The 57671-nt window shown below is 36.2% G+C and carries 37 protein-coding genes (2 of these 37 cut by a window edge); 22 read left to right on the plus strand and 15 right to left on the minus strand.

Annotation, left to right across the window (positions count from 1 at the left end; all coding sequences use genetic code 11):
• The 18 genes from I6U50_RS12390 to tssD form a co-directional block, all read left to right on the plus strand.
• Positions 1–1852 carry the 3' portion of an alkaline phosphatase D family protein gene (locus tag I6U50_RS12390; protein ID WP_198639057.1) on the plus strand. It extends 779 nt beyond the left edge of the window, so only the last 1852 of its 2631 coding nucleotides appear in the window; its start codon lies beyond the left edge, outside the window; it ends in the stop codon at positions 1850–1852.
• A gap of 36 nt (positions 1853–1888) precedes the next feature.
• Positions 1889–3700, plus strand: coding sequence for a DUF4091 domain-containing protein (locus I6U50_RS12395; protein ID WP_198639058.1), 1812 nt, complete (start codon positions 1889–1891; stop codon positions 3698–3700).
• A gap of 11 nt (positions 3701–3711) precedes the next feature.
• A complete protein-coding gene (locus I6U50_RS12400) occupies positions 3712–4509 on the plus strand; it encodes an endonuclease/exonuclease/phosphatase family protein (RefSeq protein WP_198639059.1) in 798 nt (265 codons plus the stop codon).
• Between the two features lie 85 nt (positions 4510–4594).
• Positions 4595–6172, plus strand: coding sequence for an arylsulfatase (locus I6U50_RS12405; protein WP_198639060.1), 1578 nt, complete (start codon positions 4595–4597; stop codon positions 6170–6172).
• 453 nt (positions 6173–6625) lie between these two features.
• Positions 6626–9631, plus strand: a complete 3006-nt coding sequence (locus tag I6U50_RS12410) for a SusC/RagA family TonB-linked outer membrane protein (protein ID WP_198639061.1) — start codon at positions 6626–6628, stop codon at positions 9629–9631.
• Between the two features lie 11 nt (positions 9632–9642).
• Positions 9643–11352, plus strand: coding sequence for a RagB/SusD family nutrient uptake outer membrane protein (locus tag I6U50_RS12415; RefSeq protein WP_198639062.1), 1710 nt, complete (start codon positions 9643–9645; stop codon positions 11350–11352).
• Between the two features lie 512 nt (positions 11353–11864).
• The gene (locus tag I6U50_RS12420) at positions 11865–14870 is read left to right on the plus strand and encodes a SusC/RagA family TonB-linked outer membrane protein (protein WP_198639063.1); all 3006 of its coding nucleotides are present in this window, start codon (positions 11865–11867) and stop codon (positions 14868–14870) included.
• Positions 14871–14881: 11 nt separating this feature from the next.
• The gene (locus tag I6U50_RS12425) at positions 14882–16477 is read left to right on the plus strand and encodes a RagB/SusD family nutrient uptake outer membrane protein (protein WP_198639064.1); all 1596 of its coding nucleotides are present in this window, start codon (positions 14882–14884) and stop codon (positions 16475–16477) included.
• A gap of 132 nt (positions 16478–16609) precedes the next feature.
• Positions 16610–17923: a DUF3472 domain-containing protein gene (locus I6U50_RS12430; protein WP_198639065.1), complete on the plus strand. Its 1314-nt coding sequence runs from the start codon at positions 16610–16612 to the stop codon at positions 17921–17923.
• A 96-nt stretch (positions 17924–18019) separates the two neighbouring features.
• The gene (locus tag I6U50_RS12435; protein WP_198639066.1) at positions 18020–20206 is read left to right on the plus strand and encodes a beta-N-acetylglucosaminidase; all 2187 of its coding nucleotides are present in this window, start codon (positions 18020–18022) and stop codon (positions 20204–20206) included.
• Between the two features lie 120 nt (positions 20207–20326).
• Positions 20327–21268 carry an NAD-dependent epimerase/dehydratase family protein gene (locus I6U50_RS12440; protein ID WP_198639067.1) on the plus strand — a complete coding sequence of 314 codons (942 nt, stop codon included), beginning with the start codon at positions 20327–20329 and terminating at the stop codon, positions 21266–21268.
• Positions 21269–22101: 833 nt separating this feature from the next.
• A complete protein-coding gene (locus I6U50_RS12445; protein WP_198639068.1) occupies positions 22102–27099 on the plus strand; it encodes a DUF4132 domain-containing protein in 4998 nt (1665 codons plus the stop codon).
• 123 nt (positions 27100–27222) lie between these two features.
• Positions 27223–27636, plus strand: coding sequence for a hypothetical protein (locus tag I6U50_RS12450; RefSeq protein WP_198639069.1), 414 nt, complete (start codon positions 27223–27225; stop codon positions 27634–27636).
• A gap of 211 nt (positions 27637–27847) precedes the next feature.
• On the plus strand, positions 27848–28222 hold the full coding sequence (locus I6U50_RS12455) for a hypothetical protein (protein WP_232804676.1): 375 nt from the start codon (positions 27848–27850) through the stop codon (positions 28220–28222).
• Positions 28223–28389: 167 nt separating this feature from the next.
• Positions 28390–30759 carry a hypothetical protein gene (locus I6U50_RS12460; protein WP_198639070.1) on the plus strand — a complete coding sequence of 790 codons (2370 nt, stop codon included), beginning with the start codon at positions 28390–28392 and terminating at the stop codon, positions 30757–30759.
• A 162-nt stretch (positions 30760–30921) separates the two neighbouring features.
• On the plus strand, positions 30922–31494 hold the full coding sequence (locus I6U50_RS12465; RefSeq protein ID WP_198639071.1) for a WG repeat-containing protein: 573 nt from the start codon (positions 30922–30924) through the stop codon (positions 31492–31494).
• 167 nt (positions 31495–31661) lie between these two features.
• Complete coding sequence (locus I6U50_RS12470) at positions 31662–32351, plus strand: hypothetical protein (protein WP_198639072.1); 690 nt, start codon at positions 31662–31664, stop codon at positions 32349–32351.
• A 100-nt stretch (positions 32352–32451) separates the two neighbouring features.
• Complete coding sequence (gene tssD, locus I6U50_RS12475; protein ID WP_198639073.1) at positions 32452–32856, plus strand: type VI secretion system tube protein TssD; 405 nt, start codon at positions 32452–32454, stop codon at positions 32854–32856.
• 284 nt (positions 32857–33140) lie between these two features.
• Here the strand turns inward: tssD and I6U50_RS12480 are convergent, their stop codons facing one another.
• The gene (locus I6U50_RS12480) at positions 33141–33536 is read right to left on the minus strand and encodes a hypothetical protein (RefSeq protein WP_198639074.1); all 396 of its coding nucleotides are present in this window, start codon (positions 33534–33536) and stop codon (positions 33141–33143) included.
• 151 nt (positions 33537–33687) lie between these two features.
• Here I6U50_RS12480 and I6U50_RS12485 point away from each other — a divergent pair, with 151 nt between their 5' ends.
• Complete coding sequence (locus I6U50_RS12485; RefSeq protein WP_198639075.1) at positions 33688–34695, plus strand: hypothetical protein; 1008 nt, start codon at positions 33688–33690, stop codon at positions 34693–34695.
• Between the two features lie 231 nt (positions 34696–34926).
• On the opposite strand, the gene I6U50_RS16095 is transcribed toward I6U50_RS12485, so the two are convergent.
• From I6U50_RS16095 to I6U50_RS12530, 9 genes are all read right to left on the minus strand, one after another.
• Complete coding sequence (locus I6U50_RS16095; RefSeq protein ID WP_193710645.1) at positions 34927–35565, minus strand: response regulator transcription factor; 639 nt, start codon at positions 35563–35565, stop codon at positions 34927–34929.
• A gap of 5 nt (positions 35566–35570) precedes the next feature.
• Positions 35571–37538, minus strand: a complete 1968-nt coding sequence (locus I6U50_RS12495; protein ID WP_198639076.1) for a tetratricopeptide repeat-containing sensor histidine kinase — start codon at positions 37536–37538, stop codon at positions 35571–35573.
• Positions 37539–37646: 108 nt separating this feature from the next.
• Positions 37647–39902 carry a tetratricopeptide repeat protein gene (locus I6U50_RS12500; protein ID WP_198639077.1) on the minus strand — a complete coding sequence of 752 codons (2256 nt, stop codon included), beginning with the start codon at positions 39900–39902 and terminating at the stop codon, positions 37647–37649.
• Positions 39899–40558, minus strand: a complete 660-nt coding sequence (locus I6U50_RS12505; protein WP_198639078.1) for a DUF1266 domain-containing protein — start codon at positions 40556–40558, stop codon at positions 39899–39901. The genes I6U50_RS12500 and I6U50_RS12505 overlap by 4 nt, the downstream gene beginning before the upstream one ends.
• A gap of 4 nt (positions 40559–40562) precedes the next feature.
• Positions 40563–43049 (minus strand): hypothetical protein, encoded by a 2487-nt coding sequence (locus I6U50_RS12510; RefSeq protein ID WP_198639079.1) that lies wholly within the window; start codon positions 43047–43049, stop codon positions 40563–40565.
• A gap of 55 nt (positions 43050–43104) precedes the next feature.
• Entirely contained in the window at positions 43105–44151 is a 1047-nt protein-coding gene (locus I6U50_RS12515; RefSeq protein WP_232805934.1) for an SMI1/KNR4 family protein, read from the minus strand.
• 104 nt (positions 44152–44255) lie between these two features.
• Positions 44256–45392: an adenylosuccinate synthetase gene (locus I6U50_RS12520; protein WP_198639080.1), complete on the minus strand. Its 1137-nt coding sequence runs from the start codon at positions 45390–45392 to the stop codon at positions 44256–44258.
• Positions 45393–46250, minus strand: coding sequence for a hypothetical protein (locus I6U50_RS12525; protein ID WP_198639081.1), 858 nt, complete (start codon positions 46248–46250; stop codon positions 45393–45395). It lies immediately after the preceding gene.
• Between the two features lie 2 nt (positions 46251–46252).
• The gene (locus I6U50_RS12530) at positions 46253–46603 is read right to left on the minus strand and encodes a hypothetical protein (RefSeq protein WP_193710638.1); all 351 of its coding nucleotides are present in this window, start codon (positions 46601–46603) and stop codon (positions 46253–46255) included.
• Between the two features lie 191 nt (positions 46604–46794).
• Between I6U50_RS12530 and I6U50_RS12535 the strand changes: the two genes are divergently transcribed.
• The 3 genes from I6U50_RS12535 to I6U50_RS12545 are packed head-to-tail and all read left to right on the plus strand — an operon-like array spanning position 46795 to position 48968.
• A complete protein-coding gene (locus tag I6U50_RS12535) occupies positions 46795–47238 on the plus strand; it encodes an SMI1/KNR4 family protein (protein WP_198639082.1) in 444 nt (147 codons plus the stop codon).
• A 59-nt stretch (positions 47239–47297) separates the two neighbouring features.
• Entirely contained in the window at positions 47298–48203 is a 906-nt protein-coding gene (locus I6U50_RS12540) for a DUF6892 domain-containing protein (RefSeq protein ID WP_198639083.1), read from the plus strand.
• A gap of 24 nt (positions 48204–48227) precedes the next feature.
• A complete protein-coding gene (locus tag I6U50_RS12545) occupies positions 48228–48968 on the plus strand; it encodes a DUF1963 domain-containing protein (protein WP_198639084.1) in 741 nt (246 codons plus the stop codon).
• A gap of 281 nt (positions 48969–49249) precedes the next feature.
• Here the strand turns inward: I6U50_RS12545 and I6U50_RS12550 are convergent, their stop codons facing one another.
• The 5 genes from I6U50_RS12550 to I6U50_RS12570 all read right to left on the minus strand — a co-directional run.
• Positions 49250–50329, minus strand: coding sequence for an alkaline phosphatase family protein (locus I6U50_RS12550; RefSeq protein ID WP_198639085.1), 1080 nt, complete (start codon positions 50327–50329; stop codon positions 49250–49252).
• Positions 50330–50334: 5 nt separating this feature from the next.
• On the minus strand, positions 50335–51813 hold the full coding sequence (locus I6U50_RS12555; RefSeq protein ID WP_232805935.1) for a SusD/RagB family nutrient-binding outer membrane lipoprotein: 1479 nt from the start codon (positions 51811–51813) through the stop codon (positions 50335–50337).
• Complete coding sequence (locus I6U50_RS12560; protein WP_198639086.1) at positions 51814–54966, minus strand: SusC/RagA family TonB-linked outer membrane protein; 3153 nt, start codon at positions 54964–54966, stop codon at positions 51814–51816. It abuts the gene before it with no gap.
• Positions 54967–55608: 642 nt separating this feature from the next.
• Entirely contained in the window at positions 55609–56988 is a 1380-nt protein-coding gene (locus I6U50_RS12565) for an RHS repeat domain-containing protein (RefSeq protein WP_198639087.1), read from the minus strand.
• 197 nt (positions 56989–57185) lie between these two features.
• A protein-coding gene (locus I6U50_RS12570; protein ID WP_198639088.1) for a GNAT family N-acetyltransferase crosses the window boundary here: on the minus strand, positions 57186–57671 show its 3' portion. 57 nt of this gene lie beyond the right edge of the window; 486 of the gene's 543 nt are visible here — the last part of the coding sequence; its start codon lies beyond the right edge, outside the window; the stop codon is at positions 57186–57188.

Here is a 57671-nt window from a genome sequence, read left to right on the forward strand (position 1 = left end):
CAATCAGAAATTAAAGCTAACGGCCCAGTGTACTCCTTTTGAAGCTATTGACGGGCATCAAGTATACCTGGAATTTTTTAAAGACGGACAATGGCAAAGGGAGCAATCTACAAAATTACCTGAAGTTGGAAGTAGTTTTAAAGCTTCCAGCCGTGCCATAAATTTTGTAGTCCCAAAATGGAAATTTAAGGAAGCTATACCTTATCGCGTAGTAGCCGAAATTCCCTTAAAAAATGAAACGATTAGATATGAATACAAAGGAACAATTGCCCAGGAGCCTAAAAAAAAAGAAGAAGTAAAAGCGGCTGTTTTTAGCTGCAATTTTGATTATGGTTTTCCCGATAATGATGTGGTAAGCAATATGGGGCTTTTAAATCCGGATATTATAATGTTTTTGGGAGATCAATTTTATGAAGGCACCGGAGGCTTTGGTGCTACCTATAACGGAAACCTGGAGGAAACCAGCCTGGATTATCTTAGAAAATGGTATATGTTTGGGTGGTCCTATCGCGAGCTATTTAGGCACAAGCCCTGTGCAATAATACCCGACGACCATGATGTTTATCACGGAAATGTTTGGGGTGAAAGTGGAAAAAATGCCGATACCAGTAAAAACTTTGGAGCTGCTGCCCAGGATTCGGGAGGTTATAAAATGCCGGCAGATTGGGTAAATATGATCCAGTTTACCCAAACCAGCCACCTTCCAGATCCATTTGATCCCACACCGGTAAAGCAAGGCATAAATGTTTATTATACACATTGGAATTATGGCGGAATTAGCTTTGCCATATTGGAAGATCGTAAATTTAAATCGGCTCCAAAAAATGTACTCCCCAAAGAAGCAAAAGTGTGGAACGGCTTTATTACCAATCCCGATTTTGATATAAAAAAGCATAAAAATATAGAAGCTAAATTACTGGGCAAACGTCAGCACAAATTTTTAGAAGATTGGGTTGAGGATTGGGAAAATGGCGCAGAAATGAAAGCTGTCTTATCTCAAACCAACTTTGCTACCGTTGCTACACTACCTAAAAATGAATTGACCGATCAGGTAGTACCATCGCTTGCTATTCCTGAAAAAGGGAAATATGTAGAAGGTGATGACTTTACGGTAGATATGGACAGTAATGGTTGGCCGGCCAACAAACGGGATGAAGCTATTACAATTATTAGAAAGGCTTTTGCCTTTCATATAGCGGGAGACCAACATTTGGGATCATTCATTCAATATGGAGTACAAAATCACGGAGATAGCGGCTATGCCTTTGCCGGGCCTGCCTTAAATAATATTTGGCCCAGAAGATTTTGGCCGCCTGTAGATTTCTCTAAACATACTTTTAAAAAGCCATCCTATACCGGCGATTTTATTGATGGTTTTGGAAATAAATTAAGTGTGCTAGCCGTTGCCAATCCGCATAAAAGCACACAAGAACCTAAAATCCTTAGTCAACGGGCAACCGGTTATGGCCTGGTTACTTTTAATAAAGAAAAAAGGACTATTAAAACTGAATGTTGGCCGCGACTTGTTAAACCAACACCCGAAAATCAAAATCCCGGATGGCCAATTACCATTTCCCAGCAAGATAATTATGCTAGAAAAGCTACAGCCTGGTTACCCGAATTGAGATTTAAAACCAACCTAAAACCGGTAATTTCAGTATTTAATGATAAAAATGAATTGATCTATTCCATTAAAATAAATACTATAAATTTTAAGCCCAAAGTTTTTGCGAAAGGAACTTATACCGTAAAAATCTTCTTTTCGAAAGAAATTAAAAGCAAAATTTTCAAAAATATGGTAGCTAAGGAAAATAATACTACTTTTAAACAAATAAATACTTACAAATCTTAAATTAGGCTAAAACTTAGCATATTAAAAAAATTAAGCATGAAATCATTAAATCCTGTCTTTTTACTGAGCTTTATTTTCCTATCAGGAAGCTTGTTTTCCCAGGTGCCGGAAGGTGTTACCCACTCAGGTCAAAATACCGGACAGAAAAAATTCCCCTTAGGTTCTTATATCGAATTAGACAACCCTACCTCTACTCCACTTCAGGAATGGAAAAAAAACAATAAAACCATAGTTGGCTGGGGAGATACCAATAAACGTTATAAAAAAGAAGAGCCTGTTTCAAAAAATACACTTTCCAAAAAAATAGAACTACAAGCCTGGAGAGGCGAGAAGGTTTCTGCACAATGGGTTGTTTCTGCCGGAAAAAAAGATCTGAATCTTTCAGTAGAACTTTCAGATTTACAACATAAATCGACAAAAAGCCGTATTTCAAAAGATAATATGGAAAGCGCATTTGTACGCTATGTTTTAACCGATGAACTTAATAAAGACAGAAAAGGAGCCTGCGGACATCGAAATCCCGCCAACTTCGATTCTACCCTTGTAGCTGATGTGATAGATCATATAAACCCTAATTTAGAAGTAGAGAAAAATACTAGCAGACCGGGGTGGCTGTCTATAAAAGTACCGGAAAATGTAAGTCCCGGTTTGTATTCCGGAACTATAAAAATACGCTCTGCATCAAAAACAATTCAAAAACTTCCAATTTCAATAAATGTAAGTGAGCGCGTGTTGCCCAAACCTAAAGATTGGAATTTTCATTTAGATCTTTGGCAGAACCCCTATGCAGTAGCGCGCTATTATCAAACCAATTTATGGAGTAAGGCACATTTTGATGCCCTTAAAAAAGAAATGACTCCTTATGCCAATGCAGGAGGTAAATCTATAACCGCCAGTATTATTGACCGTCCGTGGGATGGCCAAACCCACGATCCTTTTAATTCTATGGTGCGCTGGACCAAAAAACTGAATGGGGAATGGGAGTTTAATTTTGATGTGTTTGATAAATGGGTGGAGTTTATGATGAATCTTGGTGTAACCAAACAAATTAATGCTTATACCATGATTCCCTGGAAACTTACCTTTGCTTATTTTGATGAAGCTTCCAATAAAACCCAATATCTGGAGACCCAACCCGGTGAGGAACTGTATGAAGAAGTTTGGGTAGCCATGTTATCTTCTTTTTCAAAGCATTTAAAACAAAAAGGCTGGTTTGAAAAAACCTATATCGCGATGGACGAACGCCCTATGGAAACCATGCAGGAAACCATTAAAGTGATTCATAAAGCCGATAAAAATTTTAAAATCTCTTTTGCCGGTGCAAAACATCCTGAACTATATCCTTATGTAGATGATTATTGCCTTAGTATGGAAAGCAGTTTTGCGCCCGAAGTTTTGAAACAAAGAAAGGAATCGGGCAAAATTTCAACCTTTTATACAAGTTGCAGTCATACCTCACCTAACAGTTTTACTTTTAGCGGCCCCGCTGAAACCGAATGGTACGCCTGGTATGCATCGGCCAGTAATTTAGATGGATTCTTACGCTGGGCTTATAACAGCTGGGTATTAGAACCACTGCTAGATAGCAGGTTTACTACCTGGGCCGCCGGGGATACCTATTTTATTTACCCTGAAGGAAGAAGTTCTTTGCGATTTGAAAAACTACTGGCGGGAATTCAGTCTTTTGAAAAACTACAGATTCTTAGAGATGAGTTTAAACAGAACAACAATACAGCGGCCTTAAAGAAACTTGAAGAGATCGAATCTCAATTTACTTTACAGCATCTTGAAACGGCATCAGCTTCAGAAATTATAAAACAGGCCCGGAAAAAACTTAATTCTCTGTAAAATCATATTCCATGAAAATTAAAATTTTATTTTTAAGCCTGGCTTTATGCTTGTTTAGTGTAGTTAATGGAACTGCACAGAAGGAAAAAAGTACCGAAGTTCGTGTACTTACTTATAACATTCTTCACGGTGCCAATACCAACGGGAATTTTGATCTGGATATTATTGCCGATTTAATAAAAAAAACAAATCCAGATCTTGTTGCCCTGCAGGAAGTAGACTTTAAAACCAACAGGGTAAACAAAAGGGATATCCTTAGCGAGCTTGCCGTTAAAACAGGATTAACTCCTGTATTTATAAAAGCAATGAATTATGATGGCGGTGAATACGGGGAAGGGCTGTTGTCCCGCACTTCATTTATTAAAACCGAAAATGTAAGTCTGCCCCATGCACCTCAAAACGAACCAAAGGCGGCGGGACTTGCCACTCTGGTAACAACTACCGGAGACACCATACAGTTTATTGCCACCCATTTTGACCATTTGGAAGAAGGTAAAGACAGGCTAAAACAAGCCCGGGCCATCCATAAGCTAACCGATAAACTGGAGTACCCAGCAGTACTCGCAGGCGATTTGAACGACATACCTGGAAGCCCAACCATAAATTTATTGGAAGAAAATTGGCAGGCCTCTTACGATAAAAAAAGTGCTGTCCCCACCTATCCTTCAAACAAGCCAAATATAAAAATTGATTATGTTATGTTTTACCCAAAACATCACTGGGAACTTGTTGAAACCAAAGTAATTCAGGATAGTATTGCATCCGATCATAATGCGGTATTAAGCGTTTTAAAGCTGCTAAAACCCTAATTATATATAAAGCCGAATCGATTTTTTTAATATTTAAATTCCAATTTCATTTAATTGGTAACCATTAAATCCTAAAATCCCAAATATGAAGCTACTTCGTAAAGCCGGTATTCTGCCTCTTATAATTCTTAGCTTTTTTTCCTGTGCCAACAAGCAAGAAAAAGAGAGCGATAAAGAAAATAAAGACACTAAACCCAATATTATTTATATCCTGGCAGATGATCTTGGTTATGGCGAATTAGGGATCTATGGACAGGAAAAAATTGAAACCCCAAACATAGATGCCCTGGCTAAAAACGGGATGATGTTTACCCAACATTATACCAGCGCACCGGTTTGTGCCCCTGCACGCTATATGTTACTTACAGGAAAACATTCGGGAAATGCTTATATACGTGGAAATGATGAATGGAGGGAGCGTGGTAAAGTCTGGGATTATAGAGCGGTGATCCAGGACTCTACCCTGGAAGGCCAACGCCCAGTTCCGGAGAATACTGTTTTGTTTCCCAAATTACTGCAAAAAGAAGGCTACCGCACCGGAATAGCAGGGAAATGGGGATTAGGTGCTCCACACACAAATTCTATCCCCACAAAAATGGGCTTTGATTTTTTCTACGGATATAACGACCAGCGCCAGGCGCATACCTACTACCCGGTTCACCTGTACAAAAATGAAAACCGCGTTCACCTAAATAACGATACCATTGCACCCAATACTAAACTGCCGGTGGGAGCCAATCCACTAGATCCAAATAGTTATAAAAACTACAGTCTAAATGAGTATACCCCGGATTTAATATATGATGCTATGAGTAGTTTTATTAGTGAAAATAAAGACAAACCTTTCTTTTTCTATTGGGCTACACCCATCCCCCACGCTCCCCTTCAGGCACCCAAACGCTGGGTAGATTATTATGTTGAAAAATTTGGGGATGAAAAACCATATCTTGGAGAGAAAGGGTATTTCCCGGTTCGTTATCCGCGTGCCACCTATGCGGCTATGGTTTCTTATTTAGATGAAAATGTTGGTAAACTAGTAGACCAATTAAAAGAAGAAGGTATTTACGAAAACACAATGATCATTTTCACTTCCGATAATGGTCCCACTTTTAATGGCGGCTCAGACTCTCCCTGGTTTAACAGTGCCAAACCTTTTAAAAGCAAATACGGCTACGGAAAAGGTTTTGTTAATGAAGGAGGTATTCGTGTACCTATGATAGCTTCCTGGCCAGGACATATTAAACCGGGAACAAAAACAGATCATATTTCAGCTCAATATGATGTACTGGCTACCCTTGCAGATCTCACCGGTTTCCCTAAACCAAAGGATACAGATGGTATTAGTTTTCTACCTACACTGCTGGGAGAAAAAGATCTACAGGAAGAACACGAATTTCTGTTTTGGGAATTTCCTGAATATGGCGGGCAAGTTGCGATACGAATAAATGATTGGAAGGTGATTAGAAAAAACCTCAATAACAATGAAGAACCTAGCCTGGAGCTATATAATTTAGAGGAAGATCCTGCTGAAACCACTAACCTGGCTGACCTCCATCCTGAAATTATACAAAAAGCAGCCGATATTTTTAAAGAAGCACACCAAAATGCCGAAGTAGAACGGTTTCGGATTCCGGCCATCGAAAACGGATTACTTTCGGAGTAAACTACCTCGGGGTATTACAGCCTTTGGCCGTGCCAATTAAAATGTGAGAGATCTACATTATGATCTCTCACATTTTTTACACTATAATCATCAGGTGTAATTTTATAAGAAATTACTTTCAATATAAATAATTAAAGCTTTCAAAAAATCTATCATTTTAAAGCTTTAAACACTGTTATCTTCAAAATCAAAAGCTAAATATCTTCAAATCTGAATATAACTACTTTGCATATTCAAAGCTTGAAATCACATTCCCAAAAGTACGATACCAACAAAATTAAGTGCTTAAAACACTACCAATGATTATTTAATTCAAGATACCTTAATGTTAAAAAACAACATATTTTAAGTTAACTTTTGGATAAGTAAATAAAACGTATAAAATTGCAAACCATATGAAAGTTAAAATTTTCATTTTATCAATTAATCATTAAATAATAACTAAAAACGTTTATGAAAAAAACACTTTTAGCATTCATTGTAATGTTTTTGCCTTACATAATGCTGGGGCAGGAAACAATTGAAATTACAGGGACTGTTTCAGAAAAAGGCATGACGCTTCCCGGCGTTAACATTGTAGAAAAAGGGACCAATAATGGTACTATGACAGATTTTGACGGAAACTATACCATTAATGCACCCAGTGATGCCGTATTAGTAGTTAGTTATATGGGCTATGCTACAAAAGAAGTGCAAGTGAATGGACAATCTAAGCTAGACATTGTTTTAGAGCAGGATGCCGCTGCTTTAGATGAAGTGGTGGTTGTTGGGTACGGTGCCCAGAAAAGAGAAAGTTTAACAGGTGCTTTACAAACTGTTGAAGGTGACGATTTAAGAGATGTTACCACTCCTTCAGTTGAAAATATGCTTAACGGAAAAGCTCCAGGGGTATTTGTAGCTCCCGGATCAGGAAAACCAGGAGCCAAGGGTGGCGTTGTAATTAGAGGTCAGGCTACCTTAAGCGGAACTACAAGCCCGTTGTGGGTTATTGATGGTGTAATTGTTGGCTCAGGACCGGGGGAATTAAATCCGGACGACATTGAGACCATGACGATTTTAAAAGATGCCGCTTCTACCTCTATTTATGGTTCTCAAGGAGCCAACGGAGTTATTGTGGTAACTACTAAAAATGCAAAACCGGGGGAAACTACTATTAGTTTTTCTTCAAAAACAGGTATCAACGAGCTTAATAACGGCAACCTGGAAATGATGAACGGGGCTGAACTTTATGACTATTATGCTTCGTTTACCAATGCCGACGAAATCTCGTTTCCGCGTTGGAATTCTGATTTAAGAAATAGTAATTTCGACTGGTGGGATGTAGCTACCCGAAGTGGCTTTACCCAAAATTACAATGTTTCTATACAAGGTGGTAGTGAAACCCTAAGATCCTATGCTTCAGTGGGGCTATATGATGAGCAGGGAGCCGTAAAAGGTTTTGATTATACCCGATATAATTTTCGCTTTAAAACAGAATATAGACCAACAGAGTGGTTAAAAATAAAACCATCTATAAACGGTTCGCTTCGCGATGTTGAAGACAGGCAATATTCTACCACGGCCATGTATTCTAATTTACCCTGGGATAGCCCGTATGATGAGGATGGTAACCTTGTACCACATCGTTCCAGTAGTTGGGTAAACAGTGCCAGCACCAATTACCTATATGACCTTCAATGGAACCACTCTTCCAATAAAAACTATGAGTTTATGGGGAATTTGGATTTTGACATAGAGCTAACCGACTGGCTTACATTTTCTTCGGTAAACAACATTAGATATAATCACTATAAAGCGAAAAGCTATGTGGACCCACGTTCCAGTGCCGGTGAAAGTGTAAATGGTAGAATAACCGATTACCGATCTGAATACACACGTCAATATACCAACCAAATATTACGATTCAATAAAAACTGGGGGAAACATGATTTTAATGGAATCCTAGCTTATGAATATAACGACTATCGTGGTGAAACTTTAGATGCGTACGGTACCGGTTTTATTCCGGGATTTGAAGTACTTGATGTAGTAGCTAAACCTGAACGTACAAAAGGTGGTATTAGTGAATGGGCTGTACAATCGGTACTTTTCAATGCTAATTATGATTATGATAATAAATACCTGGGGCAGGTTTCTTTCCGTAGGGATGGTGCCTCAAACTTTGGTGATAATGCCAAGTATGGGAACTTTTTCTCACTTAGTGGTGGGTGGAATATCCATAACGAAAACTGGTTTAAAACCGATTGGGTAAATGCTCTAAAACTACGTGCATCATACGGTTCGGTAGGAAATCGTCCAAGCTCCCTATACCCACAATATGACCTTTATGGCGTTTCAAGTGGTGCAAGCTACAATGGTGATCCTGGTGCTTTAATTAGCCAAATAGGAAATAAAGACCTGACCTGGGAGGAAACATTCACCACCGGTGTTGGAATTGATGCATCTTTATTTGACAATCGTGCAAGGCTTACTTTTGATTATTACGAAAAAAATACCGAAAACATTTTGTACAGGGTTCCAATTAGTGGTTTAACGGGCGTAACCAGCATCTGGCAGAATATAGGTGAAATGCAAAATAAAGGAATTGAACTTGCCATTGGCGGAGATATTATTCGTAACCAGGACCTTACCTGGAGTGTAGATGTTAACTTAGGACATAATGTAAATAAATTAACCAAACTTTACAAAACCAAAGATGCTAGTGGTAATTATGCGGTTAGACCTATCATTATTAATGATAACATTGGCATTTCTGGTTCAGCCCAACGAATATTAGAGCCTGGTAGGCCCGTAGACACTTATTATTTAAAGGAATGGGCCGGAGTAAATCCTAAAAATGGTTTACCTATGTGGTATATAGTAGATAGGGACAGCGATGGGAATGAAATCTCAAGAACCACCACCTCTAATTACTCGGAAGCTACATTCGAAAAAACAGGAAGAAAAATATCCCCAGACATCTTTGGAGGGTTTTCTACAGCTGTATCTTATAAACAATTTGATTTAAGTGCAATGTTTGGGTATTCAATAGGAGGTGAAATTTATAACTATTCTAGAATGGAGTATGACTCAGACGGAACCTATACAGATCGTAACCAAATGAAATTACAACCAGGTTGGAGTCGCTGGGAAAAACCCGGTGATATCGCTACCCACCCCGTAGCTAGATATGACAACCAGGATAAAGGAAATGCTACTTCTACCCGTTACCTGGAAAAAAGTGATTTCCTAAAACTACGTTCGTTAACGCTGGGATACAATTTTGATCTAAGCAAATATAATATTGACAACCTGCGACTTTCGCTAGCTGGTGAAAACCTATTTGTAATTACCGACTATTCTGGGGTTGATCCAGAAATTCCAATCAGAGAAAATGACGGAGCCATTTTAGGCTCTACGGGGCCTGGAGTGTATCCAGCAACACGTAAATTTATGCTTGGACTTAATGTGAAATTTTAAAAAGAAACACTATGAAAAAAATAATTATAGCACTTTTCGCTACAGTGGCTCTTTCAGCTTGTGAAATTGATCGATTACCACATGGAAGCATGGATTCTGATAGTATTGTTGAAGATCCAGATGCCTCCCAAAGATCATTACTAAATGGAATGTATGCCCAATTAAAGGCCTGGTCCGATCCTATGCATAGAATGGGAGAATATGCCGGGGATAATATGATGATTCGCGGTTCATCTACAGATGCTTTCTACGAATTTATTTCTTACGCAAGAACTCCGAATAATGGTCGTTTGAACCAGTTCTGGAATTCAGGCTATAAAGCCATCGCACAATCATCAAATATTATTAAGATGATTGCTGAAGGTGAAAACGAAGAGATTGACAACAATCTGGGAGAGGCATATTATGTAAGAGGAATGATGTATTTCTACCTTACACGTGCATTTGGCCGACCTTACTATCAAAATCCGGAATCAAACCTGGGAGTACCTATTGTAAATGGCACGCCTGATGATGTTATTAACCTGGAACTTCCAGATAGGGCCACCGTAGCAGAAAGTTACCAACAAGCCATAGACGATTTAAAGAAAGCTGAAGAATTACTCACTTTAGAAAATGAGCCAATTTACGCAACAAAAGAAGCAGCTCAGGCTATGTTGTCCCGTATTTACCTTTATATGAGCGGAACCTATGAATCGCCAAATACAGAGTATGCCCAACTTGCAGTAGAGTACTCGAATAAAGTGATAAACTCGGGCAAATTTTCTTTGTTACCAAGAGAGCAATTTATGGAATACAATACTTTTGTTCCGGAAGATAATGCAGAGACTATTTTCGCTGTAAAACGTGTAGCCTCAGAATTTTCAGGATTCGACCACTATTATGGTGTTGGAGGTATGTATGCCAATATTGGCGGTATGGGCTGGGGAGAAATGTATGCCAGTGCCGAGTATATAAGCCTTTTAAACGAAACCGGTCGTAACGACTGGCGTCCAGGTAGTTACAACATGGTAGACGCCCGTGCTGCATTTATTAAGCCTACTTATTCCCAGGATTCTGAAACAGGAGAGTACACCGAGGTATTTCGTTTTATCAAAAAAGATGGGGATAAATTAAACTATGTACAGGCAGACATCAGCCGTAATGGAAATACCATAACTGCTTCTGAAGGAGATGAAACCTACACCTTATCTGCTGTAGATGCCAGTCAGGAGATTTATTCTATTCAGTATAAAGATGGAAAAACCTATACCGGGGTTATAGATAATTATATTAGCCTCAATAGGGCATACCCACAGTTCTATATTACAAAAGCCTCCCTTGAAGGAGAAGAGTCACACTTGCACTCCCCTGTAATTAGTCGTTTGGGCGAAATCTATTTAAATCGCGCAGAAGCCTATGCTAAACTAGGTAATTATAGCGCTGCACTGGAAGATTTAAACACTATAAGAGAGCGTTCTATTGTAGATGGTGGTTACGATAATTTAGATGCCACTAATGCCAGTGCCCTTATTGATAAGGAGCGCCAGTTAGAACTTGCTTATCAGGCAGAAAGAAGTTATGATGTATTCCGTAATGGAAAAGAACTTACCCGTGAATACCCGGGACCTCACAAGCAGTTTGAGAATATACCCGCTACAGATTTCCGTGTAGTATATTATATCCCTCAAGATGCTATTAACTCTTACCCTGGAACCTTAACTCAAAATCCTACGCAATAATTAAACAATAATTATAAGCGAGTATTTTAACAGGCTGTCTGAAAAGGTTTTAAAACCGTCATCTTGAATTTATTTCAAGATCTAACGTGTTGGTAATTAAAAACATGTTAGAAGCTGAAACAAGTTCAGCTTGACGAGAATAGACTTTTCAGACAGCCTGTTTTTTTTATAAATTTCTTAAACAGAAGACTTCCAGCCCCTACTCTACCCCCCATCTATATTTCCGATACGCTAAATCTTCTAAAAGCCATAAAATAAAGCTTCTTAATATTTTACAAATAACGCAACATTTTAAATTAAAATTACTTCAAAACACATCTCAAAACATAATTTCTATATCAACTTTTTATCAAAAATAGCATTCCTAAAAAGATAAATGTATTAATTACATTTTTATAATATAATTTTTGGATAAGTAAGTAAAACGTTTGAAATTGCAAACTTTACGAAAATTTAAACTTTCGTTATAACAATTTATTATTCATTAACAACTAATTAATTATAACTATTTTATGAAAAAAGTATTATTAACCTTCATTGTTTTACTTTTTCCTTTCATAATGTTAGGACAGGAAACAATTGAGATTACGGGAACTGTTTCTGATAAAAACATGACACTTCCCGGGGTTAACATTGTAGAAAAAGGCACCAATAACGGCACCATGACAGATTTTGATGGAAACTACAGTATTAGCGCTCCCAAGGACGCGATTTTGGTAGTTAGCTATATGGGCTATGCCACCAAGGAAATACCGGTGAGTGGCCAAACTACTATAGATATTGTTTTAGAACAGGATGCCGCTACGCTAGATGAGGTAGTTGTTGTTGGCTTTGGAACCCAGAAAAAAGTAAACCTAACGGGATCTGTAGCTTCTGTAGACGGGGACATGCTGGAAGATAGACCTATGACCAGTGTTTCTGCCGGTCTTTCCGGTTTGCTACCGGGTGTGTCTGTAAATCAATCATCAGGAATGCCGGGTAACGACGGAGGTACCATTAGGATTCGCGGAACAGGTACCCTGAACGAAGCCTCTCCCATGGTTTTAATAGACGGAGTGGAAGGATCATTAAACGATGTACAGGCCAACGATATAGCCAATATTTCTGTACTTAAAGATGCAGCCTCAGCCGCAATTTATGGTTCTAAAGCTGCAAATGGGGTAATTCTTATTACCACCAAAACGGGTAAAACAGGAGAACCTTCTGTACGATTAACAAACAATATAGGCTGGCAAACCCCCACAAGATTACCAGATTACCTGGGATCTTATGATTATGCCCTACTATACAACGAAGCCCTGGCCAATAGTGGAAAAGCTCCCAAATTTGATGACAATGATTTAGAATTATTTCAAAATGGCAGTGATCCTTATGGTCATCCTAATACAGATTGGCAAGACTTATTGTACCAGGGATCAGGTTTTGTAAGCACCAATAACCTGGGAATTTCAGGCGGTACAGAATACACAAAGTATAGGGCATCTCTTAACTACCAAAAACAAGATGGTATTATTAAACACACCGGCAAAAACGAATACAATGCAAGGTTAAACCTTACGGTAACGCCTAAAAAATGGTTAACCACCAATATGAACCTTTCCTATACACAAATGGATCGTGAGTCTCCTAACAATGCTTATGTGGGTAATGGTATAGACCAGATAATAAGGCAGGTAAATAGAATTGCACCCTGGATACCATATAAAAATGAAGATGGTACTTACGGGACAATTTCAGATGGAAACCCTATTGCCTGGTTAGATATGGGACCACAAATTAATTACAATCGAAAAACATTTGTGGGAATAGGTTCTGTACAGGCCGATATTTTTGAAGGTTTTAATGTAAAAGCCCTTATCTCTCATAGAAACGTAGAAGAGGACAATTCAGAAATGAACAAAGAAATCCAATACAATGAGAATAAATACCACGGACCTACAAAGCTTACCGAAGACCTTAGAACAACCACCCGAAATACTATTGATTTAACGGCTAATTACAATAATAGTTTTAATGATGTTCATAACCTGGGAGTTTTAGCCGGTTATCATGCCGAATCTTATGATTTTAAAGAAACCACTGCGTACCGTGAAAATTTCCCTAGCACCGAACTTCCTAATTTAGATGCAGGATCATCTAACGGTATGCAAAACACAGGATATACAAGGGAATTAAATATGGTATCCTGGTTTGGACGTGTAAATTATGACTATTTGGGTCGTTATTTATTTGAAGCCAACCTAAGGGCTGACGCTTCATCTCGTTTTGCTGAAGACAACAGAGTTGGGGTCTTTCCATCTTTTTCTGCAGGGTGGAGAATTTCTGATGAAAACTTCTTTGAAGGGTTTAGAGAAACTGTGAGCAATTTAAAACTTAGAGCTTCTTGGGGACAGCTTGGTAACCAGGATGCACTTGATGACTACTACCCAACAGTTCCAACACTGGGTCTTGGAATAGACTACCCTTTTAATAGTGAAATTACTTCGGGTGCTGCTATCTCTAATGCAAAAAATGCAGCATTAATTTGGGAAAAAACAACTAGTTATGGTATTGGTCTAGATGCCAGATTATTTCGCAAATTAAACCTAACAATAGATGCCTATAAAAAGCTTACCGAAGGTATTATTATGAAGGTACCAGCTCCAAACGAGTTTGCGCTAAATAATTTTTATGATAACGTTGGTGAGCTAGAAAATAAAGGTATTGAAGTAAGCCTCGATTACTCAACACGTTTTGGGGAAGTAGATTTTGGTTTTGGCGGAAATGTAGCATATAATCAAAATGAGTTAATAAAACTAGCGGGAACAAATAACATTATTGATGGTCGCCAAATTCGTAGAATAGGGGAATCTCTTGACTCCTGGTATGGCTATAAAACAGATGGATTACACCAATCCCAGGCCGATATTGATGCATACCCTATAAATACACTCTACCCGGGACAAATTCAACCCGGTGACCTACGTTATGTTGATGCTACCGGCGATGGAAAGGTAGATGCTAACGATCGTGTACTACTGGGTAACTCTACCCCTAATCTAAACTTTGGAGCCAATTTGAGTTTAGCCTATAAAAACTTTGATTTATTGGCCATCTTTCAGGGAGCAACCGGTGGGTACGGGTACATGGATTTTGATGCTATTGGCGCCCTTAACGGTGATGGACAAAAACCGTCTTCAATTTGGTTGGATAGATGGACCCCAAATAACACAAATACAGATGTACCTCGATTAATAGATGGTATTAATGGTCCAAGTATGCCGCAAAATTCAACCACAAGTTATTGGCTACAGAGTACAGATTATTTAAGAATGAAGAACCTGCAACTTGGATATAACCTTCAGGATGACCTATTGGAAAACTGGAACATCTCCAAGCTAAGAATTTACTACACCGCACAGAATTTATTTACGATTACAAATTATCTAGATGGATGGGACCCAGAAGCTCCTTCAGGACGAGGTAGTAGCTATCCCGTTGTTATGACCAATTCTATCGGAATTAATTTAACTTTTTAATTTATTACAAGATGAAAAAATTAATATACTTAATAGGAATCGTTTTTGCATTTAGCGCTTGTGAAGACTCCTTCCTGGATACAGCCCCCGATGATGCGCTTTCCCCTTCTACTTTTTGGAAAAGCAAACAGGATTTAGACTTGGCTCTTACAGGTATTTATAACGAATTTCAAAGTGGTAGCTCTATTATGTACCGGGATGCAGGTTCTGATAATGCTTATAATAATTTCCCCTGGGAAGGATGGAACAAAATAGGAAACGGAAAAAATTCACCGGCAGATCCCGGCGCATCATACTATAACTTTACAACAATTAATAGATGTAATGAATTCCTTGCCAATGCCGATAACGCCACAGAGGTATCGGAAGAGGTTAGAGATATTTACAAGGCCCAGACACGATTTATACGCGCCTATAAATACTATGTGCTTACCACAAATTATGGTGATGTTCCACTTATAACGCAAAATTTTGCTTCCCCCGAAGAAGCTAAAGTTCCAAGGAACCCACAAGCAGAAATACGTGAATTTATTGAAGACGAATTAAATTCTGTAATAGATGTTCTGCCGGAATCTTATTCGGAAGCAGAATTCGGAAAAGCTACAAAAGGAGCAGCACAGGCATTACTTATGCGTTACTACCTTTATTTTAAAGACTATGAAAAGGCCTTGGCAACCGCAAACAGTATAGGCGGTTATTCATTACACCCCAGCTTTACAGGTTTATTTGATCCGTCCAACGAAAAAAACAACGAAGTAATTTTATCAGTACAACATACCCCTAACACCTATTCAATTAATTTCACCCCGTTTTTACCAAATGGTATAGGGGGTTGGTCTTCAGTAGTGCCTACACAATCTTTAGTTGATGCTTTTGAAATGGCTGATGGTAAAACCATAGAGGAAGCGCAAAGTGCCGGGGAGTACGATCCAACTAACCCATATAAAAATCGCGACCCAAGATTAAGGGCCTCTATAGTTTACCCGGGGCAGGTTTTTGCCGGTAAAGTTTACCGATCGGTTGAAGAAAACGATGCCGATTATTACAATACTGCAGACAATGCCTCTAAAACGGGATATAATTTCAAAAAATACACAAGTTTTATGGATTCAGACCCAGGCTCTCCATACTGGAACATGGGCAATGACATCTATATTTTTAGATATGCAGAGGTACTTTTAACAATTGCCGAAGCCAAAGTAGAATTAGGGCAAATAGACAATGAATTGTATGAAGCACTCGATGCTGTTAGGTTAAGAGCAGGAATGCCGGCCGTAGATAGAGATAAATATGCAGATCAGGAAAGTCTTAGAAAGCTTGTTCGAAATGAAAGAAGAGTCGAGTTTGCTATGGAAGGTCTTCGCAGAGACGATATTATACGCTGGAACATTGCCAGCGATGTTTTAAATGGAGAACTAAAAGGTGTAAAAAGAGGTAAAGTTCTTGAAACTACCTTGCCAAATGGAGATTATAATGTTTCCCTAAGCTTGCCGGAAAACTTAATTGAAAGCCGCCAATTTGAAGCGCCTAAAAACAATCTCCTGCCAATTCCGCAAAATGCAATTGACAAGAATCCAAATTTAACACCAAACAACCCAGGGTATTAACCGCTTGGGCAGAGAAAAATCTGGAATCATAAAATCTCGATTATCGAGTAATTAAATTAAAATAAGGCTGCTTGAAAAATCTTTAAATACAACAATAGACTTTTCAAGCAGCCTTATTCAAAAAAAGATCAAATGAAAATTAATAGTTACAAATTAGCATTTTTAATTAGCTGTATAAGCTTAGTCTTAAGCTCCTGTAGCGAACATAAAGAAAACCCCGATTTCACTTATCGAATTCCTATAGGCGAAAACTCCTGGATTTCTAAAGATCAGGCAGAAGACAGGAAAATAATTAAGAAAGAAGGTATCTCTAATTGGGACGGAAGTAAACCTGTTGAAAGTTATTTTAGAAGCAATAAATCTGGCGTTCTAAAACTTGGCCTCAAGCTAAAAGCAGACTCAGAAAACATTACATTAAAGGTGAGTGTGGCAGGAAAGTCGAAGGAGCTAGAAGTAAAAAACAAAGAGTTTCAGGATGTTTATGTTGGCGAATTTAAGCTTGAAGAACCGGGGTATCAACAAGTACTTATTGAAGTTGTAGAGCCCGGATCAAATAATTCATTGAGCATTAAAGATTTACTATTGGCCGGGCCTGTTACCGATACTGAAGTGAATTATGTAGAAGATAATTTTCATTTTGGTCGTCGCGGACCTTCGGTACATTTGCGCTACCCTATCCCGGAAGAAAGCAAAAAACCAACCTATTTTTACAATGAAATTGTAGTTCCCGAAGGCGAGGATGTAGTAGGTTCTTATTATATGGCCAACGGATTCTCACATGGTTATTTTGGAATCCAGGTAAATTCAGAAGAGGAACGTAGAATCCTGTTTTCGGTTTGGAGCCCTTATGAAACCCAGGATCCTGCAGAAATTCCGGAAGACCAGAAAATTATCCTGCTAAATAAAGGAGAGGATGTTTATACCGGTGAATTTGGTAATGAAGGTTCTGGGGGACAGAGCTATAAAAAATTTATGTGGAAAACCAATACTACTTATAAGTTTTTACTTAAAGGAGAGCCAGCAGGGCCCAACCATACCGATTATACCGCCTACTTCTATGCGCCTGAAAATGGAGCATGGGAGATTATTGCCAGTTTTAGAAGGCCAAAATCCAGCAATTACCTGGGTAGCCTCTATTCTTTCCTGGAAAATTTTGTTCCGGCAACAGGAGATATTTCGCGTAAAGCACATTATAAAAATCAATGGCTCTACGATGAGGAACAGGGTTGGATAGAACTCTCTAATGCTATTTTTACAGCAGACGCTACGGCTAATCAAAAGCATAGAATTGATTATGCCGGTGGTGAAGTTGAAGGAGGCTATTATCTTGAAAATTGTGGTTTTTTCAATGATTATACCGAAGTTAACTCTAAGTTTAGTAGGAAACCAAACGAAAACGAGCCTGAAGTTGACCTCAAAGAACTTGAAAGTAAATTTCAAAAATAAATTACCAGAAGCCTGCCTCACAGTCCCTATAACTATCGGGATAAATCTTAATTATCGAGTAAGCGTCTATAACAATGGTTAACACTCTATTTAAAGATGATAAAGTATAGCATCCAAATATTTATTTTTCTACTTGTAAGTACAGGGTTTGCACAAATTGATCGTGTAAACCCGGTTCCGCAAGAAGTTAATATTAAAGATTCGGTACAGCTTCCATCCTTTTTCAATATTCAACAATTGAATACAGGTGAAGCTACCAAAAATTTGATTTCAACCTATTTTACCAAAGAAAATACGTTGAAAAAAGGTCTTTCAATTCGTGTAGGCGACGTGACTAATAAATTTAAAAAGCGTGACTTAAAAAAAGTTCCAAATCGCCCGGAGTCATATTACATTAAAAGTACCAAAAACCATATCCTTGTTATTGGTAGGGATGCTGCCGGAGCTTACTACGGAACAAAGACTTTAATAACTTTATTAAGTTCTTCTATGAGGCCCCTTGGCGAAATCATAGATTATCCAGATGTATCTTCCCGAGGAGTGGTTGAAGGCTTTTATGGGACTCCCTGGACCTTTGAAAACCGCATGCGTCAAATAGATTTTTATGGGGCAAATAAACTTAACACCTATATCTATGGCCCTAAAGATGATCCCTACCACAGTTCGCCAAACTGGCGAAAACCTTATCCTGAAAAAGAAGCCGAAAAGCTTAAAAAACTAGTAAGCCGGGCTAACTTAAATCACGTTGATTTTGTATGGGCCATTCACCCCGGAAAGGATATTAAATGGGACGATAAAGATCGAGATGCATTGCTTAGAAAGTTTGAAAATATGTATGACTTAGGGGTTCGATCTTTTGCTGTATTTTTCGATGATATTTCGGGAAAAGGAACAGACCCGACCCAACAGGCTAGCTTATTAAATTACCTCAACGATAAATTTGTAAAGGAAAAAGAAGATGTAAGGCCTTTAATAATGTGCCCAACCGAATATAACAAGGCCTGGTCTAATCCAGACCGAAAATACCTGGAGACTTTGGGTGAAAAACTAGATCCATCTATTGAAATTATGTGGACAGGAAATACCGTTGTTGCCGATATTGATGAGGCCACTATGGATTGGATTAATGCTAAAATTAAGCGTAAAGCTTTTATTTGGTGGAACTATCCTGTTTCAGACTATGTAAGAAACCATATGCTTTTGGGGCCTGCATACGGTAATGCCAAAACAATTGCCAAGGATCTTTCCGGCTTTACATCAAACCCAATGGAACACGCCGAAGCCTCTAAAATTGGTATTTATGGCGTAGCCGACTATACCTGGAATATGGAAGGCTATCACCCAGAAAAAACCTGGAATAAATCTTTAAAAGATTTAATGCCTGAAAATTATGAAGCACTTGCAGTTTTCGCGAAACACAACAGCGATTTAGGAGAAAATGGCCACAGGTACCGAAGAAAAGAGTCGGTAGCATTTGCTCCTGAAGCCAAAGAGTTCCTAAAATCAATTAAAAACAAACAGGAAATTACTAACCTAAATATAATAGAAGCTGAGTTTAATGAAATGGTTAATGCTTCAGAAAAACTGCTTAACAGTAAAGACAACCCTTTTCTACTAGATGAAATTCGCCCCTGGGTAAGGCAATTTAAACATCTGGGAAAGGCAGGGCTCTCTATGTTGAATATGCAAAAAGCGCTACAAACAAAAAACCAAAAAGAATTTGAAGACAACTATAATTCTGTTTTAAAGATAAAAACAGAAATGTTTGAATTGGATAGTAAGGAAAACCAAAACCCCTATCAACCGGGAATTAAAACCAGTAGCCTGGTTATTACTCCTATGATTGATGAAGCTTTTACTTTATTGACAAGTGCCTATAACAAAGAGTTTGGTGAAAGTTTAAAAATTGAATCCAATTTTAATCCGCATAGCCTATTCACCAATATCAATAAATTAAAAGAGCAACCAATTACGTTTAAAAACAAAGTGCTGTCGCTAAACCCGCCATTGGAAGTTATTACTTTTGAGGCTGAAGATTTCCTTGGATTTGAATTGGAGGAAGTAAAAAAACTAAAAGAAGTTGGCTATAAACTAGAGCCTTCTTTAGATGCACTTACCTGGCAGCTTTCCAAAGATGGAAATACATGGAGTACACCGGCTACGAAAGAAGCAAATGGCCATATAAAAGCTTTCCCAAAAGAAGCGGTAAAGTTTATTAGGATTATTAACGCTACAGATACTAAAATTGAAACAAGAATAAAAACCTTACGAATTCAGTTTTAACAAACTACCTCGTTTCAAATAGACGAGGTAGTTAGATATCGATTATAGATTAAACTGCAAAGGCAGTCTTTAAAATTAATTTAAACCCATTTTTACAAACACATTTTAATTACTTTTTTAATGGAAAAAATATTAATTACCGGGGCAGCGGGACAATTGGGGCTTGAACTTACCAATGCCCTTATTACAAAATATGGAGCTAAAAATATTTTAGCTAGTGATATTAATTCAAAATCTGCTGAAAAATTCCAATCGGTAAAGTTTATAAGTTTAGATGCTACAGATTCCGACAAAATAAAAGAGCTGGTGGTATCTGAAGGGATTACTCAAATTTATCATTTAGCTGCCATCCTATCGGCTAAAGGTGAAGATAACCCATTATTTACCTGGGACCTTAATATGAAAAGTCTTTTAGGTGTTTTAGAGGCCGCCAGAGAATACAAATTAAAAGTTTTTTGGCCTTCATCAATTGCTGTTTTCGGGAAAGATACCCCACGCGAAAACACCCCTCAAAATCCGGGGATGGTTCCAACTACTGTATACGGAATTTCAAAACAGGCAGGCGAACAATGGTGTAACTACTATGCTACAAAATTTAATGTAGACGTAAGAAGCATTCGTTACCCCGGGCTTATCTCCTATTCGGCTGAACCCGGCGGTGGCACTACCGATTATGCCGTAGATATTTTTTATAAAGCAAAAGAAAATAAGAAATACACCTGTTTCCTTTCTGAAGATACCAGGCTACCCATGATGTATATGCCAGATGCTGTAAGGGCAACTTTAAACTTAATGGAAGCACCCGGTACAGCCATTAAAACAAGAACTTCGTATAATATTTCAGGGATAAGTTTTACACCACGGGAACTTTCAGAAGCAATAAAAGAGCATATTGCTGATTTTAAAATCTCATACCAACCAGATTTTAGACAGGACATAGCTGATACCTGGCCTAAAAGCATTAATGATGAGGTTGCCCAAAAGGAATGGGGATGGACACCAGAATATAACCTGCAGCAAATGACAGCAGATATGCTAAAAAACGTAAAGCTTAAGTCTTAGGGTTCTTCAAAAATTTAACCAGCGTTAGTTGGCGCATCTACCAGGTTCGCAGCTTAAAGGAATGAATCTCCCTAAATAAAGCTTTTATTTTCTATCTAAGACCTTCTTCAGTAATTGTAAATTTTAAGACCACTAAAACATCTTTTCTTCTTATGATAAGGTTTCGGTGTAATACAATCTATAAATTATTGAAGAAGGACTTCTGGTAAATCACCTCACGGTAAGCCAACAAGGTATGAAATGGATTTTTTTTTGGATTCCGAGGCAAACCCTGGGTACTACAGCCTTTGAAGATGCCAATTAAAGTACCTCCTGCTCTATTTGAAATAGAAAATTAGTCTCTCGTCTACTCCCCCATACCCACAATACATAGCGTACACGAAAGCCGTACAAAAAACCAATTCAGGTATAAATAGCTTCTACCTTAGCCTTTATAATTTTAAGCGCTATCCCCGGTATTTTACGCGATTATATTGCAATACAAAATCAAGCTTTTTCATTCAATAAAAGAGAGCTACCATTTATACCTATTACTTAAAGCTTTTCGCTTCTAAATTTAAATCCCAGGTACTTTAACAAAGTATCTCATTAATAATAATATAGTCATTTAAACACCCGCAAATTAGCTTCTGATAAGCCCTGGAGCCCTACTAATTACCGGCGCAAATCTCGATTATTGATTAAATTAAATATAGGCTAAAATTTAAACTATTCAGAAATATCCCCAAAAACCGTGAGAAGTAAAATTGCGATTAGGTTTACCTTGCAAACAATTATTAGCATTTTTAAGAGTTGAATAATTGACATTTAAGAGATATAAAGCATAACAAGATATGGTTCCATTTGAAGAAGCTGAAAAACATATTCATAGACATAAAAAGCCGGAAATAGACGCATCTGAATTTCGTTTATTTTCTGAACCTTATAAAGTTTTAGGTAAAATTTTAGCTAGAATTGATAAAGGAAATAGAACGTATTACAATACCCCAGATTTTATTACTGTATTTAAAGATGCTATTAACATTAATCCCTGGAGAACCGAAGAAGGCTTGCGTTTAGGGATGCAATTGTATGGGGTTATTCAAGCTCCTTATTTAGCCGATATGTGGGACTTTATGGACACCTTTCCTTATCAAAGAGGTTATTCCCGACAAGCCTTTAGATCTATAAAAACTGAAGATACCTTACGTAATAAATTACATTTTTTTACGCAATTTTTAAGATTTAGCAGAAAGGGTTTTGGTGGCTTGTCTTTACAAGAGCATTTTCAATACAGCACCTATTTTCCAAATGCAAACAGCTACTTCTTAGCCACTTTACTTCATAATGGAAACGGCGCTTTTGATGAATTGCTAGAAGACATTATTCAAGGTGAGGATGAAATTGGGGGGATTAGCGCCGATATTATTAAAGCCCTGTTACTTTCTGAAACGGAAAAGCATTGGGAAATGGTGGCCAAACTATTACTGGCCGCGCAACGTCAGGAAGGTTTAAGACAAACCATTCTAGAGTCGTTAGATGAGTCTGGTCTGGGCGCTTTAAAGTATATAATCAATGTTATTCTAGAAAATGACCTTACCCGTTTTAGCAGTGTTACCAGAGCTGTGAGCACTTGGTTTGGATTAAATTGGGAAACACCTAAAAAATCGATCATCAACCGGGTTTTAAAACTCGCACAAGCTTTAATCCTTGATTTAAAAGAAACAGATACACTGCTTAAAAGCAAAGATAATTTAGAAGTTTTAGTTGGTTTATGGGCTATAGGAATTTTAGATGTTGACACTGCCAATAGAAAAGCCTTAGAAATTGTTTTCACTTCTGAAGATAGAAACAAGAAGATTTTAGCACTGTATTTTATTTGGAAAACAGATAGGACAAACGATGCCCTGGTCCCCTATTTTACCACAGAGCTAGGTAAAGATTATGCCCTGGACCATTGGATGGCAGTAAATTTACCGGTAACTACTTTAGATAACTCCACTTTCGAGAAGCTACTTTCTGTAGCCAAAAACGTTACAGAAAAAGGTAAAACCTACGAAAGCAAAATATTCTCCTGGTGGAGCTTTGTCCCCGGGCCAACCTATTTCTTTCAATTTTTAATCAATAGCGCAACAGAACAGCAGTTAGAGTTAATGGCTACTGATTTTGAAGAATTTCCTACAGAATATAGGGAAAACTACATTCGCAAAGTATTCCCAAAACATTTTAGTTACTCCTTGTATTACAAACAAGATCAGCAAAATAAAGTACAATTAGATTACGACGAAGCGTCCTGGAAAAGAGCTTTAGCAAGAAAAGCCATTTATAACCGAAATGAGGGGGTTATGGCAACAGGATTAAATTTATTTAATTCGATACACCTTTATGATAAAGATTTAGAGATTGCTGAAGATTTACTAAGGCGAAAAAATAAAAATTTACGCACAGCTTTAATCCATATAATCACAAAACTACCGGCAGACCGATTAAGAACAAGCACTAAGAACTTACTTTCAGCAAAAAATATTGAACAACGCCTGGCCGGTTTAGAGATTCTAAGCCTTTTGAAAGATGCCAATATACAATCTGATTTTATTGAAGCCCAATTAGAACTTTATCATGAGCGTCCTAAAATCACTAAAAACGAACAGGTTTATTTAGATAAGTTTTTAGAGACTACGCAGGATTATAATTTTAGCAATGGTTTTGGTGTTATTGATTATGACAACTTAACACCGCTATATATTCCAAAACCTCAATTTGAGAAAAAAATGAATTTCTTCGATAAATTGGGGGTCACAACATCAGAGTTTTCGGCATTTAAATTTAAAGATTTTATAGATGCTAATAAGATTACTAAACAAGTTAACAGGCTAATTGCTATTGTTGCTGAAAATAAAAATTATGAGTATCAAATGCAGGGGTATCAGGGAGAAACTCATACCACATTTATTGAAAAAGGACTTCATGAAATAAAGGAACTGGGAAGTGATGCTACTGCTCAGGATCATTTACATAATATTCCGCTTTCGCATGTATGGATAGAATGGTATGAACAAAGCAAGCTTAATGATTTTGAACTCTATGCTACCATTAGGTATATCAACAATCACAGTTATCCCTATGGGAGCTACAAAATATTAGAACCCTTTTTAAGACAGTATTACCCAGATTTATCAGGTTTAAATTTAGATGAAGAAAAAAATTATTACTCAAAGTCCAGAACGTACAACGAGATTTTAAATCGCTTGTTTGCAGTTTATGTAGATGCCCAAACAATTGGATCTTTTAAACTGAGTATGTATGAAGATATGATTGCCAATTTTCCTGAAAAATATAAATTAACAAAGTTTCAGGATCGTGGTTACCATTACACCAACACATATAATTGGACAAGTATTATACAGGCAAACACCCCTAATTTTGGTGTTCATCATTTAGATCAACTTACTTCAGAGCAGCTTTTAAAATATTGGTCTATTAAAATGTATTTAATGGTTCAAAATTGTGCGTATCCTACAGTTGCCACAGATAATAAAATACTTACAGCTGCACAAACCAGGACACGGAGCTTAGAATTTCCTGAAATTGAAGTCACACTAAAGCTCTATAAAGAAGGATTGATTAATGATGAAGATCTACTATTCCAGGCTTTAAATAGAAATGAATTAATGACCATTATTGATGGTGGATTTAATTACAGAATGAACTATAGAAAAGGTCTGGAACGCAATACAATTCCCAAACATGTATTTCTTCCTTTAAAAACCAATTTATTAGAAACCGAATTAAATCGCGGAGATATAGCAACCCCTGCTTCTAATTATATTAACGCTATTCATAAAGTTGAAGGTGTAGATTATGTATTTAGAGTACTGGAGCGCCTGGGGAAAGATACTTTTGAGCGGGGTTACAGCTATTACGGCGACAGTAAAAAATCTAAGTTTAGTGCCATTCTTAGAATGACACAATTTAAAGACACCGAGTCTTATTCTGATTTTGAAAATCTTGCAAAGGCCTCAAAAATTAGTAAAAAGCGTTTTATAGAATTGGCCTGTTACGCCACCCAATGGGCCAGTGTGGTTGGCGAATATTTAAAAATCGATAATTTAGAAAATGCCGTATGGTGGTTTCAGGCACACGCTTCAGATTATATGAACAGTGAAAAAGAAACCATAATTTCTCGTTACTCCAATATTCCAAAAAGCGATTTTGCACTAGGGGCTATCGATATAGATTGGTTTACCAAAGTATACAAAAGCTTAGGCAAAACCAATTGGAAACTACTTCACGAGGCTGCTAAATACATTTCTGATGGAAACGGGCATCGACAGGTAAAACTTTATTCTGGTGTAATGCTGGGCGAAGTAAAAATCACTGAAACCATAAAGAAAATTAAAGACAAGCGTGATAAAGATTACGTACGTGCTTTAGGCTTAATTCCTCTAAGCAAAACCGTACCTGAAAAAGATGTACTAAAGCGCTACAATCTCTTACAGGATTTCTTAAAAGAAAGTAAGCAATTTGGTGCACAGCGTCAGGAAAGCGAAGCTGCGGCTGTAGACATAGCATTAGATAACTTATCGCGTAATGCGGGCTACCAGGATCGTGTGCGCTTTAGTTGGGCAATGGAGGCAAAAGCCACCCAAAGCATTATGGAGAATGCTAAAATTACCATAGAAGAAACAGTGATAGAATTGGTTATTAACGAGCTTGGCAAAACAGAACTTAAAGTAACCAAAGCCGGGAAAGCACTAAAAAATATTCCTGCTAAATTGCGTAAAGACAAAAAGGTTATCGCTTTAAAAGAAAATAAAGCCTACTTGTCCAGACAATACAGTAGAACTCGTTTATCATTAGAAAATGCCATGGTAAACGAAGATGAATTTACAGCGAAGGAAATTCATAATTTAATGCAACACCCTATCGTAAAAGTGATGTTGAGTAAGCTGGTAATGTACGTTCCTGAAAAAGAACTTGCCGGATTTTACCAACAGGGCAACTTAATAGATGCGAACGGTAAAACACATCAGTTAGCAGAAGATGATGTATTGCTTATTGCCCATCCTTCTCATTTATACAAAGCAGTGGTATGGGATATGTACCAGAAACACTTATTTGCAGAGCGTGTAGTACAGCCATTTAAGCAAGTATTTAGAGAATTGTATTTAATCACTGAAGATGAGCGGGAACACAGTAATCGTTCAGAACGTTACCAGGGACATCAAATTCAGCCTAAAAAAACCGTAGCGCTTTTAAGAGGTCGTGGTTGGACGGTAAGTATGGAAGATGGTTTACAAAAAGTATATCATAAACACGGTTTTATAGCCACTATGTACGCCATGGCCGATTGGTATTCACCTTCAGATACCGAGGCCCCAACCCTGGAAGATATTTGCTTTCACGCTGTAGACACTTATAAAACTGTTCCACTTTCAGAAATTCCATCGGTGATTTTTAGTGAGATAATGCGGGACATTGACCTTGTGGTGAGTGTAGCGCACGTTGGTGGCATAGATCCAGAAGCCAGCCACAGCAGCATGCAAATGCGTGCTGCATTAGCCGAAGAATCTGCCAAATTATTCAAACTTATAAATATTAATGTTAAAGACCGCCACATTTTTGTAAAAGGTAGTCTTGGCGAGTATAGCATTCATTTAGGCAGCGGCCAGGTGAGCAAAAACGGATTGGCATTATCTATAATCCCGGTACACAGCCAGCATAGAGGGCGAATGTTCTTGCCATTTGTAGACGACGATCCAAAATCGGCAGAAATTATTTCTAAGATGAAACTACTTTCAGAAGATCACAAAATACAGGATCCAACAATTTTAGCACAAATAAATAGCTAATTTCTTTAAACAATAAGGGCGTTCCCCACTTAAGGTGGGGCGGGCTTTTTGTTGCAAGTCCTCGTGCTATCGCACTGTGGGCTTTTCACGACAATCCCTAACGCAAAAAACATCTCTATACAAATGGAACTCACATTACAACTGAAAAGACTTGGTAAAAAAAAGGTAAAACAAGTCCCATTTAAACTGGAAGAAACCCCAAAAAACCTGGAAGAATTATTAGTCGCTTGCGTAAAAAACCAGGTAGAAGACTTCAACAAAAAACGCCTGGAAGTTAATGTTATTGGTTTTTTAAGCCCTACAGAAATACAAGAACAGGCGCAAAATGGTAAAATAGGTTTTGGCGAACTAGCCAATAAAGATTTGGCTAATATGCAAAAAGCCATTGATAATGTTCTACTCGCTTTTAAAGACGGACTTTTTGTGGTTTTTATAGATGATGAAGAAATAACCGATTTAAAAGCGCCCTTGCAACTGACTTCAGAAAGTGTTATTGCATTTATAAGATTAACATTTTTAGTCGGAACTTATTGGTAAAATATTTCAATAACATCTACAATGATAGTAAACTAAGTCGGGTTATTATACCCTTTGGCGATACCAATTAAAAACATAAAATAGCATGTGCAAAAATCAACAAACCTAAAAATGCTCTGTAAAGAACTAAATACAGAAATCGCTGAATACCGTGATAAAATTATTTTGTGACAGGTTTATTTTTGTTGTGAATAATAAGAACAATATAGGTTTGAAATATTTAGAATTTAGCATTAACCGCAAAGTGCAAAGTTTAATGGTAAATGTGTTTGAAGCTGTAAGTGATACTCAAGACCCAGCCCTAAAAATTAGCGAACTCATGCACACCCAAAGCATATTTGAGCGGGTTTTTGAAATCGTAAAAGAAACCGGTTTTTACAATGATGATGAAAATTTAAGATTGATGAGAGCTTTGAATATTGATACCGGGGAAGGTGATTTAAAAAATGCTTTGTATACCACCTGGACAATTATGGGAAATAATTTAAACAAGTCAAAATCCCAGGAAGAATTCAATGCAAAATTCGCATTGTTTGTACCTACTATTCTTAAAAGGATGGAAGCAATTCACGGTATAACTATATAATATGGCTTATAATATTTTTTATCTATTACAGTAAACTACCTCGGGGCAAGCCCACGAGGTATTCGTTGGAAACAAATTTTTAATTTCAAGGCAAGCCTCGGGGTATTACACCCTTTGGCGGTGCCAATAAAAAAAGACTGCACCCTCAACCCTATCAAGATATCAAAATGGAATTTAACAAAGAATACATTACCACCTATTATAAAAGTATAAAAGCAGAAAAGAACTATCCCGAAGCCTTTTTATATGAGCTTTTCCTGGTAGGCAAAATAAGCAGGGACAAAGAAATTATTGCTGAAATTTCTGAAATACTGCAAGAATATGGTACCTCCGAGATAAATAGCGCGTTTAAAACACGTAATAAATTGCCTGAAAACGGAAAAGGCTCCGAGAAAGTAATTAACACCTTACTTCATTTTGGCACCAAAGATCCCTTATTCCCTATTGGAAAACTCTATAATATGATGGGCTTTTCCTTAGTTTTTATGGACAATACCGCTATTGTTCAAAAACTAGAGAAACAACCAGACCTTATTTCACGCTTAAATGGAATCAATGAACTTCGCATTAAAGAAGTCTTTTCAGAAGAAATTCCTGATGAAATTTGTGATATAAAATCACTTGAGGTGCTGGAAATAGAAGGAAGTTATAAAAAACTACCTGAGGCCATTGGAAATTTACAAAAATTGGAAATTGTTAATTTAGACCTACCTGAATTAGCATATTTCCCCGATAGTTTTTGGACCCTGGAAGCCATTAAAGAATTAGACCTGGAAAATATTTCTACAGGTTTTCAAGCTTCGCTTCATTTAGATAAACTTTCTAATTTAGTAGAATTGACTTTCTTAAAAGTAAACTTAACAGATGCTTCGCAACTTGAGCTTCCTTTAAGTTTAGAGAAATTAAGTTTTATTCGGCTGGAAAATATTAGTAAACTCCCCAATAGTTTTACCAGTCTTAAAAACCTTCAACGTATACAAATTTACAAATGTCCCAACTTAAAGGAAATTCCAGACGGACTTGAAAATTTAAAAAATCTATCAAGCATAGATTTTAGGGAAATTCCATCAATTAAAGGAATAAAAGACAAACAGCTTTTTACAGAAAGTTGCAACTCCTTCAGCTTAGATAAAAACATACCTATACTAAATACTGGCACCTCCTTTTTAAACTCAGAGTTATTAATTAGCGATGTAAAAATATTGGAATATGTTTTAGCAAATCCAAAGAATTTCCCGAATCTTAAAAGTTTGAAAATCTATTATAATCCTGATTTCACCAATCTATCTTTAGGACTGGGAGAGTTGCCTACACTTGAATCTGTAGCCATTCATATGGTTAGTAACACCGAAACTTTATTTAGTAACATAGATAAATGCAAACAACTAAAATCCCTAAGTATAAGCAATGCAAACATGGAATCGTTTCCCGAGGGTCTAAAAAAATTACCGTATTTAGAGTATTTAAGTTTTAATAGTTGCCCCAAGCTTATACTACAAGGCGATAATTTACCTAAAAAGATTAAAGAATTAGAACTATTTGTGATAAAAGAGTTTATTCCCGGAAAACATTACCTAGAAACTGATTCAGCTAGCTTTGCTCACCTTATTCTTGAAAATCCTAAAAACTTATTTAAAACTTTAATTACTAAAAAATTAAAGTTTTCACAAATAAATAAGAACAAAAACACGCAAGAAGAACTAACGCAGTATTTGCCAAAGCCGGAGGCTTTAAATACTTTGAAAGTCCACACCAATACAGCGAATTACAAAGATGTTTTATTGCATTGTACACAATTGGAACATCTGGATTTAAATAATGAGGAAGAAAGTACTGCAGTTCTTACCACGCAGCCGGCGCCTCAATTAAAGTACTTAAAGTTATCTTCTTACAAAGCAAACAACCTTGAGGACATACTTAAGAGTACACCAAATTTGGAAACATTAGATATAAGGCATTATGAGGCTTCTATTATATTTCCACGGGTGTCATTACCGTATTTAAAAGTTTTAGATTTAAGCTATACCCGATTTAAAACACTTGAAGCCTTACATGCCCCGGCATTGCATGATCTAAGAATAGCTTTGAGTTATGAGTTTGGAATGGAAGGCTATTCTAAATTAAACCGATTTAAATCTTTGAAGAAATTGAGCTTTGTTGGTATTAGCAGGGAAGTAAATACTATCCCCGAAAGCATTACTGAATTAGAACTTACTGAGTTTTTAATTGGTCATAACTTTGAAGTTTTACCTGAATATATTAAAAAAATGACAAGCTTAGAAACCCTATCGCTTGGTGGAAATGAGTTTGTAGATCTTCCCACCTGGATTGCAGATTTACCGAAACTGGATCGCTTAGATATTGACGGTTGCCGATTTGAAAATGATGTACCGGAGTACTTTCAAAAACTGAAGTTGAAAGAATTAAAATACTACATTTCCAAATTTGGTGGTTTCAATATGAACCCTAATAAATACAAATACCTCATAACACCGGGTTACACCCAACTAAAAAAAGAATTCACTAAAGATATATAACTAATTCTCATGCTATTTAGAAAAGTAAACTGCCTCGGAACAAGCCCACGAGGCATTCGTTGGAAACAAATCTTTAATTTAGAAGCAAACCAGAGGCTATTGTGCCCTTTGGCGGTGCTAATAAAAAAAAGACAAATAATAATACTGGTTTTTACTATTTCAATGGCTTTTTCGTGTAAAAACCACATTAAAAAAGAAGTTACCAATCACAAATATTATGATAGACCTATATCTGATACGGTTTCTACTACTAAGCTAAGAGCCGTAACAAATCAGGAATATTTACAGTTTGGTGTAAGCGTAGCATATGTAAATGAGAACAATGATACCATCATTCCATTTGGGAAATATGCATATTACGGAACTGACACATTGGAATTTTACGCCAATGTTTTAGAACATCCTAACGATACTACCTATGGGCGGCAGATTGCTATAGACAGGAACCAAAATGTTTTGTTTGACCTTGTTATGTTCGACAATGGCCCCGAACCCTTTAATGAAGGCTTAACGAGAGTTCTTAGAAATGGTAAAATGGGGTACGCAAATAAATATGGCCAGGTAGTAATTCCCTGTGAATATGAGTTTGCCAAATGGTTTGAAAATGGAAAAGCCGAAGTCACTTATAAAGTAAAAACATATTACGATTTAGATGACCATAAAAGAGTGGAAAGTGACGAATGGTTTGAAATTGATAAAGAAGGAAACAAAATAGAATCAACATCACAACCGTAGCAATAAACATTGGCTTAACAGCCTACCACTAAATTGTTTACCAATCAAAAAAAGCCTTAGAATTTCAAAATATCCCTAAGGCTTTTTTAGCTAAAATATCACGGAAAACAGGTACAAAATCTCTTCCGGGTTTAAGCATCTTTGTTACACTTTTAAAAAAGATAAACATGGATTTTAAAACAATGTTAGAATTACCTGCTTTAGATACAGATCAGGTTGTAAAAATACTACAGGAAATAGCAAATAAAGAAAGGAAACAAGAAAAGCCCCAAATGCCACAGGTAAGTATTAGCACCCATTCCGGTAGTGCCTCCGGCTTTTTTGTAAATCATTGTACAGAAAAGAAAGTGATATTGTTAGCTGATATGTACGACCATAAAGCTCATTTTCAATACATAGCATCTCATTCTATTTCTACGATCTCTATGAGTAACATCGATAAATATGCCTATCTTTTCTCTGACGGTAGAATTCCTTTTAGCCCAGATAAAAGCGAAATACCTAGCCTACTTCAGCTTAAGAAAAACATTAAGGCCTTAGAACTGGCACTAAACGATTCTTTAGGGAAAGAAGTTTCTATAGCATATTCTTACAAAGAAACTCCAACAGATCTTGAAAAATTTTATGCTTCTAAAGTGTTGGGTTTATTAAAAGAAACCCTCTCCAACATTGCCAAAGATAAAATGGCCAACGAAGCTTTTTCTGAATCAATTTCCTCGCTTAATTTTAAGTTGGGTTCAGAAAACAACGTGCTATTACAAGAAAATATGCTTTCAATTACCATTGATATTTCTAAAGCACTAAAAAGCTTTCCAGACACCGCCCAGCTACAAAATCAAATAGAGAAAAACCTATAAATTCTTCCGATAATTAAAAAGTAAATTAACTCGAGGCCAGCCTCTGGGTCACGATAACTATCTTAACAAATCTCGATTATCGAGTAAAAAAGTATATACTATGCAACAAAACAATATTATAGACCGAATAGAAATTATCTTAAAAAGAGACGAGAATAGCATAAAAAAATTTGAGTTGAGCCAACTTGATTATAACTTTTCTACTTCTCATAATTATGGAAAAGATGCTGAAAAAACAACCGAAGTTTACTTATCTGGATCTATAAACTCCAAAATAGATGAGTTCCTCTTAAACTGGGTAGCCAACCAGGAAGGTGAATGGGCCGGCTCTATTCAGGTATTCTTTAAGCATCAGGACAAACCCGAATTAAGCCTTAATTTTCAAAATTCTTCTGTAACTAGTTTTAATCAATCTTTTATGGAAAATAATCCATACTCCCAACAAGGTGTATACTTCTCGGCTTCTTTAAGAGGTGTAGAGCTTAATACTGTACCTATAAATTAATTTTACGCTAAACTTTAAAATAAACTACCTTGAGGTAAGCCCACGAGATATTTGTTGGACATAAACTTATATTTTCCAGGCAAACCTCAAGGTATTATATCCTTTGGCGGTGCCAATAAAAAAAGCTGTCTGAAAAGTCTATTCTAGTCAAGCTGAACTTGTTTCAGCTTCTAACATGTTTTTAATTACCAACACGTTAGATCTTGAAATAAATTCAAGATGACGATTTTAAAACCTTTTCCTACAGCTTCTTTTTTATAATAGCCTGGTTCTCCCAGGTTATTTTATAGATTATTCTCCAGGAATTCACGTATTACAAGATCAGAGAAATATCCGCTGTGGTGGCCGCCCCAACAAGCTGTAAGAGAAAATACCTCATCTTCTATTTTTAATTCTTTTTTATCTTCTGCACCTTCGTTAGGTATACAATACACCTCAATAGACGAGATACTCTCCTGTATAGCTTCCTTACCCATATCGTCTTCACAAACCTCCTTTAGTGCATCGGTAAGACGCTGTAAACAAACACTTGGCACAAACTTTATAAAGTCTAGCTCAAAAGTATCCCAGTTAATATTAACAGGTAATTCTTTACCTACCGTCTGATTTATTTCCTTTTGGTAGTCTCCTAAATATTGATCTTCAATTGCTTTAGCTGCTTTTTTTTCTTGTAGTCCCATTATAAATATCTTTAGTTATAATTAATGCTTCAAAAATACCCTGTACCCCTCTATAAACACTGACTTCTTTTAATGAAAGTGAAAACTCACGGAATTCCGTGAGGCCGTTTTTGCAACATTCTTATAATTTAGTTTAATCAAGATGATAACTATGAAACAAATGATATACTTTGGAATACTACTTGGCGTAATTGTAATTGGTTTTAGTAGCTGCGCCAGATTGTTTGGTGGTATCTCTAAAAATAAAGCTGCAAAAAATATCGAAACATATTTACAAAGAGAGTATAAAGATGAATTAGATTTTAAAAATTTAAATCGCTTTTTTAACGCTGCTACGATGAATCCTAATATGTTTAGTGTACATATCTACAATAAAAAAATACCCGAAATTGAATTCTACACGCATATTAATGCGAAAAACATATTAGTAAATGATACTTTGCCTCTGTATGGCTCCGAAAAGCTTACCTTTAATGATCTTTATAAAGAGTCTATAAATATCTATGAAACAAAACAAGCGATTAGAAATGATTTTAAAAGTAGCGGGCTGGATGTTAACTTCAAAATTGAAAGCATTGAATTAATTTTTAAAGAAGACCTAACTCCCCAAGTACTGGACAATTTGATCCCTAAATTTATGGAAAGATTAAACCAGTCTTACAACGAATTGAACAGTTTATATAGTCAGCATTTACTAATTAAAACTCCTCAATATCCAGAAGGTTTCATAGAAATACCACTTGAAACCCATACAAATACCTGGCAAATCAAAGATTTTCTATTATCAAAAAAAATACAGGGTTTCCCATCCTTACAAACAAAGATTGAAGAAAAAATAGGAACAAACATACGCGAAGCATTCCCTTATTTTAAAATTAGTAATTACAGAAAAATATATTTAGACAAATCTTCCCTTTCTAAAGCGGCCTGGGTACAATACCTTGATGATAAACGTATAAAGAATGATGGTGAAGGAAAATACCAAAACCCACAGAAAGGTTTATACATCCTGTATTTTGATTTAGATACCCGACACATATACCGGGGAGAGATGATAACAGACCAGAATGATACGACATCTTACGAGGAAGAGTTTAATCAGATAAAAAATGCTATAGAAGCAGAAGGAATTAATGCTATATATCAACAAACAAATTAACTTAAGATAAGCAGCAAGGCTTCGTAAACTACCTCGGGGCAAGCCCACAGGGCTTCGTTGAAAACAAATTTTTAATTTCGAGGCAGACCCTGGGATATTATACCCTTTGGCGGTGCCAGTAAAAACCTATTTTATTTTAGGTAGTGGCCCTGAAGCATTTAAAATGCCATGACAATAAAGTTACCTCGGAAGGCCTTAAAAATTAAAACTCAATCTTGAACACAAGCCAAATTAGGTATCAAACAACCCAGATTCTATGGCATATTTTACTGCCCCTGTAGTGGTTTTAGAGTCGGTTTTTAAAAGAATATTCTTACGATGAGTTTCTACGGTATTCACAGAAATAAATAGCTTTTCCGAAATTTCTTTTGAGGTAAGCTCTTCCCCTAAAAGTGCCAACACTTCCTTCTCGCGTGGTGAGAGTTCTATGTTTTTATACTTCTTACGCTCAAAAACGCTTTCCATATATCGTTGTTTTATAATATCAGAGAAGTACTGTTCATCATTTAATACAGTACGTACAGCTTTCTGCAATTCTTCTTTACTTGTAAATTTTGGCACAAAACCATCTGCTCCTTTTTGAATCACCTTATGCACCGTTCTATGATTATCCAACATGCTTAAGATGATAATTTTGATAGCACTATGTTTCTTTTTAATTTCCGTAAGCAATTCTATACCATCCATTTTTGGCATACTAATATCGCTTATAATTAAATGAACCTCAAATTGATTGAGCAGTCTAAGTACCTGTTTCCCCTCGGTGGCTAAATGAACCTCTCCTATTTCGGGCATATCCTTAAATATGGTATTTATACCTTCCAGAAACATTAAATGATCGTCTGCTATAATGATGTTTACTTTCTTCACAGTTTTTAATTTAAGGGAATATCTATCATAATTGAGGTACCACTACTTGCACTGCTGTCTATCTCTATGGTACCTTGTAGCTTATGCAAGCGGTCCTTTATATTTCGTAATCCTATTCCTTGTTTTTTCTTCTCCTGAAATCCCTGTCCATTATCGTTAATCACAATATTTAAGTGATTTTCATGCCTGGTAAGTTGTACTTCGGCCTGGGTGGCAAGGGAATGTTTTAGAATGTTATTTACTAATTCCTGTACAATTCTATAAACTTCGGCAAGGAGCTCCTCCGGTAACCGATCAATATCTTCTTCCGGAAAGAAAAAAGTTTGAATATCAATATTTGCACTTTTAGAAATTTTATCTATAAAATCCCTAAGAAAACTACTAAAACCTATTTTTGAAAAAGCTAAGGGATGTAATTGATGGGAAAGCGCACGTATATCTATACAAGCATTACCAATAGCATTCAATATTCTTTTACTTTGTGGTTTTTCTGGTTGAGTTTCTATGTAGTGTTCAAAGGCAATTTTTATTCCGGCGAGGTCACTTCCAATTCCGTCGTGTATCTCCCGGGCTAAACGTGCTCTTTCTTCGTCCTGTCCTTCCTGGTAACGTTCTATTACAGATAATTTATGGTCTTTCATCATCTGGTTAATCTTTTGCTTTGCATTTTCTTCCTGTTGCTCACTCAATTCTTTCTGAGCTTTAAGCCGCTGCAGGTAAAAAAGCCGCAGTATAATTAAAGATATTAAAACCAATATAAAACCCGCAATAAACGCATTTCTTACAATTCCCTGCCGTTTAACAGTAAGCTCTGCTTTTTGCAGTTCTGCCTCCCCCAACTTTTGTTCTTTCTCCAACAATGCTATTCGCGTCTCCTTTAACTGGGTTTCGTAACGTTCCTGGAGATTTGCGACATACTTTTCTTTATCAAGTGAGTTTTGTTTAGATTTGGTATCTACTCCTTTTTGGTAATATTTTAAAGCATTTTTATAGTCGCCCTGACCTTGATATAGCTGGGAAAGATTTATATATATATTAGAATTGTAAGTTAACAAAGACTGATCTTCCCCTATGGCAAGGGCTTGCTCAAAATAGGTTATTGCTTCTTTGTTATTACCTAATTCACTTTCACATAAGCCCAGATCATTTAATACAATCGCTATATCAGAATTGAATTTTAGTTCTTTTAACAGCGATAATGTTCTTTTTAAGGAAACCACTGCTTCTTCACAACGCTCTTCTTCAACTAACATCTGTGACAGGTTAATATTTATATAAGCTATCACGGCTTTGTTCCCCTCTCTCTTTCTATAGTTTAAAACTGTTTGGTAGTGTTTACGAGCCTGATCAAACTTGCCTTGTTCTTTTAAAATATTAGCAAAATTAAATAAGGTAGTGAGTACACCGTCGTCATCTTTTAATTCCCGATATAAGTTAGCGGCACGATCTAAATTTTCAGCAGCCTTATTGTATTTTTTTTGTAGCACATAAAGTGTGGCAATATTTTGATAGGCATTTGCTTCCTGGTTCTTTCCGCCTATTTTTTTTGCATAAGCTAAGCATTGCATAAAACCATCCATTGCTTTGGGATAATCCCCAAGGTTCTTATACCCTAGCGCTAATACATTATAAGCGGCTGCCAAACCATTTTCTATTTTAAGCTCTTTAAGTAAATTAATGGCCTTTGCAGCCTGGTCTACAGCACTTTTATAATCTCCCGAAATGTTGCCTAGGTTGCCCAAAGCATAGTGTGCCCTAACTATATGGATTTTCTTATCTAAAGCCTCACTTTTTGACAACCATTCCTGGGCTGCTTTTTTCGCAACTTCCGGGTTTGTATATAAATTTTCTGCATATACATTAGAAAGCGAATCTAAAAGTGGCGTACTTTCTGGTGTTTGAGCTAGGCTAACATTACATATTCCTAAGAATAGAAATAAAAATAAGCTTGTATAATTTTTAAGCGGTATCATTTTAAAACCAGTAAATTACTTCGGGGCAAGCCAACAAGGCATTAAATGGAATTCTTTTTTGATTTTGGGGCAGGCCTTGAAACATTAAATCTCGATTATCGAGTAAAACTAACATCTTTCAGCGAAATAATTGGTTCTTATTTTTGTTTTAATTTGGATTAACTCGTCACTTTCGGCTTTACTCATATCTGTACCTAATTGAAACAAGCCTTCTAATAAATTATGTCTTACAAAAATATCTTGTTTGTCTTTCTCGTTTGTTATTTCCTGATGTTCCTTTAATAAATTTATAGACGGATTATCCTTGCTTAAAAGCATCGCATTATATTTGATGAGCTCGTGAATATCACCTAACTCCTTTGCACATTCTTTTAAGCTTCTTAGCATAACATGATTGTCGTCTTTTGGAAATTGAAAAAAAGAATGATCTGGGTAACCTTGTAACACCTGCTTAAACGAATGTAATGCCGCTTTATATTGTTTTTCTTCTCTCAATAAATTAGCATAATCAAAGTCTATTTTCCATTCTTGAGATTCTGGGAGCTCTTTTTTTATAGTTTCGCAAAGCCTTATACTTTTAGAATTATGAAAAGCTTCTTTTGAACAGGTTAAGGCAAGTTTAAGATAGTAGGCTTTATTGGTTGTCAGGCCGGCGGCAAGCTCTAATGATGCTGTTGCTGCATCATGATTTCCCATAATCCAATGTAATAATCCATTATTCCTGTAATCGATAAATGTGGTAGGCTCTTCAATTAAATCGTTTTCAGTAACATCGTTTAAATCATCTGGCTTTTCAATTAAAAAATCATAAAAACACAACCACTGGAGCACTGGATACAGCTCTGGTGATAATTGTTCCTGCTCGTAATTATAAATTGCGAATTTGTAACACTCTTCATAATCGCCCATTTCAAAAATGGTTTCTACACACATATTCATGGTACTACAATAATCACTATCCCCTATTTTATAGTAATTAATTTCTTCATGCATATCTTCTAGAAATGCCTTATAGTTATGGTTCCGTTTATGTATAAGCATTCGTAAATTATAAAACCAGGGAGCATAAGAATGCGCTGGTAAGGGAAAGTCTTGCAGGGCTTCATTTATAACTTCAAGCGCGGCATCAAACTCTTGCAACATCACTAAAGCCCGGGCTTTAAAAAACATGGTTTTAAGCGTTGGCGATTTTCTTTTATGAAACTGGGTTACAATGTCTAAAATACCCTGCCAACTCTGTATCCTATTATTTACTTCTAATAAATAAAACAAGTATTCGCTCATAGCGAGTCCGTTTCTATAGGCTTCGTGATACGCTGCTGCGGTCTGGTTATAATTTTCTTCTAAATAGAACGATTTGGCTTTTAAAACTAATAACAAAGGATTTTTAGGATTTAGCGCTAGCCCCTGTTCAACACAAATATTAAGGACCTTTCTATCTCCGGTATGAAAATAGGCTGAATTCCCCACTAATAAATAATGATGCTGCGCCAGTTGCCAACCCGAATTGGAAACAGCCTTCATATATTCTTTATATTCCTGAAAAGAGGTAAACTCGTCTGTAGGAAATTCTGGTTTAGATGGTGCTCTTAAAATTTGGGAAACCATATTATACATCATAAATGCCCTGGCATAATCTGCCAATAAATAACGAGCTCTATCAGATAATTCCAGCAATTTCCATTCTGTCTTCCAGTATTCCAATATCTCTACAGATCTCTTTTCCCATAAAGCAATTTGTATGTAGATTAAGCTTTTGCTTGCTTCATCTAAACGCTCGTCTAACTCCAGACCTTTTAAAACTTCTAAATTATGTGTGGCAGATGCTAAGTCCAGTAATTCATAACAGTTTGCTTCTTCAGTTGAACAACATAATTCTTCTAAATAGGCTGTTTCAATCTCCCACAGTAAAAGTCTTGCCTCGGTGGTGGCAGGATAACACTCTAATATATACTTAAGAATGCCTATTGCTTCTAAGAATCTTTTTTCATTTTGTAGCTTTAATGCATAATGTAAATGCAAAGTTTCGTTATAAGGGTATTGCATTAATGCTTTTTCGTAAACAGCACCGGGACATTGGTGGTAGCAACTGCAAATCACTTCGTAATCTGACGCCTGTATTTCATTTATAGCTTCCAGAGCCTCTAAGTACGATTGCATAACAGGCATATTTATTTCCTCAAAAGCAGCAATATATAACATTACAAGCCGGTAATATCGCGCATATTCTGTAGCACTATCTAATGCTTCAAAATTCTCCTGAACTGCAGAAATATGGGGTGTTAAATGCTTATAGAGATTGGCCTTATAAAGCTGTTCTGCACGCTCAATATGCTGTATAACTTCTTCTTTTCTTAAACTCATTTTTTCCATTCTTTAAACCAATTGGCATGTTGTATATGTAGACGCTGGTAATGCTCCCACAGCGTTTTTGTTCCGGGAAATTTACTGATATCCTGCTCTGTAGATCCCAACACATATTCATCGCCAATACATACGTTACGATGAAATTCTCCCCAACTGGAAAAAAGTGTTTTCAAACGAGTATTTGCATCCTCCAACCGAAGCATAATTTCTTCTATAGTGATAAACCCAAGAACACCTCCCAACCGCATTAAAAAAATGTAATAAGCCATTTCATAACCAATAAGTTTATGCTCTTTTAAACTGAAACGGTATTTCCAGACTATTTTATAGGTACTTTTAATCCCGGGATGATCTAAAGCATCGTATTTTACTTTAAAAGTATCTGTTGTGTCACTACGAAATTCTGCCGCCAATTTTTCAAAAGCCATAGATGCCATTTCCCCATTTTCATAACGTTGTAAGATATTGCGTAAGTGCAAACCAGATTTAATACCATAAAGGTTTAAAAGTCTTTTAGCTTGCTTTACATGCATCTCGTCATTCAGGTTAAAACCAAACCAACTTGTTAAATCGGCACTATTATAATTCTTCTTTAAAATCAAAGCAGATAAGTTTAGCTGGTCTTGTATTTCGGGACTTATTTCTTGTATCATTCTTCTATGCGTTTAAATCTTCCATAACCTGCAATAAAGCAGTTTTTAAGTGTTCTGGATATGCTCCAGAATTTGCCATGGTTTTTAAACCAAGGGCATAAGAGCTTGCCATTTTAGATCCCTTTACCAGCTCTATAAATAAACTTCTACAAAGATTACCATAGGTCTCCAATGTTGTTCCCGGCGCCAGGTCTTTATCCAGCAAAGCCATATAAAGTGCCTGATTAAATCGAGCTTCTAAACCTGTATCATCTTGTTTATACGAGGTTTTTAATTCTGATACTCTTTCATCTAATACAGCAAGAAGTTGTGTATCACATGAGCCCGTAGTTTTATAGTTTTCTAAATTACTAAGCACTGTCTCTACATAATTTTTATCTATATTAACTTCGTTAATAGTAGTTTCTGCAGGTTTTGATTGCTCTACAACTACCTTGGATTCTATTATTGGTTCTTGCTTAAAATGAAAATCATAAAATTCAATAATCGCATTCAATAAATCTGTATTAGTACTGAAGCCAAAAACTTCATTCTTACTATAATCAGAAAGGTATTTTACGGTGGGCTTAGCCAGTTTATCTTCATTTAGCTCCTGAAGAAAATCAGAAAGATAGGTTTCAATTTGTGTCGCAATAAGGCTTAAGACGTCATTGGTATTATTACTGCTTTTACACTTTTTATGAAAATGAAGTAGCCGGGAAACTGTACGGTCTAAAAAGAAAGACATATCATCTTGAACAGTATTAAAATAATTGGCCGAGCGTATACCTTGCATTTGTAACATTTCACCAACCCATACAGCTTCTGTTGTAGCGCTGTAATAATAGTCACCCAAAAAATTATACCACGCCTGAATAAGTTTTAAGCTTAGCGAACGCTTTTCGTTAAGATATTGTTCTTTTGCAAAATCGTTACAAAGCTTAGTAACACTACTATCTATACTTTTAAAAGCCCAAATTTCATTAACTCTAGTATAATTAGCGGGAGTACCCCACAAGCTTGCTAATATATTTACAATTAAGGCTAAGCCTTCTTTCCTGATGTTCTCTGATGCATTTCTTGAAGAGTAAGCCAGGTCTAACAAGTAGGTGTGCAAAACCTGCCGACTTTCTTCACTGTATAAATCTAACAATGAAGTACGTGCATCATAATATGAAAGAACTATAAATTGATTTAGAGGGTCTTTTAATCCAGTGCTTTTAAAACTTTCCAACCATGGGCCTATATTGTTTAGATTTTTAAATACCTCCTTTATTACATATTCGCCGGTTACTTGAAAGGCTTCATTTTTAAGACGCATTACCGGAAATTTGCCATTTTTAAATTCAGAAAGAAAGCCTGAAAACAAGTTATTGTAAAATTCAATCTGACTTGAATTCCCTGATTTCGAGTGGCATTTTTCAAACCAAAATGCAATAGAATCAACGGGAAGCGCAGCAATGTTATTATCGCTTAAAATATGTTTGCCATACTCCTGAAATGCTTCTGAATTAAAATTACCTCCACCATTGGCAGATAGCCAATCTATAAGCCGTAAATAACAGGCGTCTACCTGTACTTGCGGAATAGCTTTATCGCGATTGTTAAAGAGAAGCACATCACCGGCATCCCACTTTTTAGCTCCCAATGCTGTGATTAAGGGATAGACACCTTCTGCTGTTTTTATATTAAGTAGTTCGAGACTTTCTGCTTCACCAAATATTAAGCGTTCTTTTATGGCACTATGTGCAGCAAAAGCTAACTCTAAATTATCTGCATAGAATTTAGCCAAATCGGTACTAAACCAAGCTAACAAAACATGATATGCGCCGGGGGCATATACGCGTCCAACAGGTAATATTTGATGTATTATTGTAATTAATTGATACCAATCCCCTTCATAAAAATGCTCAATAAAATCATGGTTAATTTTAAATGGAAATGAGGTTATTTCCTTTGTTGGAGAAACAACTGTGTAGCTTCCGCATAAAATAGTATGTTTAAGGCAATTTTGAATTAGAAAATCAGAACTCAAATAATCTCTTATATCAAATACGTTTTGAATTAGAAAACGAGCTACAGGAAGTGAAGCTTCAGATTCACTTTGAACCAAAGCTTTTAAGACCTTAAAAATTTGATTTTTATAAGTATCGGCTATTGCTTGAGATTGAAAATACCCCAGGCTAAACTTTAGAAACTCAACTAATTTATCTGCACTTTTTTTATCGGGAAAACAGCCCTGTTCTAAAATTGGAAGCCAGGTGGCTATAAATTCCAAACCTTCTTTTTCATCTGCATAAATAGTAGGATGATAGTAGATTTGCTCTGTAAGTCTTTGGCTAAAATTACTAGTTATATTTTGCGCATTGTCAGTAATTTTTGCAGCTTTATAAGCTTCATTATCTGTTGCATTCATCAATTCCAAAATATGAATTAGCGATAGTGCTTCAGAAGCATCTAAAGAGGCTGTATTTAAATTTGGTACTATTTTCGTTTTAAAAATCGTAGACATAAGTCGGGGGGAATCTTCAATTATTTTCTAATCTGTGCTATGGGTGGTTTGTAGATTAAGGTTTATAAAACCACTCTTCATCTCGAATTTCACCTTCATCACCCATTAGGCTTTTTAGAAAAGTAGCTAAATCATCGGCCTGGATATAACCAATTTCCTGGTCGGCACCATAGCGTATTATTTGACCTGGAACTCCTTTTGTATTGGGGGCAAAATCAAAAGCTAAAAAATTACCGTTTTGTAAATCGAAAAATGGAATCCAGTATGGAGTAGTGTACATTAGCAAAGCTTTGCCCTGGTTTGTACTGTAAGTATCCAGCAATTCTTCCTGCGTCCAATCATCATAGACTGTTTTCCAATCCTTCCATTCTTTTAAAATTTTTTCAGCTCCCATAATGGCTGCATTTTCAACTCCATTATGCAAGCTCAAATAGTCCTTTATCATGGCAGGAAAAGGGAAACCTGCTTCTTGCTCAAATTCTGCATAAATGGCCTCGTTGTTTTTTGGAGGAATAACTCTTAATTCCTTTTCAGCTATCAAAGCTTCAAAGATTTGTTTAACTTCTTCAAAGTCAATTTTGGCATCTAATTGAATAAAATCTGCCAGGAAATCGGCTTTCTCTTTTGCCAGTTTTTCGGCTATAAATTCATTAGGAATAAAATCTGCTATAAACGCACCGGTATCTTTATAAAAATATCCTTCTTTGAAATTTGAGGCTGGCTGACTACTGTACAGGCTTTTCCCGAACGAATATATCTCAGATTTCAACTTTTTAGTGTCTTTTTTATCGCGCTCTATGCTGCTAAACCATGAATAAAAATGGTTTGTATTTTCTATTTCGGCGGTTAAGATAAACTTACCTTCCAAAAAAGCAATAGCATAGAATTTTGTACTGGTTATATTATCCGGACTTATAAACAACAATTTAAAAACTTTCTTCCCCGATATTTTTTCAACCGCTTCTAAAAGCGCATCTTTAAAAACAAAGCCGTTATTGTAATGGTCTGGATCTTCAAGCAATGGCAGCGTGTTTACCTGGATAGATTTGAAATTAAAATCATCCCATTTCATTTCGTGTAAATCTTCTCTATAGCTTATCATATTTATCTTTTTAGTTCATTTTTACGGCATACTAAGATACCCGGGAATTATAGGAGGTTTATCCCTGAATGGGGTGATTTTAAAAATTACAGAAGGCCCTCTTTTTATTTAGCAGAAATTTCCCTGACAAATGTTCTACCGGGACCGTAACTTCCATAAACGGTTTTAAAATTTTGGGTAAGTTTTCCCGCTAAATCTTCAGCACAAAATTCCGGAAGCTGGTCAAGGCAGGTAATCATCAAGTTTTTACTAATATTCATATCCTGATGATAAATTTCGTCGCAGCTTAAAGCATAATTAAGCAAAGAAATATCTAAAGCCCTGGTACGAAACTCACCCTGAAACTCATTGGTCTCATTCGCTTCCTGCTCATTATTCTGTAAGGAAACCTTTTTTGTTTCAGCCATTGGACCATTACCGTGCCGGGTTTGATAACAACGAGTCACGTAATAAACATTCAGGTTTAAAACCTCTTTTAATTGTGCCTTTATAAGCTGAATAGCATTTTTGGAAGTGGTATTGCTCCAGGTAGTATGTGGATGAAAACCGTGCTGGGTATCTAGTAAAACCCCCTGGCTACCTTCAAAAATAAAGTGCCCATAACTATCGGCCAACTTATTTAGGGGAACTATTTCATAAAAATGACTTATCGCTAAACAACTTTCAACATAATAATTTTCATTATAGGTTTTAAGCTCATTCCTATAATACTCCTGCACACTTTTAGGCTGACTAAGCAATTTTTGCTCGTAATAGGTTTTTATGCTATTTAAACGTTGTTTTATTACCCAGGGGAACTGCAAATCGTTTGCGAAAAAATAGACATCCTCTTTGTTTCTGGCTATAGTGGTTCCAAAACCCAATCCGCAAGAACCGTGATGCTGCTGCTTTTCAACAGCCCTATTAAAAGCAATATCATAGATACTGGTTAGCATTGCCAGCGGATGAAACTTTAATTTTGGATGATATTTTTTTAAAAACCTTCCTTCCTGAAGAATTGCCGGAGGAAACAAAGTGGTATGTTCTGAATAATAGGTAGGAACACCCAACAAGGTACCTGAACCAAAATTACTAAAGGTATGTGTAAAAGCACCGGTACTTACCGTATGCCCTATTTGGTGTCCACCGGAAAAACGAACAACCAGACTTTCTTTAGGTTGTTGGGATGCCAGAAAATCTGTAGTTAAACCTTTTCCGGCATCACCAAACCCTAAATCTATTACAATGCTACATTTTGGCATCTATAACATATTTTCAACTTCGGTATCAGCACTACCTGACTTAGTATTCCCCGAGGTAGGCTTATGATGTTGTATCACAACTTCGGCAATTCGTTTTGCGACTTTCTTATAGTCTGGAATTTCAATAAAATTCTCTCCCAGCAATTCCTTCCAGTTTCCTTTACGGCCCGGTTTTTTAGACCAATCATTATGCTCTAAATGCATATGAAAAACATGGTATTTCTCCTGCGCCTCTTTAATAATAGCTTCGGTAGTAAGACTTTCAGCTTCATTAGTACAGGTGTATTTTCTTATAATTTCTCCGGGAATAGTAGGAAAAACAGGCTCGTCTCCTATTGTAAACAAAAAGCCCTTTTGTTTTCGTTTTTCCCAACAATCAATTTCGGTGTGCCTTGCAGCAAACAAATGTGCCAAATTATAACCTTCCTGATTATTTCCGCCTCCACCACCTTCAAGGTAGACACGGGTTAACCAACGATCTAATAATTCTGCTGAAGACTCAAACTGCCCCACTTGCAAAGGCGCGGTGTCATATACAAAATCTCCTAATCCCATAAATAATACCTGCGGATGTTCTATGCCTGCTTCCATTAAAGAACCTATAAGGTCTGGCAAAGCCTCTTTAACAATATGCTCTGGTACAAAACCCATGCTTCCCGTAACATCCAGTCCCACAATTATTGAAACAGACTCAGGATGCTCTGCTGAATCCCTGGATTCCCGTAAAAGTGCTTTAGCAGGATCCATTTCAGGATCTATAGCTCTTGCCGTAAATATTTCTTCCCGTGATTTATTACTATATCCTTTTGAGTCTCTTAAGCGTGAATACGCCTCGTGACTAAATCTTCCTCCTCCCATAATTATAGTTCTTCTATTTTACTCCCAAATAAATACGCATAGCGCTTTTTGGCCAATTCTAATTTTATTTCCAGATTTCTTATTTTAACTGCCATTTCCAGGTCTTTAGAGACATAGTTTTTTGCATCAAAATCTGAAGCCAGCACCAAACTATTGGCGTCGGTAGGACTCATATCTAACATATTCTCCTGTTCGCGTTTTAGACGCTTTAAAGACAAGGCCAGATCTTCTGTTTCTCGTTTGTACATAAGATGCGCATCTTCTGCAATAGCATTGGCCCGGTCGTCTCTTATCTTCTCATTATTGCGCTTTAATGAGTCTAAAAAAGCTGCATTTTTGGTGTTATCTTCCATAAAATTTTGTTTATCACAAAATTAACCTGAGAAATAATGTCATTAATCCCCGAAAAGGGTGATTTTTAATCTTACTTCATAAAAATAAACCTCATCCCTTCTAGAACACAATATCCCTGAAAACAGTTAGCGACCTCTAAAAAGAAGCTTTCACCTTTGTAATTGTATAATCATCAGCAAAACTATTACTCATGAAACTTGAAATGAATACTACTTTCAACCGCGAATTGCCGGTTACATACCTTAAATTCCTAAATGAAAACCCTGATGGATGCCAGATAAAAAATAACGGCCGTTGGGATAAACGCACCTGGAATATGTTTGGGAAAGCAGCGCTTTTAGAAAGATGGGAAATGAAAGGAGTTGGTGAGGCTGCCAATTATGAATGCTTAAAATTATATACATACATTCAGGAGGAAGTTGGAGAAATAGCTTATGCGCCTTCACTAAGGTTTGGTAGGGTAAAATTAGAACGTGTTGCCAAAGGATTTGTAATAGGAACCGAAAATGGAGATTATTTATATCTGGATCCTGATTGTAGTTTTTCAGTTTGGGCGTATTATCACGATGGTGGGGAAGTAACAAAAATTTCAGGCTCTTTTGCCGATTTCTATAAAACCAGAAAACCTTTATAATCTATCGGTACCGCCAAAGGGTATAATACCTAAAGTAATTAACTCTCTAAAACCTATCTATGACAACAATACAATTATCTTCAAATAATTTTGAAATCAATTCGGTTACTATTGCATTCCCTTTGTTGCTAGCCACTTTGGAAAAATCTCTAAATACGAACTATAGCGTACATCAATTAAAACACAATACCGTATTCACCTGGGATGAATTAGGAATCTTAGCCTATTCAAAAAATGGAAAACTTATAGATTCCATAACAATTGTACTGGAAGCTGAAGATTATAATTTTAGCCCAAATAAGATTTTCTCCGGAACTTTTTATTTCGAAAATAAGGAGATTACCAAGTATTATAAAGAGCATGAAGATGCGCGTGTAAAGCTTTTTAAAGGAGATTCTTCAGGAGCTTTAGTATTAAATAACCTAAGCGCCTGGTTTTCTATAGAGAAAGACCAGGTTAAAGCCATAGAAGTTAGCACTTATGTCCCCTACAAACGTGGGGAAGGCATTCCCAAAGATAAGTACCTAATTAAATCACTCGAGGAAGAAACAATCAATTTTACTGATTTTGGATTCAAATTATCGGTGATAGAAGAATTAATGTACACTAAAAATTTACTAAAACCTGTATTTGATTTATATGAATTTGCAGATTGGTATCAAAAACGGGAGATTGATATAGACAAAGAAGCTTACGAGCCCATTGAAGAAGTAGTACAGTATTTTAAAGATTTACCAATCCCTAAACGCCTTGCTGCCGAAATTACAGAAATCTATCAGGATGGCGGAAATGATATTTATATGAATTTAGCTCCATTTTCCGGCGGAGCCGTAGAATATTGGGATATCGAATCTAGCGCAGACGCCAAACACTTCCCAAACCTAAAAAAAGCAACATTATGTTATGCTAAAGACCAGGTTTACGATGATTTTATAGAGATGGGGATTGATGCAGAGTGGTTGTAACAGTAGGCAAATAATAAATACACTATGGATATTAACAGATTAGAGGAAATTATTAAAGAAGGAAAATACGATTTACATAAAAAAGAGGACTACTTAAAATCTATTATGCTTCCAGCCATACAAATTACACAAGCAAATGTCTTTGATCAAAAAGGCTTAAGTAAATATGGAGGTGATCCCGATGTACCCAAAAACTTTAAATGGCCCAAACATCAATATGGTGACTATAGGTTTATAGCACAATTTAACCTAAGCGAAATACCCACAGCAAACACGCTACTTCCCAAAAAAGGAATGCTAAGTATATTTATAGCTTATGATGACGAAAATAATATGTCCTGGACAGATAAGGATTATGCAAAAGTCTTTTTATTTGATATCGATGAAAACTTAGAACCATACAACAATCCTAATTTTCCTGATAAATACTTTTTAGATGTTGTATTTAAACCAGAAGTTGACATTCCGTTTAAACCTGAATTATATAAGGAAAAAGGCTTAAACAAAAGACAATTAGCTTACGTATGCGATAAAGTTTCAGATCAAACAGACAAAAGATATAAAAGCTATTTACTTGGTTATCCCTTTTATAATGTTTTAAATGAAGATCCTAGAGAAAGCGATGATTGGATATCGCTATTAACCTTACGCTCAAATTCTGGCTTTGGGCTGAATTGGAACAATCGGGGTTTCCTAATGCTATTTATTGAAAAAAGTAGACTGGAAAAATGTGACTTCTCTAATGTAAAATCCAATGCCGGTTAATGAAAAATGCTTCTTAGGTTTACTAAATTCTTGTGTTTAAACCATTAAAAATTTAGATCTAAAACCTCAATATAACAGCACTATAAACTAATTTCTGGAGTAAAGGTAAATCACCTACAGGTCCCGCAACATTAAATCTCTATTATCCAGTAAACTACCTCGGGGTATTACAGCCTTTAGCGGTGCCAATAAATAAGCCCCGGAAACACTAATGCTTCGGGGCTTTTATTTTTTAATATTATACGTTTTATTTTCCTGTAAACATCTAATAAAATAATTACTTATTTCTTTATTGGCAGGGCAGGAAAATCGTTTTTTAAATCCAGGTTTAGAAATTCAGCAATAGTAGTGGTAAATTGAGGCACAAAATATTGCGCATCTTTTTTCACTTCACCTAAAGTCTGAATTTTGTTGCCAAAAGCTACTATCCAGGTTTGATCTGCCACAGGAATTGAACTTCCGTGATGTCTCCAGTCGTTATCTTTAGTTACGCCTGTACCCCTACCGTGATCCGTGGTGATAAAAACAGTTGTTTGGTCTTTATAATAAGGATCTTTGGAAATAAAGTCCCAAATTTCCTTAATCATTTCATCTGTTCTTTTTGCAGACTTTAAATATTGATCATAACGCCCCTCGTGCGCAAAATCGTCTGTTTCTCCATAAGCGATATACAAAACATCGGGCTTTCGCGATTGTAAGCTTTCTAAAGCATAATTATGGGTAAATACATCAAACCTTACACTTTCCCATCTTTTTGGAGTTTGTTTTTGCAAATGGTCCAGATAAAGTTCTTTTTCTGTTGGGTTTGCCGCATGAGAAGATCTATAGCCTGCATTTACAGGAACTCCACTTCGTTTTTCATTAAGGATGTAAGGAAATACATCCCAACTACCAAAAGCCTCTACCTTATCTTTATAGGTATTCGAAGCCTGAGCTTTTTCTAATAAAGTCACATTTGGGTTATGATGTTTGCTGTTAGAATTTATGCGCTCATCGTCGGCTCTTCCTGTTAGAATTTCATTATAACCGGGATATGAAAATAACATCGTATTGGTAAGATTTACCTTATTTTCTTCCCATCTATTCCCAAGCAATACGCCGTTCTCTACAATATGACTCCAGAAGAAAGGCATTAGTTTCTTTCGCCTTTTTTCTTTAGTAGGCCCCCAAAATTGCTCGTTTAGTGCTTCTGTATTAGAAACAAATTCTTTATTATTTATAAACAGGGAATCGGCTCCGCCATATAATTCCTGCCATCTTAAGCCGTCCAGGCTAATAATAATTACTTTTTCATTTTGCTGTGCTTGTAGGAAGCAAGTCCATAAACAAACAGCTACTAGTACTACATAGTTTTTTTTCATAGTTTTTAATTTAACCACCAGGGTGTTTCTCTAATTCCATCATTCCCATTAAACTGAGAGTTAATGGCTTCTTCAAGGTTACGGGTATTGTTATTATACTCATCATTTGGGTATACAAATCGCTTAGGAGGCGTGTTAGCATTTGTAAATTTAAAGTAGGGATAGCCTGTTCTTAGATAGTCGTAATATTGCGTCCACCCACCTTGCAAAAAGCTTGTAAGATACTTTTGAGTAAGGATTCTTTCTAATAAAACTTCCTTATCGGCCACAGGCAATTTTATATTTTCCTGCGATAAATATTGATTTACATAAGCTTCAGATAAGTACATATTATATTCTTCTGCATGATTTCGATAAAATTCAAAATTTGCCCGAACAGCGTTTTCATAATGTTGCGATGCATCTGAATTGATCCATTCCCTAACAGTTGCTTCAGCCAATATACACTCTATTTCCCAATAGCTCAATATATTATGCGGCTCGGTAGTAGGGTTTGTATAATACCTGGCGTTCACTTTCGAAATATTTCCATCGGCAACCAGCGTTTCACTAATTAGTGAATAATTTGCAGTTGGATCGCCCCCATTATAAGATTCAAAATCTTCAATTGGTTTTGCTTCAGAAGTTGCACTGGAAGTTTGTTCTGCTATAATAAACAAACGATTATCCTTTAATTCTTTTAAAAGATCTACAAAAGTAGCAGACATAAACATACTTGAAGCATAACTACTGGAATTAAACTCGGTGTACCTGCTATCCTGCTGATCAACAAACACCAACTGGGCGTTCTCATCTAGAGAATTAATAAGGTTTCCTCGTTGGTATACCTCGTTAAATTTTTCACTTATATTTATTCCTTCCACTTGTTCTTTACCCGACAAAGTCATTAAAACTTTTAGTTGAAATGAGTTAATTAGCTTTAACCAATTAGTAGGGTTTCCATTATAAATTATATCACCATCAATAGTTTCATTGTTGTTTATTAAGCCGGCAGCTTCATCTAATTCATTAATAATGCCAGCAAAAACCCTTTCCTGTGAATCGTATCCCGGCTGGTAATTGCCTGTTTCTCCCGCCAAAGCTTCGCTATAAGGTATATCTCCAAAACTTAAGCTAAGTTTATAAAAATAATAGGCTCTAAAAAATTTACCAATTGCCACATAATTAGAATTTTCAATTCGTTGCGCCTCTTCAATCATTTTGGTTATCTGCCTTAACTCATTGTAAGGAGCAAAACTTCCATTTCCCCATTTATAAAACTGGTAATTATTTTCCTCACCCGTTTGTATAATCATTCTTGATGCATATAAAGCTCGGGTACCTTCCACCTGGAAAGCATTAGATGCGATCTCTGTAAGTAGAAGTTGCGGATGCGTTTCATTTACATAGTTCGGGTTATCATTTATTTCATCTAAATTATGGCAGGCATTAAATAACAAGGCCATAACCAAGACACTAAGATACTTTTTTATGTTTTTCATCATTTAGAATTTTAAGTTTAAACCAATTCCCAGGTAACGTGAAGACGGATCTTGAATATTATTGCTATCCTGGGTTTTAAAATCGGGATCTGTGTAATAGTCTCCTTTGGTAAGTACAAAAAGGTTATAAGCATTAAAACTTACACTGGCATCTTTTATACTTTTACTTCCCAGCATTTCTGTAAGATTATAACTAAGGGATACACTACGTAATTTTAAGTAAGACCTATCAAATACATTCGCAAAAGTTTCACTTTCTTCCTCAGTTACCCTGGCACGATATGGGTAGTTTTGAGACCAGGTTTGCCAACTTATTGGGGTAGTATGTTCTTCAAATACACGGGTATCAGACACTACTTCTCCATTCACATTACGCACTAACTCGCCACTTACAACATTAACTCCATCTGGCACATAGATAGGTTCACCGGCTGCATATTCTTCATCCCTGTATTCTACAGATTTTGGATGTTTTCCACCCCACCAAATTTTTTCAACTACCTGAGAGCGCAGTACTCCACCCCAAACGCCATCCAGGGCTACATTCAAATGCCAATTTTTATATTGAAAATTATTGACCAAACCAAATGACCAATCGGGATCAAAATGCCCTAAATAAGATACATACGTATCTCTTGTTGGTAAACCGGTTTCGGCATTAAGTATCACCTCTCCATTGGGAGATTTTTTCCATTCGGTTTCGTAATAACTATCTACCCGATCATTAAGCGATAGGTTCCCAAATTTTTCTGAATCTCCTGTAATATTGGTTAAACGTGTTACCTGTTTTGACCAGTTCACCAATCCAGACCATTTAAAGTTTTCTTTCCTAATTGGTTTAAAACTTAAAGATAGCTCCAAACCATTGGTGGTATATTCATTTCCGTTCATTTTACGGGAAGTGAATCCGGAAGCTAAGGAAATGGGCTTATTGATAATTTGATCGGTATCTACCGTGTTGTAATAAGTTGCATCTAAAGCCAGACGATTGTTAAACAATGCCGTATTAAGCCCCACTTCAAAAGATGTAGAAGTTTCAGGAGCAATATTAGGATTTACAATTTCTGACGGATAATAAAGCTTTTGAATATTGCCAAAACTCCCTGAATTATTATAGTAGGACGATAATTTATAAGGCTCTAAATCGCTAGACACCCTTGCCCAGGAGCCAAATAGCTTCATGTAATTAACCTGAGACGGCAAATCCAAAATATTGCTTAAAAGTACGCTACTGGATATAGATGGATAAAAATAAGACCTGTTTTCCTTTGGTAACGTAGAAGACCAGTCGTTTCTCGCAGCCATTGTTAAGAAATAAGTATCCTGAAAATCCAGTTCGAGTGTTCCATAAACACTATTGATGGCCTTTTGCTCAAAGTAATTTTCGGCCCTCACGGGTCCTGTAGAATTCCCCATATTATAAACTCCTGGCACTGTAAGCCCATCTGTGGCGGCAAATTCATTTCTATGGCTTCTGTAAAAAGTTGAAGCTCCGGCATATACTGCCAGCCCTAGCTCGTCACTAAGCTTATCATTATAGGTCGCTAAAAAGTCGTAATCAATATTCAAACGGTTTTTATTCCAGGTCTGGTAAGAACCTTCTCTGGGCGCACTGTAGTTAAAGTAAGATTTAGGACTTTCCAGGTCTTCAAAAGTTTGCTTTAAAACACCCGAACCTCTTAGTTGGAATTGAAATTTCTCTCCAAGCTTATAAGACAATTGAAGCTGCCCATTAAGTAAGTTTGAATCGTATCCCTTTTGGTAATTTTCTGCACCAAACCATGGGTTATTGTACCAGGCATAATTCCAATTAGCCTGCCTATAACCTTCTTTTGTCGGTACCCAATGATGATCTCTTAAATCTTTTCCATTTACATCTTCTCCCATCCAGATTAGAAGTGTATACATATGCCCACTGGGGTTATACCCATAATTAGGGGAGTTTGGAGAGTATACTTTGTTATAAGACAACTTACTACTTAAGCTTAAGTTATCATTAAAGTTGGTAAGGGACTTAAAACTCAAACCTCCCTGGGAAAGGCTGGAATTTGGGACACGATCTTTATTATGAGAAAAACTACCATTTAACCTGTAAAATCCATTTTTGTTTCTATGTCCTATGTTAAAGTTTGTATTTGAAATAACACCGGTTCCCAAAAACTCATCAAGATTATCGTGTCTCACCCAGGGCAGGGGTTTTCTGGAGTATTTAGAGCGATCATCATATTGAGTGCCGGTTACACTACCCCACCACGGAATTTCTTCTCCTGTTTCATTATTAATTATAGGACTATTCCATTGGGGTATTAATAAATCTTCATCAAACTTAGGTCCCCAAATCATATCACCATCAGCTATACCGCCATCGGCGCCATCCCAGAATTCATATTTTCCATTGGAACCATTTCCATATTCATGCTGTGTTTCAGGAAAAACGGCATATCCGGCAGTAAGCATTACATTTTGAGATACTTCAACCGTCAAGCCTTCTTCGGTAGCATTTTTAGTATTTATGAGAATAGCACCATTTCTTCCCCTGGAGCCATATAAAGCCGAAGCCGTAGTACCTTTTAAAACATTGATTGCACCAATATTATCTGGTGAAATATCAAAAAAATCACTACTTACCGGTATCCCATCAATTACAATTAGTGGCTTTTTCCCTCGCAGCAAGAAACTTGGGGCCTGAAACATCCCGGGTGGATTACTAACCTGTAAACCGGCAACTTTCCCCGAAAAAAGATTACCAACATTAGCAATGGGTATGTTTTTTAAATCATCTGTTGCTATTTCCTGAGTTGCATAGCCTATTTTTTTCTCTGCTTTAGTAATACCAAGTGCAGTAACCACTACCTGGTCTAAAGATTCGGTATTTGGCTCAAGACTTATAAGTAAGTTGGCCTTATTGTCTATAGTTACTTTTTGAGTTAAAAAACCCAGATAGGAAATGCTTAAAACATCTCCGGTACTGGCCATTAACTCAAATTGGCCATCAAAATTGGTAACTGCTCCTACGCTACCAGCATTAATGCTAATGCTTACCCCGGGCAAAGGAATTCCTTCGGGATCGGTAATTACACCGGTAATTTCTTTTTGTTGGGCCTGTATTTGCCAAGACAGGCCAAAAATCAATAAGAATAAATAATAATGTTTCATTCGATAGTTGGTTAAAAATTCAGCGCAAAGCTACAATTCGACCTAACCGCCATTATCAAATGAATTTTAGAAAATATTTAAGTAACCTTTAAGACTATTAAGCACCTAAAAAAGGATAAAAAACTGATTTAAAGAATTTTAATAGATATGATAAGTTTATTTGTTTTAACAAAACTTAACTTATAAAACATCTTAGGGTAATATGTATTACATAACTATTTCTTAGCCTATTTTTCTCTAGATATAACTTATTTAAATATAAACCAGGTCTTTACATTTTCGGAACACTCACAATCGAATTAAAAAATGAGAATGTCTAAGATTTTTCAAATAAAAAGTAATTACCTCATAGCAAGCCAAAGTGTTTTTAAATGGAAAGTTTTTTGTTTAAGACTAGCCCGGGAATCCCGATAATTATTGGGATAAACCTCTATTATCGAGAAATCATTGCAAATTAAATGATTACTACGGAAGGTTTTTCAGGAAAATCTGCCTCGTGTCTAAAATAGTCCAAAGCATTTTAAATCAACCACCTACTATCATCTAGGTTACATTTCTTGGAATAAGGATTTTACACCAGGAACTCTATAAATACTTTAAAAGAAATTGTCTTAGCCTGAATGCAACATATATATGTGCCAATTACTCAAAATAAACTATTTCACGCTCTTTAATCACTTGTTGAAAGAGTTCATTATTTATTGAAGAAAGAAATTTGAGTTCAAATTTTATCCAGTTACCCTTGTGGTCATAATCACGGGTTTTTATCTCTATGGTTTCTTCTAAAGGTTTTTCAACTATATGTTTGCTTACATTATTATTTGCATTGTAAACATAAGACTCTTTTAAACTTATGCTTTCATCAGCCTTATAAACAACACGTTCTATCATATTTGAAACAGAATCAAATTTTCTAGTAACTTTTGCTATTAAATCTCCATTAGCATCAACAGATTTATAATATATTTCATTAGCATTTTCATCATACTCCATATAGTTATTGACGCTGGCTTTTTTAGAATCGTGTACGTTTTCCTGTATTAAATTTTGGTTGGAATCGTAAGTGAGTTCATAAGTTATTTCACGTGCTAATTCACCATTATATTTCTTTCTTTTTTTGGAAATTAGACTTCCATGAGCATCGTACTGGAATGAAGAAATAGCCGAAATTTCCTCATCTAAATAATAAGCGTTAATTTGTTCTTTAAGATGGCCATTTTCATTAAATGAAGACGAGCTTTTAGGCATGTAGCGCAAATACGTCTCTTTAACTATTCTATCGTTTTCATCATAATCATACTCCCAAATAAGTTCTAATCTTTCGGCGGACCCTACATATTTTTTAAACTTTTTAAGATTATCGTCCTCATCATATTTCCAGGTTTTTTTATATCCAAAAACTTCTGAAAAAGGATATTTTACACTAATTTCTACTAATTTCGACCCCTTGTAAACCTCGTACTGTATATGATCAATTTCTTTATTTTCTTTGTACACAGTTATAGTTTGATTGCCGTTATCCTGAATGTCAAGTCTATTTTGAAGGTATAGCCCTGCATTTGGAAGATTTTTTTTATTGGCTTCATGGGCTTCCCATTCTTCCTCGGTTTGAAAGGTAGGCGTCATATAGGTACTCTTACCAGTTCTTTTGCCTTCACTGGAATAGTTATAAGTTATTTTCTTTTCCAGTCTATTTTCAAAATATTGTTTCTGTTCTAAAATTTTCCCTTCAGCGTTATAGACACTCTTATGCGAGTGTTTAGGCCCTTCAAAAAGCACTTGCTTCCCATACCGGTTAAAAGTATACTTTGAAGTTTTTATTTTTGCTTCTTCATCGGGATATTTCGTAGTTGAAGTTTCATTTACAGCTTTCACATTTCCTATTAAATTCAGCTTTTCCCAATCAGTATTCTCTTTATTAATCACCGGTTTTGTTTTTTTAACTGTAGCACAAGCACTTATTAAAGAGATTCCTACCATTAATAAGAGACCAATTCTAAATAGTTTAACTGCTTTTTTCATTTCTATAGATATAGTGCTTTCTGCAAAACTATAATTTTTATTTTGCCTGACTAATTCTTTGAATGAAGTGTAACATGAAGTGCGGGAACTAAAATATTTTAACTCCTAAAACAGGTTATTCTTTACATAAAGATAAGAGACTAAGAACGGGTTTAATCAGGAGAGCGTTTATGTTGGGGAATAATACCAAAAAAAGCTTAGTTATTATAATGATTGTATTTTTTCCATTCTGCTTTTAATACCGAGTATATATCGACATCTATTTTCTCTCCATTTTTAATTTCACACTCTCTCATTGTTCCTTCATAGGTGAAATAGATTTTTTCTAATGCATTCTTACATTTAGCATTGTCACTCACTACATATCCTTCGATTCTATTTAAGTTTAATTTTAAAAACCCCTGCTCAAAGAGCTTAGGCATAACTTCTTTCAATATCCCCTTTCCCCAAAACTCTTTCAATAACCATAATCCAATTTCTGCTTTTTTATGTTGTTTTTCTAAATTGTTAAAACCAGCAGCTCCACAAAATTTATTATTCTGTTTATTATAGATTCCCCACCAAACCCCTGTTCCTTCTATTTTTAAGTTTCTATACCATTCCATTTGCTTTTCTGTTTCCTTTAAAGTAGCAAAATGAACATCGTAATATTTTGTGATTTCAGGGTCTGACAATCCTTTATA

The sequence above is a fragment of the Salegentibacter maritimus genome (genome assembly GCF_016236975.1).
Classification (GTDB): domain Bacteria; phylum Bacteroidota; class Bacteroidia; order Flavobacteriales; family Flavobacteriaceae; genus Salegentibacter; species Salegentibacter maritimus.

What these genes read in the sequence shown, in the direction of transcription:
- I6U50_RS12535 (WP_198639082.1), top strand. Translation starts at nt 46,795, where the DNA reads ATGAAACTTGAAATGAATACTACTTTCAACCGCGAATTGCCGGTTACA.
- I6U50_RS12560 (WP_198639086.1), bottom strand. Translation starts at nt 54,966, where the DNA reads ATGAAACATTATTATTTATTCTTATTGATTTTTGGCCTGTCTTGGCAA.
- I6U50_RS12445 (WP_198639068.1), top strand. Translation starts at nt 22,102, where the DNA reads ATGGTTCCATTTGAAGAAGCTGAAAAACATATTCATAGACATAAAAAG.
- I6U50_RS12450 (WP_198639069.1), top strand. Translation starts at nt 27,223, where the DNA reads ATGGAACTCACATTACAACTGAAAAGACTTGGTAAAAAAAAGGTAAAA.
- I6U50_RS12415 (WP_198639062.1), top strand. Translation starts at nt 9,643, where the DNA reads ATGAAAAAAATAATTATAGCACTTTTCGCTACAGTGGCTCTTTCAGCT.
- I6U50_RS12515 (WP_232805934.1), bottom strand. Translation starts at nt 44,151, where the DNA reads ATGATAAGCTATAGAGAAGATTTACACGAAATGAAATGGGATGATTTT.
- I6U50_RS12565 (WP_198639087.1), bottom strand. Translation starts at nt 56,988, where the DNA reads ATGAAAAAAGCAGTTAAACTATTTAGAATTGGTCTCTTATTAATGGTA.
- I6U50_RS12485 (WP_198639075.1), top strand. Translation starts at nt 33,688, where the DNA reads ATGAAACAAATGATATACTTTGGAATACTACTTGGCGTAATTGTAATT.
- I6U50_RS12460 (WP_198639070.1), top strand. Translation starts at nt 28,390, where the DNA reads ATGGAATTTAACAAAGAATACATTACCACCTATTATAAAAGTATAAAA.
- I6U50_RS12400 (WP_198639059.1), top strand. Translation starts at nt 3,712, where the DNA reads ATGAAAATTAAAATTTTATTTTTAAGCCTGGCTTTATGCTTGTTTAGT.
- I6U50_RS12545 (WP_198639084.1), top strand. Translation starts at nt 48,228, where the DNA reads ATGGATATTAACAGATTAGAGGAAATTATTAAAGAAGGAAAATACGAT.
- I6U50_RS12420 (WP_198639063.1), top strand. Translation starts at nt 11,865, where the DNA reads ATGAAAAAAGTATTATTAACCTTCATTGTTTTACTTTTTCCTTTCATA.
- I6U50_RS12470 (WP_198639072.1), top strand. Translation starts at nt 31,662, where the DNA reads ATGGATTTTAAAACAATGTTAGAATTACCTGCTTTAGATACAGATCAG.
- tssD (WP_198639073.1), top strand. Translation starts at nt 32,452, where the DNA reads ATGCAACAAAACAATATTATAGACCGAATAGAAATTATCTTAAAAAGA.
- I6U50_RS12410 (WP_198639061.1), top strand. Translation starts at nt 6,626, where the DNA reads ATGAAAAAAACACTTTTAGCATTCATTGTAATGTTTTTGCCTTACATA.
- I6U50_RS12525 (WP_198639081.1), bottom strand. Translation starts at nt 46,250, where the DNA reads ATGGGAGGAGGAAGATTTAGTCACGAGGCGTATTCACGCTTAAGAGAC.
- I6U50_RS12430 (WP_198639065.1), top strand. Translation starts at nt 16,610, where the DNA reads ATGAAAATTAATAGTTACAAATTAGCATTTTTAATTAGCTGTATAAGC.
- I6U50_RS12540 (WP_198639083.1), top strand. Translation starts at nt 47,298, where the DNA reads ATGACAACAATACAATTATCTTCAAATAATTTTGAAATCAATTCGGTT.
- I6U50_RS12550 (WP_198639085.1), bottom strand. Translation starts at nt 50,329, where the DNA reads ATGAAAAAAAACTATGTAGTACTAGTAGCTGTTTGTTTATGGACTTGC.
- I6U50_RS12425 (WP_198639064.1), top strand. Translation starts at nt 14,882, where the DNA reads ATGAAAAAATTAATATACTTAATAGGAATCGTTTTTGCATTTAGCGCT.
- I6U50_RS12555 (WP_232805935.1), bottom strand. Translation starts at nt 51,813, where the DNA reads ATGATGAAAAACATAAAAAAGTATCTTAGTGTCTTGGTTATGGCCTTG.
- I6U50_RS12395 (WP_198639058.1), top strand. Translation starts at nt 1,889, where the DNA reads ATGAAATCATTAAATCCTGTCTTTTTACTGAGCTTTATTTTCCTATCA.
- I6U50_RS12510 (WP_198639079.1), bottom strand. Translation starts at nt 43,049, where the DNA reads ATGTCTACGATTTTTAAAACGAAAATAGTACCAAATTTAAATACAGCC.
- I6U50_RS12495 (WP_198639076.1), bottom strand. Translation starts at nt 37,538, where the DNA reads ATGATACCGCTTAAAAATTATACAAGCTTATTTTTATTTCTATTCTTA.
- I6U50_RS12500 (WP_198639077.1), bottom strand. Translation starts at nt 39,902, where the DNA reads ATGAGTTTAAGAAAAGAAGAAGTTATACAGCATATTGAGCGTGCAGAA.
- I6U50_RS12440 (WP_198639067.1), top strand. Translation starts at nt 20,327, where the DNA reads ATGGAAAAAATATTAATTACCGGGGCAGCGGGACAATTGGGGCTTGAA.
- I6U50_RS12480 (WP_198639074.1), bottom strand. Translation starts at nt 33,536, where the DNA reads ATGGGACTACAAGAAAAAAAAGCAGCTAAAGCAATTGAAGATCAATAT.
- I6U50_RS12465 (WP_198639071.1), top strand. Translation starts at nt 30,922, where the DNA reads ATGGCTTTTTCGTGTAAAAACCACATTAAAAAAGAAGTTACCAATCAC.
- I6U50_RS12405 (WP_198639060.1), top strand. Translation starts at nt 4,595, where the DNA reads ATGAAGCTACTTCGTAAAGCCGGTATTCTGCCTCTTATAATTCTTAGC.
- I6U50_RS12435 (WP_198639066.1), top strand. Translation starts at nt 18,020, where the DNA reads ATGATAAAGTATAGCATCCAAATATTTATTTTTCTACTTGTAAGTACA.
- I6U50_RS12520 (WP_198639080.1), bottom strand. Translation starts at nt 45,392, where the DNA reads ATGCCAAAATGTAGCATTGTAATAGATTTAGGGTTTGGTGATGCCGGA.
- I6U50_RS12505 (WP_198639078.1), bottom strand. Translation starts at nt 40,558, where the DNA reads ATGATACAAGAAATAAGTCCCGAAATACAAGACCAGCTAAACTTATCT.
- I6U50_RS12530 (WP_193710638.1), bottom strand. Translation starts at nt 46,603, where the DNA reads ATGGAAGATAACACCAAAAATGCAGCTTTTTTAGACTCATTAAAGCGC.